Annotated in this window: 49 protein-coding genes, 11 tRNA genes, 6 rRNA genes, 1 pseudogene and 2 other annotated features (2 of these 69 running past the window's edge); all 67 genes and pseudogenes read left to right on the top strand. The window is 44.5% G+C overall.

What is annotated here, in order from left to right:
* Positions 1-1,148, top strand: the 3' portion of a protein-coding gene (gene mazG / locus AAHT65_RS06815) for a nucleoside triphosphate pyrophosphohydrolase (protein ID WP_343311203.1). Its footprint begins 340 nt before the window's first position; the window shows 1,148 of its 1,488 coding nt (coding positions 341-1,488); the start codon falls outside the window, past its left edge; it ends in the stop codon at positions 1,146-1,148.
* On the top strand, positions 1,135-1,395 hold the full coding sequence (locus AAHT65_RS06820) for an RNA-binding S4 domain-containing protein (RefSeq protein ID WP_343311204.1): 261 nt from the start codon (positions 1,135-1,137) through the stop codon (positions 1,393-1,395). Before mazG ends, AAHT65_RS06820 begins: the two co-directional genes overlap by 14 nt.
* Before the next feature lie 78 nt (positions 1,396-1,473).
* On the top strand, positions 1,474-1,776 hold the full coding sequence (yabP, locus tag AAHT65_RS06825; protein WP_003328571.1) for a sporulation protein YabP: 303 nt from the start codon (positions 1,474-1,476) through the stop codon (positions 1,774-1,776).
* Positions 1,773-2,408, top strand: coding sequence for a spore cortex biosynthesis protein YabQ (gene yabQ, locus AAHT65_RS06830; protein ID WP_013390721.1), 636 nt, complete (start codon positions 1,773-1,775; stop codon positions 2,406-2,408). The genes yabP and yabQ overlap by 4 nt, the downstream gene beginning before the upstream one ends.
* Before the next feature lie 17 nt (positions 2,409-2,425).
* Positions 2,426-2,803 (top strand): cell division protein DivIC, encoded by a 378-nt coding sequence (gene divIC / locus AAHT65_RS06835; RefSeq protein WP_003328566.1) that lies wholly within the window; start codon positions 2,426-2,428, stop codon positions 2,801-2,803.
* 80 nt (positions 2,804-2,883) lie between these two features.
* Positions 2,884-3,270, top strand: a complete 387-nt coding sequence (locus AAHT65_RS06840; protein WP_004264630.1) for a S1 domain-containing RNA-binding protein — start codon at positions 2,884-2,886, stop codon at positions 3,268-3,270.
* Positions 3,271-3,437: 167 nt separating this feature from the next.
* A tRNA-Met gene (locus tag AAHT65_RS06845) sits at positions 3,438-3,514 on the top strand.
* 10 nt (positions 3,515-3,524) lie between these two features.
* Positions 3,525-3,596, top strand: a tRNA-Glu gene (locus AAHT65_RS06850).
* 225 nt (positions 3,597-3,821) lie between these two features.
* A complete protein-coding gene (gene spoIIE / locus AAHT65_RS06855) occupies positions 3,822-6,311 on the top strand; it encodes a stage II sporulation protein E (protein ID WP_088116352.1) in 2,490 nt (829 codons plus the stop codon).
* Between the two features lie 85 nt (positions 6,312-6,396).
* Entirely contained in the window at positions 6,397-7,134 is a 738-nt protein-coding gene (locus AAHT65_RS06860) for a VWA domain-containing protein (RefSeq protein WP_003328561.1), read from the top strand.
* Complete coding sequence (locus tag AAHT65_RS06865; protein ID WP_061670925.1) at positions 7,100-8,116, top strand: serine/threonine protein kinase; 1,017 nt, start codon at positions 7,100-7,102, stop codon at positions 8,114-8,116. Before AAHT65_RS06860 ends, AAHT65_RS06865 begins: the two co-directional genes overlap by 35 nt.
* 105 nt (positions 8,117-8,221) lie before the next feature.
* On the top strand, positions 8,222-9,640 hold the full coding sequence (gene tilS / locus AAHT65_RS06870) for a tRNA lysidine(34) synthetase TilS (protein ID WP_219946950.1): 1,419 nt from the start codon (positions 8,222-8,224) through the stop codon (positions 9,638-9,640).
* The gene (gene hpt, locus AAHT65_RS06875) at positions 9,634-10,176 is read left to right on the top strand and encodes a hypoxanthine phosphoribosyltransferase (RefSeq protein WP_087941800.1); all 543 of its coding nucleotides are present in this window, start codon (positions 9,634-9,636) and stop codon (positions 10,174-10,176) included. Before tilS ends, hpt begins: the two co-directional genes overlap by 7 nt.
* 97 nt (positions 10,177-10,273) lie before the next feature.
* Entirely contained in the window at positions 10,274-12,193 is a 1,920-nt protein-coding gene (gene ftsH / locus AAHT65_RS06880) for an ATP-dependent zinc metalloprotease FtsH (protein ID WP_003328556.1), read from the top strand.
* Between the two features lie 196 nt (positions 12,194-12,389).
* Positions 12,390-13,166 carry a type III pantothenate kinase gene (locus AAHT65_RS06885; RefSeq protein ID WP_003328555.1) on the top strand — a complete coding sequence of 259 codons (777 nt, stop codon included), beginning with the start codon at positions 12,390-12,392 and terminating at the stop codon, positions 13,164-13,166.
* 9 nt (positions 13,167-13,175) lie between these two features.
* Positions 13,176-14,051 carry an Hsp33 family molecular chaperone HslO gene (gene hslO / locus AAHT65_RS06890; RefSeq protein WP_088116354.1) on the top strand — a complete coding sequence of 292 codons (876 nt, stop codon included), beginning with the start codon at positions 13,176-13,178 and terminating at the stop codon, positions 14,049-14,051.
* 50 nt (positions 14,052-14,101) lie between these two features.
* Positions 14,102-14,992, top strand: coding sequence for a peptidyl-prolyl cis-trans isomerase (locus AAHT65_RS06895; protein WP_088118425.1), 891 nt, complete (start codon positions 14,102-14,104; stop codon positions 14,990-14,992).
* Positions 14,993-15,071: 79 nt separating this feature from the next.
* A complete protein-coding gene (cysK, locus tag AAHT65_RS06900; protein WP_003328552.1) occupies positions 15,072-15,998 on the top strand; it encodes a cysteine synthase A in 927 nt (308 codons plus the stop codon).
* Positions 15,999-16,168: 170 nt separating this feature from the next.
* On the top strand, positions 16,169-17,584 hold the full coding sequence (gene pabB / locus AAHT65_RS06905; RefSeq protein ID WP_343311209.1) for an aminodeoxychorismate synthase, component I: 1,416 nt from the start codon (positions 16,169-16,171) through the stop codon (positions 17,582-17,584).
* Positions 17,585-17,597: 13 nt separating this feature from the next.
* Positions 17,598-18,182: an aminodeoxychorismate/anthranilate synthase component II gene (gene pabA / locus AAHT65_RS06910; RefSeq protein ID WP_343311211.1), complete on the top strand. Its 585-nt coding sequence runs from the start codon at positions 17,598-17,600 to the stop codon at positions 18,180-18,182.
* Positions 18,182-19,055 (top strand): annotated as a pseudogene (gene pabC, locus AAHT65_RS06915) (aminodeoxychorismate lyase); the annotation flags it as partial. The gene pabA and the pseudogene pabC, both read left to right, overlap by 1 nt.
* Positions 19,040-19,897, top strand: coding sequence for a dihydropteroate synthase (gene folP / locus AAHT65_RS06920; protein ID WP_343311213.1), 858 nt, complete (start codon positions 19,040-19,042; stop codon positions 19,895-19,897). The pseudogene pabC and the gene folP, both read left to right, overlap by 16 nt.
* Positions 19,890-20,252, top strand: a complete 363-nt coding sequence (folB, locus tag AAHT65_RS06925) for a dihydroneopterin aldolase (RefSeq protein ID WP_003328545.1) — start codon at positions 19,890-19,892, stop codon at positions 20,250-20,252. Before folP ends, folB begins: the two co-directional genes overlap by 8 nt.
* Positions 20,249-20,752: a 2-amino-4-hydroxy-6-hydroxymethyldihydropteridine diphosphokinase gene (folK, locus tag AAHT65_RS06930; protein ID WP_063639002.1), complete on the top strand. Its 504-nt coding sequence runs from the start codon at positions 20,249-20,251 to the stop codon at positions 20,750-20,752. The genes folB and folK overlap by 4 nt, the downstream gene beginning before the upstream one ends.
* Positions 20,704-20,922, top strand: a complete 219-nt coding sequence (locus AAHT65_RS06935) for a helix-turn-helix domain-containing protein (RefSeq protein ID WP_003328543.1) — start codon at positions 20,704-20,706, stop codon at positions 20,920-20,922. Before folK ends, AAHT65_RS06935 begins: the two co-directional genes overlap by 49 nt.
* Positions 20,923-20,935: 13 nt before the next feature.
* A complete protein-coding gene (gene dusB, locus AAHT65_RS06940) occupies positions 20,936-21,937 on the top strand; it encodes a tRNA dihydrouridine synthase DusB (RefSeq protein ID WP_106273507.1) in 1,002 nt (333 codons plus the stop codon).
* Positions 21,938-22,028: 91 nt separating this feature from the next.
* Entirely contained in the window at positions 22,029-23,528 is a 1,500-nt protein-coding gene (gene lysS, locus AAHT65_RS06945; protein ID WP_003328541.1) for a lysine--tRNA ligase, read from the top strand.
* A 337-nt stretch (positions 23,529-23,865) separates the two neighbouring features.
* A 16S ribosomal RNA gene (locus tag AAHT65_RS06950) occupies positions 23,866-25,415 on the top strand.
* A gap of 181 nt (positions 25,416-25,596) precedes the next feature.
* Positions 25,597-28,524, top strand: a 23S ribosomal RNA gene (locus tag AAHT65_RS06955).
* 55 nt (positions 28,525-28,579) lie between these two features.
* Positions 28,580-28,695 (top strand): 5S ribosomal RNA (rrf, locus tag AAHT65_RS06960).
* Positions 28,696-28,717: 22 nt separating this feature from the next.
* A tRNA-Val gene (locus AAHT65_RS06965) sits at positions 28,718-28,793 on the top strand.
* Between the two features lie 30 nt (positions 28,794-28,823).
* Positions 28,824-28,899 (top strand) — tRNA-Thr (locus AAHT65_RS06970).
* A gap of 37 nt (positions 28,900-28,936) precedes the next feature.
* A tRNA-Lys gene (locus AAHT65_RS06975) sits at positions 28,937-29,012 on the top strand.
* 8 nt (positions 29,013-29,020) lie between these two features.
* Positions 29,021-29,102, top strand: a tRNA-Leu gene (locus tag AAHT65_RS06980).
* 42 nt (positions 29,103-29,144) lie between these two features.
* Positions 29,145-29,219, top strand: a tRNA-Gly gene (locus AAHT65_RS06985).
* A gap of 14 nt (positions 29,220-29,233) precedes the next feature.
* Positions 29,234-29,319, top strand: a tRNA-Leu gene (locus AAHT65_RS06990).
* A 9-nt stretch (positions 29,320-29,328) separates the two neighbouring features.
* Positions 29,329-29,405: transfer RNA gene (locus AAHT65_RS06995), tRNA-Arg, on the top strand.
* A gap of 14 nt (positions 29,406-29,419) precedes the next feature.
* Positions 29,420-29,496 (top strand) — tRNA-Pro (locus AAHT65_RS07000).
* 6 nt (positions 29,497-29,502) lie between these two features.
* Positions 29,503-29,578, top strand: a tRNA-Ala gene (locus AAHT65_RS07005).
* Positions 29,579-29,754: 176 nt separating this feature from the next.
* Positions 29,755-31,304, top strand: a 16S ribosomal RNA gene (locus AAHT65_RS07010).
* A gap of 181 nt (positions 31,305-31,485) precedes the next feature.
* A 23S ribosomal RNA gene (locus AAHT65_RS07015) occupies positions 31,486-34,413 on the top strand.
* 55 nt (positions 34,414-34,468) lie between these two features.
* Positions 34,469-34,584, top strand: a 5S ribosomal RNA gene (rrf, locus tag AAHT65_RS07020).
* The 16S, 23S and 5S rRNA genes sit together here with 9 tRNA genes alongside, the layout of an rRNA operon.
* Positions 34,585-34,837: 253 nt before the next feature.
* Positions 34,838-35,302 (top strand): transcriptional regulator CtsR, encoded by a 465-nt coding sequence (gene ctsR / locus AAHT65_RS07025; RefSeq protein WP_003328320.1) that lies wholly within the window; start codon positions 34,838-34,840, stop codon positions 35,300-35,302.
* Between the two features lie 13 nt (positions 35,303-35,315).
* The gene (locus tag AAHT65_RS07030) at positions 35,316-35,873 is read left to right on the top strand and encodes a UvrB/UvrC motif-containing protein (protein ID WP_003328319.1); all 558 of its coding nucleotides are present in this window, start codon (positions 35,316-35,318) and stop codon (positions 35,871-35,873) included.
* Complete coding sequence (locus AAHT65_RS07035) at positions 35,873-36,964, top strand: protein arginine kinase (protein WP_010787416.1); 1,092 nt, start codon at positions 35,873-35,875, stop codon at positions 36,962-36,964. The genes AAHT65_RS07030 and AAHT65_RS07035 overlap by 1 nt, the downstream gene beginning before the upstream one ends.
* Entirely contained in the window at positions 36,961-39,399 is a 2,439-nt protein-coding gene (clpC, locus tag AAHT65_RS07040; RefSeq protein ID WP_003328317.1) for an ATP-dependent protease ATP-binding subunit ClpC, read from the top strand. Before AAHT65_RS07035 ends, clpC begins: the two co-directional genes overlap by 4 nt.
* A gap of 84 nt (positions 39,400-39,483) precedes the next feature.
* Complete coding sequence (gene radA, locus AAHT65_RS07045; protein ID WP_106048265.1) at positions 39,484-40,863, top strand: DNA repair protein RadA; 1,380 nt, start codon at positions 39,484-39,486, stop codon at positions 40,861-40,863.
* A gap of 3 nt (positions 40,864-40,866) precedes the next feature.
* On the top strand, positions 40,867-41,949 hold the full coding sequence (gene disA, locus AAHT65_RS07050) for a DNA integrity scanning diadenylate cyclase DisA (RefSeq protein ID WP_010787418.1): 1,083 nt from the start codon (positions 40,867-40,869) through the stop codon (positions 41,947-41,949).
* Positions 41,950-42,069: 120 nt separating this feature from the next.
* Positions 42,070-43,170, top strand: coding sequence for a PIN/TRAM domain-containing protein (locus AAHT65_RS07055; RefSeq protein WP_003328314.1), 1,101 nt, complete (start codon positions 42,070-42,072; stop codon positions 43,168-43,170).
* Between the two features lie 13 nt (positions 43,171-43,183).
* Entirely contained in the window at positions 43,184-43,882 is a 699-nt protein-coding gene (gene ispD / locus AAHT65_RS07060; RefSeq protein ID WP_343311216.1) for a 2-C-methyl-D-erythritol 4-phosphate cytidylyltransferase, read from the top strand.
* Positions 43,875-44,351 (top strand): 2-C-methyl-D-erythritol 2,4-cyclodiphosphate synthase, encoded by a 477-nt coding sequence (ispF, locus tag AAHT65_RS07065; protein ID WP_003328312.1) that lies wholly within the window; start codon positions 43,875-43,877, stop codon positions 44,349-44,351. The genes ispD and ispF overlap by 8 nt, the downstream gene beginning before the upstream one ends.
* 90 nt (positions 44,352-44,441) lie before the next feature.
* Positions 44,442-45,893, top strand: coding sequence for a glutamate--tRNA ligase (gltX, locus tag AAHT65_RS07070; RefSeq protein ID WP_106048267.1), 1,452 nt, complete (start codon positions 44,442-44,444; stop codon positions 45,891-45,893).
* Between the two features lie 3 nt (positions 45,894-45,896).
* Positions 45,897-46,127, top strand: a binding site (T-box leader).
* A gap of 80 nt (positions 46,128-46,207) precedes the next feature.
* Positions 46,208-46,861, top strand: a complete 654-nt coding sequence (cysE, locus tag AAHT65_RS07075) for a serine O-acetyltransferase (RefSeq protein WP_010787422.1) — start codon at positions 46,208-46,210, stop codon at positions 46,859-46,861.
* Positions 46,858-48,258: a cysteine--tRNA ligase gene (gene cysS, locus AAHT65_RS07080; protein WP_343311217.1), complete on the top strand. Its 1,401-nt coding sequence runs from the start codon at positions 46,858-46,860 to the stop codon at positions 48,256-48,258. Before cysE ends, cysS begins: the two co-directional genes overlap by 4 nt.
* Positions 48,259-48,261: 3 nt before the next feature.
* Positions 48,262-48,693: a Mini-ribonuclease 3 gene (locus AAHT65_RS07085; protein ID WP_010787424.1), complete on the top strand. Its 432-nt coding sequence runs from the start codon at positions 48,262-48,264 to the stop codon at positions 48,691-48,693.
* Positions 48,677-49,426, top strand: a complete 750-nt coding sequence (gene rlmB / locus AAHT65_RS07090) for a 23S rRNA (guanosine(2251)-2'-O)-methyltransferase RlmB (RefSeq protein ID WP_003328306.1) — start codon at positions 48,677-48,679, stop codon at positions 49,424-49,426. Before AAHT65_RS07085 ends, rlmB begins: the two co-directional genes overlap by 17 nt.
* A gap of 6 nt (positions 49,427-49,432) precedes the next feature.
* Positions 49,433-49,945: a ribosome-dependent mRNA decay endonuclease Rae1/YacP gene (gene rae1, locus AAHT65_RS07095; protein WP_343311218.1), complete on the top strand. Its 513-nt coding sequence runs from the start codon at positions 49,433-49,435 to the stop codon at positions 49,943-49,945.
* 62 nt (positions 49,946-50,007) lie between these two features.
* Positions 50,008-50,664: an RNA polymerase sporulation sigma factor SigH gene (gene sigH / locus AAHT65_RS07100; RefSeq protein WP_003328304.1), complete on the top strand. Its 657-nt coding sequence runs from the start codon at positions 50,008-50,010 to the stop codon at positions 50,662-50,664.
* A 92-nt stretch (positions 50,665-50,756) separates the two neighbouring features.
* Positions 50,757-50,906, top strand: a complete 150-nt coding sequence (rpmG, locus tag AAHT65_RS07105; RefSeq protein ID WP_003328303.1) for a 50S ribosomal protein L33 — start codon at positions 50,757-50,759, stop codon at positions 50,904-50,906.
* A 35-nt stretch (positions 50,907-50,941) separates the two neighbouring features.
* Positions 50,942-51,121, top strand: coding sequence for a preprotein translocase subunit SecE (gene secE, locus AAHT65_RS07110; RefSeq protein WP_003156422.1), 180 nt, complete (start codon positions 50,942-50,944; stop codon positions 51,119-51,121).
* 186 nt (positions 51,122-51,307) lie between these two features.
* On the top strand, positions 51,308-51,841 hold the full coding sequence (gene nusG / locus AAHT65_RS07115; RefSeq protein WP_003328302.1) for a transcription termination/antitermination protein NusG: 534 nt from the start codon (positions 51,308-51,310) through the stop codon (positions 51,839-51,841).
* A 165-nt stretch (positions 51,842-52,006) separates the two neighbouring features.
* Positions 52,007-52,432 (top strand): 50S ribosomal protein L11, encoded by a 426-nt coding sequence (gene rplK / locus AAHT65_RS07120; RefSeq protein ID WP_003156430.1) that lies wholly within the window; start codon positions 52,007-52,009, stop codon positions 52,430-52,432.
* A gap of 94 nt (positions 52,433-52,526) precedes the next feature.
* The gene (gene rplA, locus AAHT65_RS07125) at positions 52,527-53,225 is read left to right on the top strand and encodes a 50S ribosomal protein L1 (RefSeq protein WP_003328300.1); all 699 of its coding nucleotides are present in this window, start codon (positions 52,527-52,529) and stop codon (positions 53,223-53,225) included.
* A 48-nt stretch (positions 53,226-53,273) separates the two neighbouring features.
* Positions 53,274-53,414 (top strand) — a sequence feature (ribosomal protein L10 leader region).
* A 67-nt stretch (positions 53,415-53,481) separates the two neighbouring features.
* Positions 53,482-53,982, top strand: a complete 501-nt coding sequence (gene rplJ, locus AAHT65_RS07130; RefSeq protein ID WP_003328299.1) for a 50S ribosomal protein L10 — start codon at positions 53,482-53,484, stop codon at positions 53,980-53,982.
* A 40-nt stretch (positions 53,983-54,022) separates the two neighbouring features.
* A complete protein-coding gene (gene rplL, locus AAHT65_RS07135; RefSeq protein WP_003328298.1) occupies positions 54,023-54,394 on the top strand; it encodes a 50S ribosomal protein L7/L12 in 372 nt (123 codons plus the stop codon).
* Between the two features lie 90 nt (positions 54,395-54,484).
* A complete protein-coding gene (locus AAHT65_RS07140) occupies positions 54,485-55,090 on the top strand; it encodes a class I SAM-dependent methyltransferase (protein ID WP_003328297.1) in 606 nt (201 codons plus the stop codon).
* A gap of 253 nt (positions 55,091-55,343) precedes the next feature.
* Positions 55,344-57,671, top strand: the 5' portion of a protein-coding gene (gene rpoB, locus AAHT65_RS07145; protein ID WP_003328296.1) for a DNA-directed RNA polymerase subunit beta. Its footprint extends 1,257 nt past the window's final position; 2,328 of the gene's 3,585 nt are visible here — the first part of the coding sequence; the start codon lies at positions 55,344-55,346; its stop codon lies beyond the right edge, outside the window.

Consider the following 57,671-nt stretch of genomic DNA (forward strand, 5'->3'; position numbering starts at 1 on the left):
TAACCGTCGCCGGAGGCCAAAGCTTTCTTGACGCTACGTTTAACGCGCTGAAGATAGACCCGATTGAAGGGCTTCAATTCGTTGATGCGGGAACCCTGACGCCTGATGAGCTGGAGCTGCGCCATCACTTAATTATCTGTCAGGTATACGATCAGATGACAGCCTCAGAAGTGAAATTAACATTGATGGAAAAGCTTCCGGACGATTATGAGGTTGTGATTGTCACTGCGGCGGGAAGCCGCGAGGAAATAATACAAACCGTCCCTCTGTACGAGCTTGACCGCAGCGTCGAAATTAATAATTTAACAAGTGTGTATGTTCCGCCGATTAAAGAAGAGAAGCTCCTTTACCAAGAGTTCTCCGCGTTCCGCAGGATCATTCGGGAGCTGCGCGGACCGGACGGCTGTCCATGGGATAAAAAACAGACTCACCAAACGTTAAAACAATACATGATCGAAGAATGCTACGAGCTTCTTGAAGCGATTGATGAAGAAGACACTGACCATATGATTGAAGAGCTTGGCGATGTTTTGCTTCAAGTGCTTCTCCACGCACAAATTGGTGAAGATGAGGGATACTTTACAATAGATGATGTCATAAGAGAGATCAGCGAAAAAATGATCAGAAGACATCCGCATGTGTTTAAGGATGTTAAGGTTCAGGACGAGACTGACGTCTTAGCCAACTGGGAAGAGATAAAAAAAGCTGAAAAACCAATGTCAGAAGCATCGTTATTAGATACCGTGCCGAAAACACTCCCATCCCTTTCTAAAGCGGCAAAGCTTCAGAAAAAAGCTGCGAAAGTCGGATTTGATTGGGACGACGTCGGCGACATCTGGAAAAAAGTCAATGAAGAAATGAAGGAGTTCTCCTCCGAGGTTTCCGAGAACGTTCCTGATGAGCATAGCTTAAAGGCCGAATTTGGAGATGTTTTGTTCGCACTGGTCAATGTAGCGCGCTACTATAAAATAGAACCGGAAGAAGCGCTTGCAATGACGAATGACAAGTTTCGCCGGCGGTTCTCGTATATTGAGCAAACAGCAAAATCAAAAGGAATAGAGCTGTCGGACATGTCGCTTGAAGACATGGACAAATTGTGGAATGAAGTAAAAGAAACTGAGAGGAGATCAGAACATGAGACTCGATAAATTTTTAAAAGTATCCCGGCTGATCAAACGCCGTACCTTGGCAAAGGAAGTTGCCGATCAAGGAAGAATTTCCATTAACGGAAACCAGGCAAAAGCAAGTTCTGATGTCAAAGCGGGAGATCAATTAGAAGTTCGCTTCGGCCAAAAACTCGTTACCGTTCAAGTCAATGAATTGAAAGACACGACTAAAAAAGAAGAGGCCGTCAATATGTACACGATTCTGAAGGAAGAAAAACTCGGCGAATAGGCTTGTTCTAAACAATTCCCCCGCCTCATACAATGCAGTAATAATGCTAAAAGTATCGAGGATATGGGGGCTGGATAGATGAATTCATATTATGAACAAAAAGGATCTTCTTCTGTTCCGGAACAGCATGATATCACAATGAAAGGCCGGAAGCATTTAGATATTTCAGGCGTCAAGCATGTTGAAAGCTTTGACAATGAAGAATTCCTGCTGGAAACCGTTATGGGTATGCTTTCTGTCAGAGGAGAAAATCTTCAAATGAAAAACCTTGATGTTGAAAAAGGAATTGTATCTATCAAAGGCAGGGTATTCGACCTTGTTTATTTAGACGAGCAACAAGGGGATAAAGCTAAAGGATTTTTTAGCAAGTTGTTTAAATGACGCTCACGACTCAATTCTATACGATGCTGGCAATGGCCGGCATGGGCGCCTGGCTTGGGGCGTCATTAGACACGTACAGGCTGTTTGTCGTTCGGGCGAGAACAGCCAGATGGCTTTTATTTATCCATGATATCCTTTTTTGGGCCGTACAAGGGCTGCTCTTCTTTTATGTCTTACTCAATGTGAACGAGGGTGAACTCAGGATATACATTTTCTTGGCAGTTTTATTAGGCGTTGCGACGTATCAAAGCCTTTGCAAACGAATGTATATAAAAATACTGAAATTCACCATCTATCTCGCGGTTTCTGTATACCAATCCATAAAAAGGCTCGTTCAGCACGTGTTATTCCGTCCAGTTGTCTGGGTATGTACACTGATTATCGGGCTCGTCATGTTTTTGATACAGAAAGTATACCGCTTGATTACTTTTCTTTTGTTGTGTCTGTATAAAATCGTAAAGGTATTATGTTTTCCCATATATTTTCTTTTGAAACAATGTCTGAAACTTCTTCCCGAAACATTGCGTCTAAGGATCAAACGCTATTTTCAAAAAGGTGCAGGATTTTTAGAAAAGAAGAAGAAACTATTCATAACAATCAAAACGACCATCACACGTTACCTGAAAAGGTGAAAGGAGGACCGTCTGGTTTGAATTTATCCAGGGAACGAACGATAACTGAAATACAAAACGACTATAAAGAACAAGTAGAGCGTCAATCACAGCAGAAAAAAAGAAGACGAAAAGGGCTATTCAGGCGGTTAGCCGTATTTGGCGCCCTTGTATTATTAACGGCAATTGTCTTAGCAAGTTCTGTTTGGACGCAAACCGCTTCCCTTAGCGCCAAAGAAGAAAAGAAAGCGCAGCTGCAAAAAGAACTGAAAAGCATGAAGGCAAAACAATCAGATTTAGAAGAAGAAATTAACAAATTAAAAGATGAAGAATACGTCACAGAGCTTGCCAGAAGGGACTATTTCTTGTCTGGCGACGGTGAAATTCTCTTCAACGTAGAGAAGAAGAATAAGTAGCCTTGTTGACACTTAAATTTTTATTTAGGTATAATTAAGCAAACGATCTTTTTATAAGCCTAAGGAGGAGCACTTTTTTTATGTCGATAGAAGTTGGCAGCAAGTTGCAAGGGAAAATAACAGGTATTACAAATTTCGGAGCGTTTGTTGAATTGCCTGGAGGCTCAACCGGTCTCGTTCATATCAGTGAAGTAGCCGATAATTATGTAAAAGACATTAACGAACACCTAAAAGTCGGCGACCAAGTTGAAGTGAAAGTCATCAACGTTGAAAAAGACGGGAAAATTGGTTTATCTATAAAAAAAGCTAAAGACCGTCCGCAAGCCAGACCTAGAAATGATTTCCGTCCAAAAGAATCTTTTGAGCAGAAAATGAATAAGTTTTTAAAAGATAGCGAAGACCGCTTATCATCTTTAAAACGCAACACGGAATCAAAACGTGGAGGGCGCGGAGCAAGAAGAGGTTAACCTTGCTGCTTTCTATAAATAAAATGGAGCATCCGTTTATCCCAGCGGGTGCTTTTTTTATTTTAATGCCTCCTTTATAGTCAGAAAATAATAACATTTAAGTTTCTGTTGACGGATAAGATAAACCTTTGTATTATATAACTTGTGCTTGTAAGCACAAATGACATGGCGGTGTAGCTCAGCTGGCTAGAGCGTACGGTTCATACCCGTGAGGTCGGGGGTTCGATCCCCTCCGCCGCTACCATATTATTTACGGCCCGTTGGTCAAGCGGTTAAGACACCGCCCTTTCACGGCGGTAACACGGGTTCGAATCCCGTACGGGTCATCAAGCGAAAAATCGGCTTCTATAGAGGAGCCGATTTTTTTATTTCAATCATCACGGTTATTTGACACATTTCTGAGAAATCCTCGGAAAAATAAGAGAGTAATGAGGATCAGGGCAGAAACCGTCGAAGACTTCTTTGAATTCGTTACCTTCTTTTGACAAAATCCTATCTGTGCTTTCGCTATAATGACAAGCAACGAATAGAACAGGTGGGAGATGAGTGAAATGGAAAAAGCAGAAAGAAGAGTGAACGGGCCGATGGCGGGACAAGCTTTAGAAAAACTTCAATCCTTTTTTGAAAAAGGTACGAAGATGGTGGTCCATCATCTGCATTCACTATTTTTCTATAAGGGTTTCATTTATGTAATAATCGGTTTTTTACTCGGACGAGCTTTTATTCTATCTGAGGTCCTTCCTTTCGCGCTTCCTTTTTTCGGTGCCATGCTGCTTATCAGAAGAGACAAAGCATTTTATGCATGTTTGGCATTGCTGGCGGGCGCGCTGACCATATCTCCAAAACATTCTCTGCTTATTTTATCGGCATTGCTTGTGTTCTCCATCTTTTCAAAGATTGCTGCCTTTATGATAGAGGACCGGGTCAAAATGCTGCCGATCGTGGTGTTCTTGTCCATGGCCGTTGCAAGGGCAGGGTTTATCTACGCGCAAAATGGCGCATTTACAACCTATGATTATGTAATGGCTATCGTAGAAGCCGGGCTTTCCTTTATATTAACGCTGATCTTTCTCCAAAGTCTTCCGATTTTCACCGTGAAAAAAGTGAAGCAATCATTAAAAATAGAAGAAATTATTTGTTTTATGATTTTAATTGCCTCTGTCCTTACCGGGCTGGCAGGTGTATCTTTCCAAGGGATGCAGGCGGAGCATGTTTTGGCCCGTTATGTTGTGCTGAGTTTTTCTTTTATCGGCGGGGCCAGCATCGGCTGTACTGTAGGCGTAGTGACGGGATTGATTCTCGGCCTTGCTAATATCGGAAACCTGTACCAAATGAGTTTACTCGCGTTTTCCGGTCTGCTGGGCGGTCTGTTGAAAGAAGGAAAGAAAGCAGGTGCGGCAATCGGCCTGATCATAGGATCTCTCCTTATATCACTATATGGTGAAGGCTCAGCAGGGCTGATGACGACGTTATATGAATCGTTAATCGCCGTTGTGCTGTTTTTGCTGACCCCCCAATCGATTACTAAAAAAGTGGCGAAATACATTCCGGGCACTGCCGAACATATTCAGGAGCAGCAGCAATATGCGAGGAAGATCAGAGATGTAACCGCTCAAAAGGTTGACCAGTTCTCCAATGTCTTTCACGCTTTATCAGAAAGCTTTGCCACCTTCTATCAAACAGTGCCGGAAGATCAGAATGAAGACAGCGAAGTTGATCTTTTCCTAAGTAAGATCACGGAGCATTCTTGCCAAACCTGCTATAAGAAAAATAAATGCTGGGTTCAGAACTTTGATAAAACATATGATGTAATGAAACAAGTTATGCTTGAAACCGAACAAAATCAATACACAACAAACCGCCGTCTGAAAAAAGAGTTCGAACAGCACTGTTCAAAATCCCGTCAAGTGGAAGAACTGATTGAAGACGAGCTTGCTCACCATCAGGCCCATTTGACACTAAAGAAAAAGGTCCAAGACAGCAGGCGGCTGGTTGCTGAACAGCTTTTGGGCGTTTCCGAAGTTATGTCAGACTTTTCTCGGGAAATAAAAAGGGAAAGAGAGCAGCACTTTATCCAAGAGGAGCAAATTATAGAGGCTTTGCAACACTTCGGAATAGAAATACAGCAGGTAGAAATCTACAGCCTAGAACAAGGCAATATTGACATTGAAATGACAATCCCTTTTAGCGGAGGGCATGGAGAAAGTGAAAAAATCATTGCACCTATGCTTTCAGATATACTTGAGGAGCAGATTTTGGTAAAAGCCGAACAGCATTCAGACCATCCAAATGGATATAGTCATGTGGCTTTCGGTTCAACTAAATCATACAGGGTGTCTACGGGCGCGGCTCATGCGGCGAAGGGAGGCGGCCTTGTCTCCGGCGACAGCTACAGCATGATGGAGCTGGGCGCGCGAAAATATGCAGCGGCAATCAGCGACGGGATGGGAAATGGCGCAAGAGCGCACTTTGAAAGCAACGAGACAATAAAGCTGCTAGAAAAAATTCTCGAATCGGGAATTGATGAAAAAATAGCAATCAAAACAATTAATAGTATCTTGTCGTTACGGACAACTGATGAAATCTATTCCACACTGGACCTGTCCATTATTGATCTTCAGGACGCGAGCTGTAAATTCTTGAAGGTCGGATCGACACCAAGCTTTATTAAACGCGGGGAGCAAGTCATAAAAGTACAGGCAAGCAACCTGCCAATCGGCATTATTAACGAATTTGATGTAGAAGTTGTAAGCGAACAGCTGAAGGCCGGTGATCTCCTGATTATGATGAGTGACGGTATTTTTGAAGGTCCTAAGCACGTGGAGAATTATGACTTATGGATGAAACGCAAAATGAAAGGGCTAAAAACCGAAGACCCGCAAGAAATCGCGGATGTAATGATGGAGGAGGTCATCCGTACGCGATCAGGTCAAATCGAAGATGATATGACTGTCGTTGTTGTCCGAATTGACCACAACACTCCAAAATGGGCGTCAATTCCTGTTCCGGCTCTCTTTCAAAATAAACAAGAAATTTCATAACCGTTCCGTATAAATCAAATTTCTTCTGGCGAAGATGGAAATAAATCAGACTGAGAATGATCGTATTCTCCAGGAGGAATGGAATGTGAAAAGTGGACATTTAAATCAGATTCTGCTGATAACGGACGGCTGCTCTAACCATGGAGAAGACCCGCTGGCAATGGCGGCTTTTGCTAAGGAGCAGGGAATTACGGTGAATGTCATCGGTATTATGGAGGAAAACACAGTCGATCATGAAGCAATGAAAGAAGTCGAAGGCATAGCCCTTGCCGGCGGAGGTGTGCACCAGGTGGTGTACGCATCACAGCTCTCTCAGACCGTACAGATGGTGACGAAAAAGGCAATGACTCAAACTCTGCAAGGCGTTGTCAATCAAGAGCTTAAGCAAATCTTGGGAAAGAATGTGGAAATGGAGGAACTCTCTCCGGAAAAACGCGGCGAAGTGATGGAAGTGGTTGATGAACTGGGAGAAACGGTGCATCTTCAGGTGCTAGTGCTTGTTGATACAAGCGCCAGTATGGCTCCGAAGCTCCCCACAGTGAAAGAGGCGCTGATTGATCTCTCTATCAGTCTCAACTCAAGAATCGGGAATAATGAATTTGCTATGTTTATATTTCCCGGGAAAAAACAAGAGGTCGAGCTTGTGCTGAATTGGACGCCAAAGCTGCAATCTCTTTCCACACTCTTTGCGAAGCTTTCAACAGGCGGCATTACACCTACCGGCCCGGCGCTACGTGAAGCGACACAGCATTTTGAGAAAATACGCTCAAGAAGGGGCATGTTGGAAGATGATGAACGACGCTTTGACGAGTTTGGCATGTAGTCTGTCGACGGGCACTATAATCCAAGGGAAATGGAATGGTAAACCTTACAGATTGCTTAAACAGCTTGGAAAAGGGGCTAACGGAATCGTTTATTTGGCAGAAGCATCAGATGGACTTGTTGCCTTGAAAGTTAGTGATGACAGCATGTCTATTACTTCTGAAGTGAATGTCTTAAAATCTTTTTCAAAGGCCCAATCGAGAACTATGGGGCCTTCTTTTTTTGATGTCGATGATGCCTTCGTTCCAAGTGCGAAAATCAATATTTCCTTTTATGTGATGGAATATATAGAAGGTCCGCTGCTTTTGCAATATGTCAGCCAAAGGGGCTTGGAATGGGTGCCTGTGCTAATGGTTCAACTTTTGTCGAGTCTCTCCGTTCTTCATCAGCAAGGTTGGATTTTCGGTGATCTGAAGCCGGATAACCTGATTGTAAACGGTCCGCCTGCGAGAATACGCTGTATAGATGTCGGAGGTACAACAAAGGAAGGCCGAGCCGTAAAAGAATATACAGAGTTTTTCGATAGGGGCTATTGGGGATATGGCACAAGAAAAGCAGAGCCCTCATATGACCTCTTTGCTGTTGCGATGATTATGATCAATTGTGTACATAAAAAGGAATTCAAAAAGTCGCATCAGCCGAAGGAACAGCTTCGCTCCATCATTGAGGGCAACCCATTTTTAAAAAAGTATAAAAAAGTGCTGGTGTCCGCTTTGAACGGAGATTATCAATCAGCCGATGCGATGAAAAATGACTTGTTGGCAGCAGGCCGTCAGAATGAAAGAAGAAAAGCGCCTGCTCCGACATCGTCTCAAGCGTCATCAGGGACACAGCAGCCAAAGCCTCGGCAAGGCAAAGTGACACAAACGAGGTATAAAGCCAAAAAGAAAGCAGTCAAGTCGAGCGGATTGTTTGAAACAACCCTTATCGTTATTAGCGTCCTTGCGCTCTATTTTGCATACATTGTCCTTTTTTTGATTTGATTGTTTTCAGATATGCAAAACCCGTGCTTCTTCTTTGCTTGGAAGGTTTGAAAGTGATAGGATATGTATATCTTTAAAATACCTGCTCATCGTGAGGAGGACGTTGTGAACAGTGTGAAAGACTTTTTCGAAAAATACAATCTTCATTTAGAAGGGGCAACAATCATTGTAGGCGTTTCCGGAGGCCCTGATTCAATGGCTCTTCTCAACTTCCTGCACACACGATTTGGCCGTACTTCGGTTATTATCGCCGCGCATGTTGACCACAGTTTCAGAGGAGCAGCATCTGAAGAAGATATGCGATTTGTACAAGCATATTGCAAGACTGAACGGATCACCTGTGAAACAGTGAAAATTGACGTTTCTGCTTATGCTGAAATGAACAGACTCAATAAGCAGGCCGCAGCGCGTGAGTGCAGATACCGATTCTTTAAGGACCTTATGGTCAAGCACCAGGCTGATTATTTAGCGCTTGCCCACCATGGTGATGATCAGGTTGAAACCATGCTCATGAGGCTGGCGAAAGGCACCCTCGGAGCGGGACTGGCCGGAATGCAGCCGGTACGGAAGTTTGAGACCGGATGGCTCATCAGACCATTCCTTTCAATTACAAAGGAAGATGTGCTTACATATTGTCTCGAACATGATGTAAGGTACAGGACAGACGAGAGCAATGCCAAAGATGATTACACCAGAAACCGGTTCAGAAAAGCCGTGCTTCCCTTTTTAAAACAAGAATCACACGATGTGCACAGAAAGTTTCAAAAGGTAAGCGAATCCCTGACTGAAGATGAACAATACTTGCAGTCATTAACGAAAGATGAAATGAATAAAGTAATCACAAGCCAGTCTGAAACATCAGTTGAATTGAATTCCGCCGCATTGCTTGCCCTCCCAATGCCTTTACAAAGAAGAGGAGTTCAACTAATATTAAACTATCTTTATGAAAACGTTCCATCGTCTTTTTCCGCCCGGCACATTCAGCAATTTTTAGAATGGGCGAAAAACGGCAGTCCTTCGGGAGTGCTTGACTTTCCAAACGGACTGAAGGTGGTCAAATCATATCAGACATGTTTGTTTACATTTGAACAATTGCAATGTAAAGAAGTTCCCTTTGAATATCAAATAAGCGGAACTGCCGGTGAAACGGTGATTCTCCCTGGCGGTTCTCAGATAACGGTTGAGCGCGATGCTGAATCTCTTGATGGAATTGGGAATGCTGTTTTTATTACAAGTCAAGACAAGGTGAGATTTCCTTTAACAGTCCGCACGAGAAGAATAGGTGACCGGATGAAACTTAAAGGGATGAATGGCTCAAAAAAGGTAAAGGATATATTTATTGATAAAAAATTGCCTCTGCAAATGAGAGACAGCTGGCCGATTGTGACTGATGCAACCGGTGAAATTATCTGGATACCCGGCTTGAAAAAATCCATTTTTGAAGATCTTGTGATTCCAAACGGCGACCGCATTGTATTACAATATAGACAGCATGAAATGTGTAGGGGGCAAGCAAAATCATGAAACAAGATATTGAATCAGTTTTGATCTCTGAAGAAGAGATTCAAAAGAAAGTAAAAGAGCTTGGAGCTGATTTAACAAGCGAGTACAAAGATAAATTTCCGCTGGCGATCGGTGTATTAAAGGGAGCTCTTCCTTTTATGGCAGACCTCTTGAAACATATTGATACATATTTGGAAATGGACTTCATGGATGTATCAAGCTACGGAAATTCAACCGTTTCTTCTGGAGAAGTAAAAATCATAAAAGATTTGGATACATCTGTAGAAGGCCGGGACATCTTAATTATTGAAGATATTATCGACAGTGGGTTAACGTTAAGTTATCTTGTAGAGCTCTTCCGATACCGTAAAGCAAAATCAATTAAGATTGTTACCCTTTTGGATAAACCAAGCGGAAGAAAAGCGGATATTAAAGCAGACTACGTAGGCTTTAAAGTTCCTGACGCATTTGTTGTGGGTTACGGACTTGATTACGCTGAGCGATATCGCAATCTGCCTTATATCGGAGTGTTAAAACCGGCAGTTTATGAAAGCTGATAAGCGGCCTGCTTCCGAGATGGTTATTGGTTGTATTGGAATGATTTTCTATGATACTATTGAACATAGTTGTGCTTACTGTGGGAGGAGGTAAGGAATGAATCGGGTCTTCCGTAATACCATTTTTTATTTACTTATTTTATTAGTAGTAATCGGGGTTGTGAGTTATTTCCAAACCTCAAATCCGAAAACAGAAAATATGTCGTACAGTACGTTTATCACAAACCTGGATAACGGGAAGGTAGATAGCGTTTCGGTTCAGCCTGTCAGGGGTGTTTATGAGGTAAAAGGACAGCTGAAAAACTACGACAAGGATCAATACTTTTTGACTCATGTTCCTGAAGGAAAGGGAGCAGACCAGATATTTAGTGCGTTGAAAAAGACGGATGTGAAAGTTGAGCCCGCTCAAGAAACGAGCGGATGGGTGACGTTCTTAACGACCATCATCCCGTTTGTCATTATCTTCATTCTGTTTTTCTTCCTGCTTAACCAGGCTCAAGGCGGCGGAAGCCGTGTTATGAACTTCGGTAAGAGTAAAGCGAAGCTCTATACAGAGGAAAAGAAACGTGTCAAATTTAAAGATGTAGCTGGCGCTGATGAAGAAAAGCAAGAGCTTGTCGAGGTTGTTGAGTTTCTTAAAGATCCTCGCAAGTTCGCCGAACTAGGCGCAAGAATACCTAAAGGCGTACTGTTAGTAGGACCTCCTGGTACTGGTAAAACATTACTTGCCAGAGCTTCTGCGGGCGAAGCCGGTGTACCTTTCTTCAGCATCAGCGGATCTGATTTCGTTGAAATGTTTGTCGGTGTCGGTGCTTCCCGTGTGCGTGATTTGTTCGAAAATGCTAAGAAGAACGCGCCTTGTTTGATCTTTATTGATGAGATCGACGCAGTAGGGCGTCAGCGTGGAGCAGGTCTTGGCGGCGGGCACGATGAACGTGAACAGACGCTTAACCAGCTGCTTGTTGAAATGGACGGCTTTAGCTCAAACGAAGGAATCATCATTATTGCGGCTACAAACCGCGCGGATATCTTGGACCCTGCCTTGCTTCGTCCGGGACGTTTTGACCGTCAGATCACTGTCGACCGACCTGATGTCATCGGCCGTGAAGCGGTATTGCAAGTCCATGCGAGAAACAAACCGCTTGATGAAACAGTTAATCTCAAAGCGATCGCTACGAGAACACCTGGATTCTCCGGCGCTGATTTAGAAAACCTATTGAATGAAGCAGCTCTTGTAGCCGCTCGTCAAAATAAGAAAAAAATTGATATGCGCGACATTGATGAAGCAACGGATCGAGTCATTGCCGGTCCGGCTAAGAAAAGCCGTGTCATATCGAAGAAAGAACGCAATATCGTAGCTTATCACGAAGCCGGTCATACCGTTATCGGACTTGTTTTGGATGAAGCGGATATGGTTCATAAAGTAACAATTGTACCTCGCGGGCAGGCTGGCGGTTATGCGGTTATGCTTCCTAGAGAAGACCGTTACTTCCAGACGAAACCTGAACTGCTTGATAAGATTGTCGGTCTCTTGGGCGGACGTGTTGCTGAAGAAATCATCTTTGGCGAAGTCAGCACAGGAGCGCACAATGACTTCCAGCGTGCGACAAATATAGCAAGAAGAATGGTTACAGAGTTCGGTATGTCCGACAAACTGGGTCCGCTGCAATTTGGCCAATCCCAGGGCGGTCAAGTATTCCTAGGCCGTGATTTTAACAACGAGCAAAACTACAGTGAACAAATCGCTTATCAAATCGATCAGGAAATTCAGCGTTTCATTAAAGAAAGCTATGAACGTGCGAAGACTATTCTGACAGAAAATCGCGATAAGCTTGAATTGATCGCTCAAACATTGCTTGAAGTTGAAACATTGGATGCTGAACAAATCAAGCATCTTACAGATCATGGTACATTGCCGGAGCGCAAGTTCTCAGATGATCATGAGAAGAGCGATGATGTAAAAGTAAACATTCTGTCAAAAACAGAAGAAGAAAAGAAAGACAATCCTAAAGAATAAATTCACTTTCTTACTCTGAAAAAACTGCCATCTTGTCTTGGCAGTTTTTTTGTTGTGAAAAAGGATAAAAGACAGTTATTTCTGAACACCCGGATATGGTATCGTTTTATTTACAAATCAGTTACTGATCGTGTATGGTATTGTAGAATGTTGTAAAACTAATGATAGAGAAACTATTCAAAAGTGGTGATAGAGGTTGTTACTGGTTATTGATGTGGGGAACACCAACACCGTGATTGGTGTATATCATGATGGGGAATTAGAATATCACTGGCGTATTGAGACCAGCAGGCATAAAACAGAAGATGAGTTCGGGATGCTTCTGCACTCTTTATTTGAATATGTCGGTCTTATGTTTGAGCAAATTGAAGGAATTATTATTTCATCAGTTGTGCCGCCGATTATGTTTGCATTAGAAAGAATGTGCAAAAAATACTTTCATATCGACCCGCAAATTGTCGGTCCCGGTATGAAAACAGGTTTAAATATAAAATATGATAATCCAAAAGAGGTCGGGGCAGACAGGATCGTCAACGCCGTTGCGGCCATTCAGTTATACGGCAGCCCTCTCATTGTTGTCGATTTTGGAACGGCGACGACGTATTGTTATATTGATGAAAACAAACAATACATGGGCGGAGCGATAGCACCGGGTATTACAATTTCTACAGAGGCGCTGTACTCCCGTGCCGCGAAATTGCCTCGAATAGAAATTGCCCGTCCTGATCAAATCATCGGCAAAAACACAGTTACTGCGATGCAATCGGGAATTTTATTTGGCTATGTCGGCCAAGTGGAAGGAATCGTTAAAAGAATGAAATGGCAGTCGAGCCAAGAGCCTAAAGTCATTGCGACCGGGGGCCTTGCGCCATTGATTGCGAATGAATCAGATTGTATAGATATCGTCGACCCGTTCTTAACCCTGAAAGGGCTTGAAATTATTTATGAACGGAATCGCGTAGGAAGTGTATAGGAGGTTACAATGGATTATTTAGTTAAAGCTCTTGCGTATAACGGAAAGGTTCGGGCATATGCGGCGGACACTACTGATATGGTTAATGAGGCTCAAAGGCGCCATGATACATGGCCGACAGCTTCAGCGGCGATAGGCCGTACAATGACAGCAACACTAATGCTCGGAGCTATGCTGAAAGGCGACAATAAGCTTACGGTTAAAGTGGAGGGCGGCGGCCCAATCGGTGCAATTGTTGCCGATGCCAATGCAAAAGGAGAAGTGCGGGCATATGTTTCAAATCCGCACGTTCATTTTGACCTGAATGAACATGGCAAGCTTGATGTGAGACGAGCCGTAGGTACGGACGGAACATTAAGTGTCGTAAAAGATGTGGGAATGCGTGATTATTTCACAGGCCAAGTAGAAATAGTCTCCGGAGAGTTGGGAGATGATTTCACGTATTACCTCGTTTCGTCTGAGCAGGTTCCTTCTTCAGTCGGTGTGGGTGTGCTTGTCAATCCTGATAACACCATTTTAGCATCCGGAGGATTTATCCTGCAGCTCCTGCCGGGAACCGATGAGGAAACCATCACAAAAATTGAACAGCGCCTCTCTCAAGTAGAGCCTATTTCTAAGCTGATCCAAAAAGGTCTGACGCCAGAAGAGATTCTGGAAGAAGTATTAGGGGAGAAACCTGATATTTTGGAAACAATGCCGGTCAAATTTCACTGTCCTTGTTCAAAAGAACGATTCACAACAGCCATTTTGGGACTAGGCAAAAAAGAAATTCAAGATATGATAGAAGAAGACGGACAAGCCGAAGCAGAATGCCATTTTTGTAATGAAAAATATTTATTTACAAAAGAAGAGCTGGAAGAGCTTCGAGACGAAACAACCCGCTAAGCTCTTTAGCGGGTTGTTTTATGATTGAAAAGAAGGGGCTGAAGTTGAATTTGAAATCAAGAACAATTTGGACAATCATTGTGGGTGTGCTTTTGGTCAGTTGTATCGTTGTTGCGTATAAGTTAACGAAATCACAGGCGGCAGCAACCCAGTCTCAAGAATCCATCGCTACCATTGGAGATAAAAGTGTAACAAGAGAAGATTGGCTGAAGAAAATGGAGGATGAATACGGAAAGTCGACACTTGAAGACATGATTAACGTCCGCGTGGTGGAACAGCTCGCCAAAAAGAACAAACTCAAGGTATCAGATAGTGATATCGAGCGTGAATTTCTCTTGATCAAAGCAGTGAATAATTCTTTTTATGAGGACGAGCATACAACTGAAAAAGAGTGGAAGGACCAAATCCGTTACAATATTCTGCTGGAAGAACTGCTCACAAAAGACATTGATATTTCCGATAAAGAAATGAAATCATTTTACACTAAAAATAAAGAGCTGTATCAATTTGATGATTCATACCGAATTCGTCATATCGTGGTAAAGGATCAAGAAGAAGCAAACCGGGTCTTAAAGGACCTAAAGGGCGGGTCAAGTTTTGAAGCAGTGGCGGCAGAACGTTCAACCGACAGATATACTTCACCATACGGCGGGGATCTTGGTTTCGTCACAGAAGCACAGGACAGCATTCCGGCCGCATATATAACGGAGGCCAGAACGCTTAAAGAAAACGAATGGTCGACTGAACCGATTAAAGTCAGTAAAGGGTATGCGATTATTCAGCTGAAGGAAAAACTGAATGCCAGAACATTTACATACGACGAAGTGAAGGACCAGATTAAACGGCAGATTGCCATGGATCAATTAGGCGATAAAGCCACTGTCAAAACCCTTTGGAAAGAAGCTGACGTGTCTTGGTTTTACGATGATGAAGAAAACTAAAAGATTGACAAAAAATTTTGAAATTGATAGATTGTATACATAATACCAATAAAAATAGTCGGAAATTGAGGTGTCGAGGATGGTACGTGTAGCAAACTCCATTACTGAATTGATTGGAAATACTCCAATAGTCAAACTAAATCGTCTGGTTGAAGAAAACAGCGCGGATGTTTATCTGAAACTCGAATATATGAATCCGGGAAGCAGCGTAAAGGATCGTATCGGATTTGCGATGATTGAAGCTGCTGAAAAAGAAGGCAAACTGAAAGCCGGAGATACAATCATCGAGCCTACAAGCGGAAACACGGGAATCGGGCTTGCGATGGTAGCTGCTGCTAAAGGTTTAAAAGCCATTTTAGTCATGCCTGACACAATGAGTATGGAACGCCGCAACCTTCTTCGCGCTTACGGTGCTGAATTAGTGCTTACACCAGGTGCTGAGGGAATGAAAGGCGCGATCAAAAAAGCAGAAGAACTAGCTGAAGAGCACGGTTACTTTGTGCCTCAGCAATTTAATAACCCGGCAAACGCTGAAATTCATCGCCAAACAACCGGTAAAGAAATCGTTGAGCAGTTCGGTGAAGACCAGCTTGATGCGTTCGTAGCGGGTATCGGAACAGGCGGAACCATTACAGGAGCAGGTGAAGTACTGAAGGAAGCCTATCCTTCTATAAGAATCTATGCGGTTGAGCCGTCTGATTCTCCAGTGCTTTCAGGAGGAAAACCAGGTCCTCATAAAATTCAGGGAATTGGGGCAGGATTTGTGCCTGAAATCTTAAATACTGAAGTTTATGATGAAATTTTCCCTGTGAAGAATGAAGAAGCCTTTGAATATGCGCGTAAAGCTGCACGTGAAGAAGGAATTCTAGGCGGAATTTCATCCGGCGCCGCAATCTATGCAGCGCTTCAAGTAGCGAAAAAACTAGGAAAAGGCAAAAAAGTCTTGGCTGTTATTCCAAGTAACGGAGAACGCTACTTAAGTACACCGCTTTACCAATTTGAATAGAAAATGTGTGAAAACTCCCGGATCTGCGCCGGGAGTTTTTTTATGTGAATGTCTCGAAAACGCCAAGTATGCTGCGAATCTTATTTTTGGAAGCGAAATTCACCTTTTTTCACTAACAAGATTGCTTTAAAATAAAGATAAGCAGAAAACGAAGGCAGAGGATTGATACAATGGCACAACGAAGACCGGCAGGCAGAAAAATACCTTTTGACCAAGAAACTTTTTTACAACAATATGAGAATCTTGCGCAGTCCAGAAAACAGCATGTTCTTTTGGATAGCGCCAGAGGCGGGAGATACAGTATTGCCGGTCTTGATCCGATTGCGACAGCAAAGGGAAAAGACGGTATCACCACTATAAAATATAATGGAGAAACAACATTTAAAGAAGGTGACCCATTCCGGGCGTTTTACAGCTGGTTTGAAACTCTTCAAACTGAAACGAATGAAGAATTTCCCGACTTTCAAGGCGGAGCAATCGGCTTTCTCAGTTATGATTACGCACGCTACATTGAAAACTTTAAGATGCTTTCATTAGACGATTTGGAAACACCGGATCTGTATTTTCTCGTATTCGATGATATAGCTGTCTATGACCATGAAGAAGAAGCGCTCTGGCTGATTACCCATACAGAGAAAGATGACCAAGCGTTAACGGAGATGAAGCTTTCCGCTCTGGAACAAATGTGGTTAGCGGAAAACAGCGCATCACCGCTTCCGCAAGAACCAAAACCAAGCGCTGACAAATCATTTGCAGTTCCGTTTACTGAAGAGAGTTTTTCTCAGGCTGTTGAGAAAATTAAGCAATACATTGCAAGCGGAGATGTATTTCAAGTCAATCTTTCCGTCAGGCAGTCCACAACTCTCTCTGCTCATCCGTACAAGATCTATAAAACACTGAGAGAGATAAATCCATCTCCGTATATGTCGTATCTTGAAACCCCGGAATTTCAAATTATATGCGGTTCTCCGGAGCTTCTTGTCAGCAAAAAAGGCAAAATGCTTGAGACTAGACCGATCGCGGGAACGCGCTCTAGAGGAAAAGACGACGCAGAGGATGAAGCGCTGGCAAACGAATTAATTCAAAACGAGAAGGAACGGGCAGAGCATGTCATGCTGGTCGATCTTGAACGGAATGATCTAGGCAGAGTATCCAGTTATGGATCTGTACGGGTCAATGAATTTATGGCTATAGAAAAATACTCCCATGTCATGCACATTGTTTCCAATGTACAAGGCGAATTGCGTGAAGGAAATGACGCTGTAGACATTATCCATGCAGTATTTCCGGGAGGCACCATTACGGGCGCGCCGAAAGTAAGAACGATGGAAATTATAGAAGAACTTGAGCCGACAAGGCGCGGGCTTTATACTGGATCTATAGGATGGCTGGGATATAATCAGGATATGCAATTTAATATCGTGATCCGGACAATCTATGCAGCCGGGGGGCAAGCCTTCATGCAATCCGGCGCAGGAGTTGTCATTGATTCGGTTCCTAAGCACGAGTACAGGGAATCTTTCAAAAAAGCTTTTGCGATGAAGAAGGCGTTAGAGCAGAGCCAAGAAGAGAAAAAAATCAGATGAGGTGAGCTGAGAAATGATTTTAATGATTGATAATTACGATTCATTTACGTACAACCTAGTGCAATATTTAGGCGAGCTTGGTGAGGAACTTATCGTCAAACGAAACGATGAAATCACAATCGAGCAAATTGAGGAGCTGTCGCCGGACTTTTTAATGATTTCTCCTGGACCGTGCAGTCCTGATGAGGCTGGGATCAGCTTGGAAGCAATCAAACATTTTGCTGGTAAGGTACCCATTTTTGGGGTATGTCTCGGACATCAATCAATCGCACAGGTTTTCGGCGGAGACGTTGTAAGGGCGGAGCGCCTCATGCACGGGAAGACATCTGAAATAGAACACGACGGTTTAACTGTATTTGAAGGTTTGCAAAACCCGCTTGTCGCCACCCGGTACCATTCGCTCATTGTAAAAGCAGAGACACTTCCGGACTGTTTCACGGTGTCGGCCCGGACAAAAGAAGGAGAAATCATGGCTATTCGGCATAATGCCCTTCCGATTGAGGGGGTTCAATTCCATCCCGAATCGATTATGACCTCTTTTGGCAAAGACATGCTTAGAAATTTCATAGAGACGCACCGCAAGGAAGTACAGGCGTGATCATATATTTGAACGGTCAATTTATAGAGGAGAAAGAAGCTTCTCTTTCTCCTTTTGACCATGGTTTCTTATACGGTATCGGTGTGTTTGAAACCTTCAGGCTGTATGAAGGCCGGCCTTTTCTGATCGAGTGGCATTTAGAAAGGCTGGAGCGGGCGACAAAGGATCTGCAGATCAAGCACAGAATAACAAAAGATGAACTTACGGATATGCTGGACAACCTGCTCCGGCTGAATCATATAGAAGACGGAAACGCCCGTGTCAGGCTGAATATCTCTGCGGGCGTCAGCACGAAGGGCTTTACCGCTCAAACCTATGAAAACCCCACAGTACTCTGTTTTGTAAATCCTTTGAATCCGGAAAACCTGCCCGTTGAAAAAGAGGGGAAGGTTCTGACTATCCGGAGAAATACGCCGGAAGGACAGTTCCGGTTAAAATCACATCATTATTTAAATAATATGTATGCAAAACAAGAGCTTGGCAACGATCCTCGGTATGAAGGGATTTTCTTAACCGAGGACTGTGCTGTAGCAGAGGGCATCATTTCTAATATTTTTTGGTCTAAAGGTAAATGCATTTATACACCGTCGCTTGATACCGGAATACTTGACGGAGTGACAAGGCGTTTTGTGATTGAAAAAATGGAGAAGCTTGGAGCGGAAGTAAAGACTGGCCGTTTTCGGCTGGAGTCCCTCTTAACGGCTGACGAAGCATGGATGACAAACTCTGTTCTGGAGATTGTTCCATTTTCTAAGATTGAAGAGACAGCTTTTCCCGGTGTAAGCGGGGAAATGACAGGCTTTCTTCAAGAACTATATACGAATGACAGGCTAGGATAGAAATGAGGGGGGAAGAGAATGGCGCAGCAAACGATTGAACAAACCAAACTGCTTCACGCCAAGCATCACAAGTTATCATGGAAAGAAAAGACGCTGGTGATGGGGATTTTAAATGTAACGCCGGACTCTTTCTCGGACGGCGGGAAATACGAAAATACAGATATGGCGCTCCGGCATGCCATACAGATGATTGAAGACGGCGCCCATATTATTGATATAGGCGGAGAATCAACCAGGCCCGGTGCTGAGTATGTATCAGAAGACGAAGAGCTGTCACGAGTCATTCCGGCTATTGAGCGGATAACGAGTGAACTGGATGTCCCAATCTCTATAGATACGTATAAAGCAACTGTTGCCGATGAAGCAGTTAAAGCGGGAGCTTCCATCATTAACGATATTTGGGGAGCGAAAGCAGAGCCGGAAATGGCAGCTGTGGCAGCCGCTCATAAAGTGCCCATTGTGCTGATGCATAACCGCTCGGAGCGGAATTACGATGACTTAATTCCTGATATGCTTGCTGATTTAATGGAAAGTGTAAAAATTGCAAAAGAGGCCGGAGTGGAGGACAAGCATATTATCCTTGATCCGGGTATCGGATTTGCGAAAACATATCATGATAACCTTGCTGTAATGAACAAGCTTGAGATATTCAGCGGACTCGGCTATCCGGTGCTTCTCGGAACTTCGAGGAAAAAATTCATCGGCCGTGTATTGGATCTTCCGCCTGAAGAGCGGGCGGAAGGCACGGGTGCAACGGTGTGCCTCGGCATTCAAAAGGGCTGTGATATAGTCAGAGTGCATGATGTTAAACAAATCGCAAGAATGGCTAAAATGATGGATGCCATGCTGAATAAAGGAGGGGCGCATCATGGATAAAGTCTATGTGGAAGGCATGGAGTTTTACGGATATCATGGTGTTTTTGAAGAAGAAAACAAACTCGGACAGCGCTTCAAAGTCGACTTGACAGCGGAGCTTGATTTGAGCAAAGCCGGTCAGACGGATGACTTGGAACAAACGATTAACTATGCTGAGCTTTACCATGTGTGTCAGGATATCGTAGAAGGCGAACCGGTAAATCTTGTAGAAACGTTGGCGGAACGCATTGCCGATACCGTACTGAAAAAATTTCAGCCGGTACAGCAATGCACGGTAAAAGTCATTAAGCCGGACCCACCTATTCGCGGGCACTATAAATCAGTTGCCATCGAAATGACGAGAACTAAATCATGAACAATACAGCCTATATTGCACTCGGCTCAAATATCGGAGATCGGGAAAGCTATTTGAGACAAGCCGTTGTGCTGCTCCAACAGCATGAAGCCGTAACAGTAACAAAAGTGTCTTCCATCTATGAAACCGATCCGGTCGGTTATGAAGCGCAGGATGAGTTTTTGAATATGGCGGCAGAAATTAAAACCTCTTTGACTCCATTCGAGCTGCTTGATCTTACGCAGAGTATTGAATCAGAATTGGGAAGAAAGAGAGACATCAGATGGGGACCGCGAACGGCAGACCTTGACATTTTGCTTTATAATCGTGAAAATATTGAAACAGAGCAATTAATTGTTCCGCATCCGAGAATGTATGAGCGTTTATTTGTCCTTGCGCCGTTAAAAGAGATTTGCCCGCAAGTGGAAAATAATAAAATAAGCGCTGAAACAAACCAAGAAGGTGTAAGAGTATGGAAGCAGAAATCTGGGGTAGACGAATTCGTGCATTCAGAAAGCTGAAAGGGTATACTCAAGAAGGATTTGCAAAGGCTTTAGGCATATCAGTTTCCATTCTCGGCGAAATTGAACGAGGGAACCGTTTGCCGTCACCTGCTATTATTAAAGATGTGGCCGATGCTTTAAATATAAGTGCGGAGGAATTAGCCCCGCCAGAAAATAATAATAAATGAAAGGAGGGAAAAAATGTTTAAAATCGGTGATATTCAATTGAAAAACCGGGTTGTGCTGGCCCCTATGGCTGGTGTCTGCAACTCAGCATTCAGATTGACTGTAAAGGAATTCGGAGCCGGATTGGTATGCGCTGAAATGGTCAGCGACAAAGCGATCCTTTACAACAATGCCAAAACAATGGGTATGCTTTACATTGATGAACGTGAAAAACCGCTCAGCCTTCAAATCTTCGGAGGAAAAAAGGAAACCCTTGTGGAAGCGGCGAAGTTTGTAGACCAGAACACAACTGCTGATATCATTGATATTAACATGGGATGCCCAGTACCAAAGATTACAAAATGTGATGCGGGAGCAAAATGGCTTCTCGATCCTGATAAGATTTATGAAATGGTTTCTGCAGTAGTGGATGCCGTCGATAAACCAGTCACTGTAAAAATGAGAATGGGCTGGGATGAAGACCACATTTTCGCGGTGAAAAACGCACAGGCTGTTGAGCGTGCGGGCGGAAAAGCAGTTGCGCTTCACGGCCGTACAAGAGTGCAGATGTACGAAGGAACCGCAAATTGGGATATCATCAAAGAGGTTAAGCAATCAGTATCCATACCGGTAATCGGAAACGGCGATGTCAAAACGCCGCAGGACGCTAAGCGGATGCTTGATGAAACCGGAGTCGACGGTGTTATGATCGGGCGTGCAGCGCTGGGGAATCCATGGATGATTTACCGTACGGTTCAATACCTTGAAACAGGTGAATTAAAAGACGAACCGCAAGTGCGTGAAAAAATGGCGGTATGTAAGCTTCATCTGGACCGCTTAATTGATTTAAAAGGTGAAAATGTAGCAGTCAGAGAGATGAGAAAACACGCTGCTTGGTACTTGAAAGGCGTAAGAGCCAATGCGAAAGTTCGTAACGAAATTAACCATTGCGAAACGCGGGAAGAACTTGTGCAGCTATTGGATGCATTTACGGTTGAAGTTGAGGCAAAAGAGCTTCAAGACGCAAAGGTAGGATAACGATCACCTCTATTTGCTGCTCACTGCCAGTTTTTTTGCTGGCAGTTTTTCTGCTTTTTTCATGAAAAATAAACGTAACGGAGTGATACCAATGAGTCAAGAAGAGCAAAATCATGAGGAATTGAACGACCAGCTGCAAGTCAGACGAGATAAAATGAACCAATTAAGAGATAACGGCATAGATCCTTTCGGAAAACGCTATGACCGCTCCCATCAATCTGAACAAATCATCGCAGCGTACCAAGAACTATCTAAAGAAGAATTAGAAGAAAAAGCGATCGAAGTTACAATTGCAGGCCGTATGATGACAAAACGCGGCAAAGGAAAAGCAGGCTTTGCCCATCTCCAGGACTTAGAAGGCCAAATCCAAATTTACGTAAGAAAAGACAGTGTCGGCGACGAGCAATATGAGATTTTCAAAACGTCCGACCTCGGTGATTTAATCGGTGTTACAGGGAAAGTGTTCAAAACAAATGTTGGGGAACTATCTGTTAAAGCAACGTCATTTGAATTGCTGACAAAAGCTTTACGTCCGCTGCCGGATAAATATCACGGCCTGAAAGATGTGGAACAGCGCTACCGCCAACGCTATCTTGACCTCATTGTGAACCCTGATAGTAAAAACACATTCATTGCACGAAGCAAAATCATTCAAGCAATGAGAAGATACTTAGATGATCACGGATACTTAGAAGTTGAAACACCAACAATGCACAGCATTCCGGGAGGAGCATCCGCACGCCCGTTTATCACTCACCACAATGCATTAGACATGCCGCTTTACATGCGTATAGCAATCGAACTGCACTTAAAACGTTTGATTGTCGGCGGTTTAGAGAAAGTATATGAAATCGGCCGTGTTTTCCGCAATGAAGGCGTATCTACACGCCATAACCCTGAATTCACTATGATTGAATTATATGAGGCGTATGCTGATTATCAAGACATCATGAGTTTAACGGAAAATCTTATCGCTCATATCGCTCAAGAAGTGCTCGGCTCTACAACTATCCAATACGGTGAAGAACAAATTGATCTTAAACCTGAGTGGAAAAGACTTCATATGGTAGACGCAGTTAAAGAAGCAACAGGCGTTGATTTCTGGAATGAAGTGACTGTTGAGCAAGCGCGTGACTATGCAAAAGAACATGGCGTGGAAATCACGAAATCTATGACAGTAGGCCATATCATTAATGAGTTCTTTGAACAAAAAATCGAAGAAACATTGATTCAGCCAACATTTATTTACGGTCACCCTGTAGAGATTTCTCCTCTTGCTAAGAAAAACCCTGAGGACCCTCGCTTTACAGATCGTTTTGAGCTGTTTATCGTCGGCCGTGAGCATGCGAATGCATTTACCGAACTAAATGACCCTATCGACCAAAGAGAACGATTTGAGGCGCAATTAAAAGAAAGAGAAGAAGGGAACGACGAAGCGCATATGATGGACGAAGACTTTGTCGAGGCTCTTGAATACGGAATGCCGCCAACAGGCGGACTTGGCATCGGTATTGACCGTCTTGTCATGCTTTTAACAAATGCTCCTTCTATTAGAGATGTATTATTATTCCCTCAAATGAGACAGCGTTAATTTCAAAGAGTGCCAGCCTTATCATGAATAGGGAAGGCACTCTTTTTTTGAAACAAAATCACTATTAAAGTTTTTTTGTTTTTTCTTCAAAAAAACTATTGCACTATTATTTATAGGATGGTATATTATTATTCGTTGCCGCTAAACAAGGCGATGACGAAAAAAAGAATTTGAAAAAAGTTGTTGACTTTGAAAGAGCGAATTGATATAATAATAAAGTCGCTCAAACGAAGCGGACAAGATGATCTTTGAAAACTAAACAAGACAAAACGTACCTGTTAATTCAAAGTTTTAACATAAAAATCGCACAGCGATGTGCGTAGTCAGTCAAACTACTTTATCGGAGAGTTTGATCCTGGCTCAGGACGAACGCTGGCGGCGTGCCTAATACATGCAAGTCGAGCGGACAGATGGGAGCTTGCTCCCTGATGTTAGCGGCGGACGGGTGAGTAACACGTGGGTAACCTGCCTGTAAGACTGGGATAACTCCGGGAAACCGGGGCTAATACCGGATGCTTGTTTGAACCGCATGGTTCAAACATAAAAGGTGGCTTCGGCTACCACTTACAGATGGACCCGCGGCGCATTAGCTAGTTGGTGAGGTAATGGCTCACCAAGGCAACGATGCGTAGCCGACCTGAGAGGGTGATCGGCCACACTGGGACTGAGACACGGCCCAGACTCCTACGGGAGGCAGCAGTAGGGAATCTTCCGCAATGGACGAAAGTCTGACGGAGCAACGCCGCGTGAGTGATGAAGGTTTTCGGATCGTAAAGCTCTGTTGTTAGGGAAGAACAAGTGCTGTTCAAATAGGGCGGCACCTTGACGGTACCTAACCAGAAAGCCACGGCTAACTACGTGCCAGCAGCCGCGGTAATACGTAGGTGGCAAGCGTTGTCCGGAATTATTGGGCGTAAAGGGCTCGCAGGCGGTTTCTTAAGTCTGATGTGAAAGCCCCCGGCTCAACCGGGGAGGGTCATTGGAAACTGGGGAACTTGAGTGCAGAAGAGGAGAGTGGAATTCCACGTGTAGCGGTGAAATGCGTAGAGATGTGGAGGAACACCAGTGGCGAAGGCGACTCTCTGGTCTGTAACTGACGCTGAGGAGCGAAAGCGTGGGGAGCGAACAGGATTAGATACCCTGGTAGTCCACGCCGTAAACGATGAGTGCTAAGTGTTAGGGGGTTTCCGCCCCTTAGTGCTGCAGCTAACGCATTAAGCACTCCGCCTGGGGAGTACGGTCGCAAGACTGAAACTCAAAGGAATTGACGGGGGCCCGCACAAGCGGTGGAGCATGTGGTTTAATTCGAAGCAACGCGAAGAACCTTACCAGGTCTTGACATCCTCTGACACCCCTAGAGATAGGGCTTCCCCTTCGGGGGCAGAGTGACAGGTGGTGCATGGTTGTCGTCAGCTCGTGTCGTGAGATGTTGGGTTAAGTCCCGCAACGAGCGCAACCCTTGATCTTAGTTGCCAGCATTCAGTTGGGCACTCTAAGGTGACTGCCGGTGACAAACCGGAGGAAGGTGGGGATGACGTCAAATCATCATGCCCCTTATGACCTGGGCTACACACGTGCTACAATGGACAGAACAAAGGGCAGCGAGACCGCGAGGTTAAGCCAATCCCACAAATCTGTTCTCAGTTCGGATCGCAGTCTGCAACTCGACTGCGTGAAGCTGGAATCGCTAGTAATCGCGGATCAGCATGCCGCGGTGAATACGTTCCCGGGCCTTGTACACACCGCCCGTCACACCACGAGAGTTTGTAACACCCGAAGTCGGTGAGGTAACCTTTATGGAGCCAGCCGCCGAAGGTGGGACAGATGATTGGGGTGAAGTCGTAACAAGGTAGCCGTATCGGAAGGTGCGGCTGGATCACCTCCTTTCTAAGGATATTTAACGGAATATAAGACCTTGGGTCTTATAAACAGTACGTTCCCTGTCTTGTTTAGTTTTGAAGGATCATTCGATTCTTCGAGATGTTGTTCTTTGAAAACTAGATAACGATAAGTAAGACATCACATTCAAAAGTAAGACCAAGAATAACTGTAGTGATTCTTTTTTAACGGTTAAGTTAGAAAGGGCGCACGGTGGATGCCTTGGCACTAGGAGCCGATGAAGGACGGGACGAACACCGATATGCTTCGGGGAGCTGTAAGCAAGCTTTGATCCGGAGATTTCCGAATGGGGAAACCCACCACTCGTAATGGAGTGGTATCCATATCTGAATACATAGGATATGAGAAGGCAGACCCGGGGAACTGAAACATCTAAGTACCCGGAGGAAGAGAAAGCAAATGCGATTCCCTGAGTAGCGGCGAGCGAAACGGGATCAGCCCAAACCAAGAGGCTTGCCTCTTGGGGTTGTAGGACACTCTATACGGAGTTACAAAGGAACGAGGTAGATGAAGAGGTCTGGAAAGGCCCGCCATAGCAGGTAACAGCCCTGTAGTCAAAACTTCGTTCTCTCCAGAGTGGATCCTGAGTACGGCGGAACACGTGAAATTCCGTCGGAATCCGGGAGGACCATCTCCCAAGGCTAAATACTCCCTAGTGACCGATAGTGAACCAGTACCGTGAGGGAAAGGTGAAAAGCACCCCGGAAGGGGAGTGAAACAGATCCTGAAACCGTGTGCCTACAAGTAGTCAGAGCCCGTTAACGGGTGATGGCGTGCCTTTTGTAGAATGAACCGGCGAGTTACGATCCCGTGCAAGGTTAAGCAGAAGATGCGGAGCCGCAGCGAAAGCGAGTCTGAATAGGGCGCATGAGTACGTGGTCGTAGACCCGAAACCAGGTGATCTACCCATGTCCAGGGTGAAGTTCAGGTAACACTGAATGGAGGCCCGAACCCACGCACGTTGAAAAGTGCGGGGATGAGGTGTGGGTAGGGGTGAAATGCCAATCGAACCTGGAGATAGCTGGTTCTCTCCGAAATAGCTTTAGGGCTAGCCTTAAGGTAAGAGTCTTGGAGGTAGAGCACTGATTGGACTAGGGGCCCCTACCGGGTTACCGAATTCAGTCAAACTCCGAATGCCAATGACTTATCCTTAGGAGTCAGACTGCGAGTGATAAGATCCGTAGTCGAAAGGGAAACAGCCCAGACCGCCAGCTAAGGTCCCAAAGTATACGTTAAGTGGAAAAGGATGTGGAGTTGCTTAGACAACCAGGATGTTGGCTTAGAAGCAGCCACCATTTAAAGAGTGCGTAATAGCTCACTGGTCGAGTGACTCTGCGCCGAAAATGTACCGGGGCTAAACGTATCACCGAAGCTGCGGACTGTTCTTCGAACAGTGGTAGGAGAGCGTTCTAAGGGCTGTGAAGCCAGACCGGAAGGACTGGTGGAGCGCTTAGAAGTGAGAATGCCGGTATGAGTAGCGAAAGAGGGGTGAGAATCCCCTCCACCGAATGCCTAAGGTTTCCTGAGGAAGGCTCGTCCGCTCAGGGTAAGTCGGGACCTAAGCCGAGGCCGAAAGGCGTAGGCGATGGACAACAGGTTGATATTCCTGTACCACCTCCTCACCATTTGAGCAATGGGGGGACGCAGGAGGATAGGGTAAGCGCGGTATTGGATATCCGCGTCCAAGCAGTTAGGCTGGGAAATAGGCAAATCCGTTTCCCATAAGGCTGAGCTGTGATGGCGAGCGAATTATAGTAGCGAAGTTCCTGATTCCACACTGCCAAGAAAAGCCTCTAGCGAGGTGAGAGGTGCCCGTACCGCAAACCGACACAGGTAGGCGAGGAGAGAATCCTAAGGTGATCGAGAGAACTCTCGTTAAGGAACTCGGCAAAATGACCCCGTAACTTCGGGAGAAGGGGTGCTCTGTTAGGGTGCAAGCCCGAGAGAGCCGCAGTGAATAGGCCCAGGCGACTGTTTAGCAAAAACACAGGTCTCTGCGAAGCCGTAAGGCGAAGTATAGGGGCTGACGCCTGCCCGGTGCTGGAAGGTTAAGAGGAGCGCTTAGCGTAAGCGAAGGTGCGAATTGAAGCCCCAGTAAACGGCGGCCGTAACTATAACGGTCCTAAGGTAGCGAAATTCCTTGTCGGGTAAGTTCCGACCCGCACGAAAGGCGCAACGATCTGGGCACTGTCTCAACGAGAGACTCGGTGAAATTATAGTACCTGTGAAGATGCAGGTTACCCGCGACAGGACGGAAAGACCCCGTGGAGCTTTACTGCAGCCTGATATTGAATGTTGGTACAGCTTGTACAGGATAGGTAGGAGCCTTGGAAACCGGAGCGCCAGCTTCGGTGGAGGCATCGGTGGGATACTACCCTGGCTGTATTGACCTTCTAACCCGCCGCCCTTATCGGGCGGGGAGACAGTGTCAGGTGGGCAGTTTGACTGGGGCGGTCGCCTCCTAAAGAGTAACGGAGGCGCCCAAAGGTTCCCTCAGAATGGTTGGAAATCATTCGCAGAGTGTAAAGGCACAAGGGAGCTTGACTGCGAGACCTACAAGTCGAGCAGGGACGAAAGTCGGGCTTAGTGATCCGGTGGTTCCGCATGGAAGGGCCATCGCTCAACGGATAAAAGCTACCCCGGGGATAACAGGCTTATCTCCCCCAAGAGTCCACATCGACGGGGAGGTTTGGCACCTCGATGTCGGCTCATCGCATCCTGGGGCTGTAGTCGGTCCCAAGGGTTGGGCTGTTCGCCCATTAAAGCGGTACGCGAGCTGGGTTCAGAACGTCGTGAGACAGTTCGGTCCCTATCCGTCGCGGGCGCAGGAAATTTGAGAGGAGCTGTCCTTAGTACGAGAGGACCGGGATGGACGCACCGCTGGTGTACCAGTTGTTCTGCCAAGGGCATCGCTGGGTAGCTATGTGCGGACGGGATAAGTGCTGAAAGCATCTAAGCATGAAGCCCCCCTCAAGATGAGATTTCCCATTCCGCAAGGAAGTAAGATCCCTGAAAGATGATCAGGTTGATAGGTCTGAGGTGGAAGTGTGGCGACACATGGAGCTGACAGATACTAATCGATCGAGGACTTAACCACACTTTTGAATTAGTGCTTACGCGTTATCTAGTTTTGAGAGAACACTCTCAAATTGTTTGGTGGCGATAGCGAAGAGGTCACACCCGTTCCCATACCGAACACGGTAGTTAAGCTCTTCAGCGCCGATGGTAGTCGGGGGCTTCCCCCTGTGAGAGTAGGACGCCGCCAAGCAATTGCACGTCAGTGCAAATATGGAGGATTAGCTCAGCTGGGAGAGCATCTGCCTTACAAGCAGAGGGTCGGCGGTTCGAGCCCGTCATCCTCCACCATTTTTGCTTGTTTTTTCTTTGACATATCGAGCCGGTGTAGCTCAATTGGTAGAGCAACTGACTTGTAATCAGTAGGTTGGGGGTTCAAGTCCTCTTGCCGGCACCACTTTTATATGGTATAATACTCAAGTCTCTTTTAAAAAGAGCCATTAGCTCAGTTGGTAGAGCATCTGACTTTTAATCAGAGGGTCGAAGGTTCGAGTCCTTCATGGCTCACCATTTTTCATGCGGGTGTGGCGGAATTGGCAGACGCGCTAGACTTAGGATCTAGTGTCTTATGACGTGGGGGTTCAAGTCCCTTCACCCGCATTATATAGGATGACAGTTGTTAATCAATTGGACATCCTGTCTGCGGAAGTAGTTCAGTGGTAGAACATCACCTTGCCAAGGTGGGGGTCGCGGGTTCGAATCCCGTCTTCCGCTCCAACTATACCATCCACGCCGGGGTGGTGGAATTGGCAGACACACAGGACTTAAAATCCTGCGGTAGGTGACTACCGTGCCGGTTCAAGTCCGGCCCTCGGCATTAAATATTGCGCCCGTAGCTCAATTGGATAGAGCGTTTGACTACGGATCAAAAGGTTAGGGGTTCGACTCCTCTCGGGCGCGCCATTATATATTGAAATCGGGAAGTAGCTCAGCTTGGTAGAGCACTTGGTTTGGGACCAAGGGGTCGCAGGTTCGAATCCTGTCTTCCCGACCATTTCTCGGGGCCTTAGCTCAGCTGGGAGAGCGCCTGCCTTGCACGCAGGAGGTCAGCGGTTCGATCCCGCTAGGCTCCACCAAAAAAGAATTTGAAAAAAGTTGTTGACTTTGAAAGAGTGAATTGATATAATAATAAAGTCGCTCAAACGAAGTGGACAAGATGATCTTTGAAAACTAAACAAGACAAAACGTACCTGTTAATTCAAAGTTTTAACATAAAAATCGCACAGCGATGTGCGTAGTCAGCCAAACTACTTTATCGGAGAGTTTGATCCTGGCTCAGGACGAACGCTGGCGGCGTGCCTAATACATGCAAGTCGAGCGGACAGATGGGAGCTTGCTCCCTGATGTTAGCGGCGGACGGGTGAGTAACACGTGGGTAACCTGCCTGTAAGACTGGGATAACTCCGGGAAACCGGGGCTAATACCGGATGCTTGTTTGAACCGCATGGTTCAAACATAAAAGGTGGCTTCGGCTACCACTTACAGATGGACCCGCGGCGCATTAGCTAGTTGGTGAGGTAATGGCTCACCAAGGCAACGATGCGTAGCCGACCTGAGAGGGTGATCGGCCACACTGGGACTGAGACACGGCCCAGACTCCTACGGGAGGCAGCAGTAGGGAATCTTCCGCAATGGACGAAAGTCTGACGGAGCAACGCCGCGTGAGTGATGAAGGTTTTCGGATCGTAAAGCTCTGTTGTTAGGGAAGAACAAGTGCCGTTCAAATAGGGCGGCACCTTGACGGTACCTAACCAGAAAGCCACGGCTAACTACGTGCCAGCAGCCGCGGTAATACGTAGGTGGCAAGCGTTGTCCGGAATTATTGGGCGTAAAGGGCTCGCAGGCGGTTTCTTAAGTCTGATGTGAAAGCCCCCGGCTCAACCGGGGAGGGTCATTGGAAACTGGGGAACTTGAGTGCAGAAGAGGAGAGTGGAATTCCACGTGTAGCGGTGAAATGCGTAGAGATGTGGAGGAACACCAGTGGCGAAGGCGACTCTCTGGTCTGTAACTGACGCTGAGGAGCGAAAGCGTGGGGAGCGAACAGGATTAGATACCCTGGTAGTCCACGCCGTAAACGATGAGTGCTAAGTGTTAGGGGGTTTCCGCCCCTTAGTGCTGCAGCTAACGCATTAAGCACTCCGCCTGGGGAGTACGGTCGCAAGACTGAAACTCAAAGGAATTGACGGGGGCCCGCACAAGCGGTGGAGCATGTGGTTTAATTCGAAGCAACGCGAAGAACCTTACCAGGTCTTGACATCCTCTGACACCCCTAGAGATAGGGCTTCCCCTTCGGGGGCAGAGTGACAGGTGGTGCATGGTTGTCGTCAGCTCGTGTCGTGAGATGTTGGGTTAAGTCCCGCAACGAGCGCAACCCTTGATCTTAGTTGCCAGCATTCAGTTGGGCACTCTAAGGTGACTGCCGGTGACAAACCGGAGGAAGGTGGGGATGACGTCAAATCATCATGCCCCTTATGACCTGGGCTACACACGTGCTACAATGGACAGAACAAAGGGCAGCGAGACCGCGAGGTTAAGCCAATCCCACAAATCTGTTCTCAGTTCGGATCGCAGTCTGCAACTCGACTGCGTGAAGCTGGAATCGCTAGTAATCGCGGATCAGCATGCCGCGGTGAATACGTTCCCGGGCCTTGTACACACCGCCCGTCACACCACGAGAGTTTGTAACACCCGAAGTCGGTGAGGTAACCTTTATGGAGCCAGCCGCCGAAGGTGGGACAGATGATTGGGGTGAAGTCGTAACAAGGTAGCCGTATCGGAAGGTGCGGCTGGATCACCTCCTTTCTAAGGATATTTAACGGAATATAAGACCTTGGGTCTTATAAACAGTACGTTCCCTGTCTTGTTTAGTTTTGAAGGATCATTCGATTCTTCGAGATGTTGTTCTTTGAAAACTAGATAACGATAAGTAAGACATCACATTCAAAAGTAAGACCAAGAATAACTGTAGTGATTCTTTTTTAACGGTTAAGTTAGAAAGGGCGCACGGTGGATGCCTTGGCACTAGGAGCCGATGAAGGACGGGACGAACACCGATATGCTTCGGGGAGCTGTAAGCAAGCTTTGATCCGGAGATTTCCGAATGGGGAAACCCACCACTCGTAATGGAGTGGTATCCATATCTGAATACATAGGATATGAGAAGGCAGACCCGGGGAACTGAAACATCTAAGTACCCGGAGGAAGAGAAAGCAAATGCGATTCCCTGAGTAGCGGCGAGCGAAACGGGATCAGCCCAAACCAAGAGGCTTGCCTCTTGGGGTTGTAGGACACTCTATACGGAGTTACAAAGGAACGAGGTAGATGAAGAGGTCTGGAAAGGCCCGCCATAGCAGGTAACAGCCCTGTAGTCAAAACTTCGTTCTCTCCAGAGTGGATCCTGAGTACGGCGGAACACGTGAAATTCCGTCGGAATCCGGGAGGACCATCTCCCAAGGCTAAATACTCCCTAGTGACCGATAGTGAACCAGTACCGTGAGGGAAAGGTGAAAAGCACCCCGGAAGGGGAGTGAAACAGATCCTGAAACCGTGTGCCTACAAGTAGTCAGAGCCCGTTAACGGGTGATGGCGTGCCTTTTGTAGAATGAACCGGCGAGTTACGATCCCGTGCAAGGTTAAGCAGAAGATGCGGAGCCGCAGCGAAAGCGAGTCTGAATAGGGCGCATGAGTACGTGGTCGTAGACCCGAAACCAGGTGATCTACCCATGTCCAGGGTGAAGTTCAGGTAACACTGAATGGAGGCCCGAACCCACGCACGTTGAAAAGTGCGGGGATGAGGTGTGGGTAGGGGTGAAATGCCAATCGAACCTGGAGATAGCTGGTTCTCTCCGAAATAGCTTTAGGGCTAGCCTTAAGGTAAGAGTCTTGGAGGTAGAGCACTGATTGGACTAGGGGCCCCTACCGGGTTACCGAATTCAGTCAAACTCCGAATGCCAATGACTTATCCTTAGGAGTCAGACTGCGAGTGATAAGATCCGTAGTCGAAAGGGAAACAGCCCAGACCGCCAGCTAAGGTCCCAAAGTATACGTTAAGTGGAAAAGGATGTGGAGTTGCTTAGACAACCAGGATGTTGGCTTAGAAGCAGCCACCATTTAAAGAGTGCGTAATAGCTCACTGGTCGAGTGACTCTGCGCCGAAAATGTACCGGGGCTAAACGTATCACCGAAGCTGCGGACTGTTCTTCGAACAGTGGTAGGAGAGCGTTCTAAGGGCTGTGAAGCCAGACCGGAAGGACTGGTGGAGCGCTTAGAAGTGAGAATGCCGGTATGAGTAGCGAAAGAGGGGTGAGAATCCCCTCCACCGAATGCCTAAGGTTTCCTGAGGAAGGCTCGTCCGCTCAGGGTAAGTCGGGACCTAAGCCGAGGCCGAAAGGCGTAGGCGATGGACAACAGGTTGATATTCCTGTACCACCTCCTCACCATTTGAGCAATGGGGGGACGCAGGAGGATAGGGTAAGCGCGGTATTGGATATCCGCGTCCAAGCAGTTAGGCTGGGAAATAGGCAAATCCGTTTCCCATAAGGCTGAGCTGTGATGGCGAGCGAATTATAGTAGCGAAGTTCCTGATTCCACACTGCCAAGAAAAGCCTCTAGCGAGGTGAGAGGTGCCCGTACCGCAAACCGACACAGGTAGGCGAGGAGAGAATCCTAAGGTGATCGAGAGAACTCTCGTTAAGGAACTCGGCAAAATGACCCCGTAACTTCGGGAGAAGGGGTGCTCTGTTAGGGTGCAAGCCCGAGAGAGCCGCAGTGAATAGGCCCAGGCGACTGTTTAGCAAAAACACAGGTCTCTGCGAAGCCGTAAGGCGAAGTATAGGGGCTGACGCCTGCCCGGTGCTGGAAGGTTAAGAGGAGCGCTTAGCGTAAGCGAAGGTGCGAATTGAAGCCCCAGTAAACGGCGGCCGTAACTATAACGGTCCTAAGGTAGCGAAATTCCTTGTCGGGTAAGTTCCGACCCGCACGAAAGGCGCAACGATCTGGGCACTGTCTCAACGAGAGACTCGGTGAAATTATAGTACCTGTGAAGATGCAGGTTACCCGCGACAGGACGGAAAGACCCCGTGGAGCTTTACTGCAGCCTGATATTGAATGTTGGTACAGCTTGTACAGGATAGGTAGGAGCCTTGGAAACCGGAGCGCCAGCTTCGGTGGAGGCATCGGTGGGATACTACCCTGGCTGTATTGACCTTCTAACCCGCCGCCCTTATCGGGCGGGGAGACAGTGTCAGGTGGGCAGTTTGACTGGGGCGGTCGCCTCCTAAAGAGTAACGGAGGCGCCCAAAGGTTCCCTCAGAATGGTTGGAAATCATTCGCAGAGTGTAAAGGCACAAGGGAGCTTGACTGCGAGACCTACAAGTCGAGCAGGGACGAAAGTCGGGCTTAGTGATCCGGTGGTTCCGCATGGAAGGGCCATCGCTCAACGGATAAAAGCTACCCCGGGGATAACAGGCTTATCTCCCCCAAGAGTCCACATCGACGGGGAGGTTTGGCACCTCGATGTCGGCTCATCGCATCCTGGGGCTGTAGTCGGTCCCAAGGGTTGGGCTGTTCGCCCATTAAAGCGGTACGCGAGCTGGGTTCAGAACGTCGTGAGACAGTTCGGTCCCTATCCGTCGCGGGCGCAGGAAATTTGAGAGGAGCTGTCCTTAGTACGAGAGGACCGGGATGGACGCACCGCTGGTGTACCAGTTGTTCTGCCAAGGGCATCGCTGGGTAGCTATGTGCGGACGGGATAAGTGCTGAAAGCATCTAAGCATGAAGCCCCCCTCAAGATGAGATTTCCCATTCCGCAAGGAAGTAAGATCCCTGAAAGATGATCAGGTTGATAGGTCTGAGGTGGAAGTGTGGCGACACATGGAGCTGACAGATACTAATCGATCGAGGACTTAACCACACTTTTGAATTAGTGCTTACGCGTTATCTAGTTTTGAGAGAACACTCTCAAATTGTTTGGTGGCGATAGCGAAGAGGTCACACCCGTTCCCATACCGAACACGGTAGTTAAGCTCTTCAGCGCCGATGGTAGTCGGGGGCTTCCCCCTGTGAGAGTAGGACGCCGCCAAGCAAGTTGAAAAAAGGACAGCTCATATGAGCTGTCCTTTTTTGTGTTTTCAGGTTATCGGTTTCATTACATATTGTTTAGTTATATAATAAAATAACTTTAAAAAGATAAAGTCACTTTATATGAGAAGTCAGGTTTTACGTTTTGTTAAAGTGGAAATAATAGAGATAGAGCGAGAAAGTTGAAAAATCTTATGAAACACCTTATAGTAAGATTAAAGTCAAATATAGTCAAAGTCAATAAAGGAGGGGGTTGAGTGGGACATAATATTTCTGACATCATTGAGCAGTATTTAAAACAAGTGTTAGATCAAAATGGCAAGGAAATTTTAGAGATAAAGCGCAGTGAGATTGCTGATAAGTTTCAATGTGTTCCTTCCCAAATTAATTATGTCATCAACACCAGGTTTACAAGCGAAAGAGGATATATTGTTGAAAGCAAACGCGGGGGCGGCGGATATATCAGAATCATTAAAATTAAAATGAATAATGAAGTTGTCCTTATTAATAATATTATTTCGCATATTCATACCCATCTGTCTCAAGCAGCCTCTGATGATATTATTCTCAGGCTATTAGAAGATGGGGTTATTTCAGAAAGAGAAGCAAAAATGATGGTCAGTGTCATGGACCGCTCAGTCCTATACATTGATTTGCCTGAGCGTGATGAATTAAGAGCCAGGATGATGAAAGCCATGCTGACATCTTTAAAATTAAAATAAGCGGGTGAAAAGATTGATTTGTCAAGAGTGCAATGAGAGACCAGCCACTTTTCACTTTACAAAGGTTGTTAATGGAGAGAAAAAAGAAGTGCACATCTGTGAACAATGTGCAAAAGAAAATAGTGATTCATATGGTATAAGTGGGAATCATGGTTTCTCTATTCATAATTTATTATCAGGTTTGCTGAACATGGATTCTTCGTTTCAAAGTGCCGGCACTCAAATGTTTAATCATTCAGAGCCAGGATCAGCCTGCAAGAAGTGCGGAATGACATTTCAGCAATTTAGAAAAACAGGCCGTTTTGGCTGTGCGGAATGTTACAAAACGTTCCATAGTAATATCACTCCTATATTGCGTAAGGTACACAGCGGAAATACTGTTCATGCCGGGAAAATTCCAAAACGCATAGGCGGAAATATACACGTCAGACGACAAATTGATGTATTGAAAAAAGAATTAGAAACACTGATACACCAAGAAGAATTTGAAAAAGCTGCACAGGTCAGAGATCAAATTCGATCATTAGAGCATGCATTAAAAAGTACAGATAGCGAGGGGGAACAAGGGTAATGTCGCTAAAGCATTTTATTCAGGACGCATTAAGCAGTTGGATGAAGCAGAAAGGACCTGAAAGTGACATTGTACTCAGCAGCCGTATCCGTTTGGCCCGAAATTTTGATAATATTCGGTTTCCTACACGGTATTCAAATGAAGAAGCATCATCCATTATTCAGCAATTTGAAGACCAGTTTGCTGAGCATGAGGTTCCCGGTATTGGCAAGTTTGTTTTAATAAGAATGAACGATGCTCAGCCTTTAGAAAAGAGAGTGCTTGTTGAAAAGCATTTAATCAGTCCGAATTTAACGGAGTCACCATTCGGCGGCTGCCTGCTTTCTGAAAATGAAGAAGTCAGCATAATGTTAAATGAGGAGGATCACATCAGGATCCAATGCCTTTTCCCCGGGTTTCAGCTATTCAAAGCAATGGAAGCCGCGAATCAGGTCGATGACTGGATTGAGGAGAAAGTTGATTATGCATTTGGAGAACAAAGAGGTTATTTAACAAGCTGTCCTACAAACGTAGGTACAGGATTAAGGGCTTCAGTCATGATGCATTTGCCGGCTCTTGTTCTAACTAGGCAAATCAATCGAATTATTCCGGCAATTAACCAATTAGGTTTAGTTGTTAGAGGAATTTATGGTGAAGGCAGCGAAGCATTAGGAAATATCTTTCAAATTTCGAATCAAATCACACTCGGAAAATCAGAGCAGGATATCGTTGAAGACCTGAACAGCGTGGCAGCCCAGCTGATTGAACAGGAACGATCTGCACGAGAAGCCCTTTACCAAACATCTAAGATTGAGTTGGAGGATCGGGTGTATAGATCCTATGGCGTCTTATCCAACTGTCGAATGATAGAATCGAAAGAGACTGCAAAGTGTCTTTCAGATGTTCGGCTAGGTATAGATTTAGGCATCATTAAGGGCCTTTCAAGCAATATACTTAATGAATTAATGATTTTGACACAACCTGGGTTTTTACAGCAATATTCAGGCAGTGCATTGCGGCCGAACGAAAGAGATATTAGAAGGGCAGCTCTTATCAGGGAACGATTACATTTAGAAATGAATGCGAATAGACAGGAGGATGAATCGATATGATGTTTGGAAGATTTACAGAGCGCGCGCAAAAGGTATTGGCACTTGCACAGGAGGAAGCACTTCGTTTAGGGCATAACAATATTGGCACAGAGCATATTTTATTAGGACTGGTACGCGAAGGAGAAGGTATTGCAGCTAAAGCGCTTCAAGCACTTGGCCTCGGTTCTGATAAAATCCAAAAAGAAGTGGAGAGCTTAATTGGACGCGGACAAGAAATGTCCCAAACCATTCATTATACTCCGAGAGCTAAAAAAGTGATTGAGCTTTCAATGGATGAGGCAAGAAAACTTGGCCATTCTTACGTAGGGACAGAACATATCCTTCTCGGACTCATACGCGAAGGAGAAGGTGTGGCAGCGAGAGTGCTGAATAACCTTGGCGTAAGTTTAAATAAAGCGAGACAGCAGGTTCTCCAGCTTCTTGGAAGCAATGAAACAGGATCTTCTGCCTCAGGAACAAACAGCAATGCAAATACTCCGACGCTTGACAGCTTGGCGAGAGATTTAACGGCGATAGCGAAGGAAGACAGCCTTGATCCGGTTATCGGCAGAAGCAAGGAAATTCAGCGGGTAATTGAAGTGCTGAGCCGCAGAACGAAAAACAATCCTGTGCTTATCGGGGAACCGGGTGTAGGGAAAACGGCTATTGCTGAAGGGCTTGCACAGCAAATCATCAACAATGAAGTTCCTGAAATCTTGCGCGATAAACGTGTTATGACATTAGACATGGGAACGGTCGTTGCCGGCACAAAGTACCGTGGTGAATTTGAAGACCGTTTGAAAAAGGTAATGGATGAAATTCGTCAAGCAGGCAATATTATTCTCTTTATTGATGAGCTTCATACACTGATAGGGGCAGGCGGAGCAGAAGGTGCAATTGATGCATCAAATATTTTAAAGCCGTCACTTGCCCGCGGAGAGCTGCAATGCATCGGGGCGACCACTCTTGATGAGTACCGCAAATATATTGAAAAAGATGCAGCGCTTGAGCGCCGATTCCAACCAATCCAGGTTGATCAGCCTTCTGTAGACGAAAGCGTTCAAATATTAAGAGGGTTACGTGACCGGTATGAAGCGCATCACCGGGTTTCAATTACTGATGAAGCCATTGAAGCTGCGGTTAAGCTTTCTGACCGATATATTTCTGATCGGTTCCTTCCGGATAAAGCAATTGATTTGATTGATGAAGCAGGTTCTAAAGTAAGATTGCGTTCATTTACAACTCCACCAAATTTGAAGGAGCTTGAACAAAAACTTGATGAAGTCCGTAAAGAAAAAGATGCAGCGGTGCAAAGCCAAGAGTTTGAAAAAGCCGCCTCATTACGCGATACAGAACAGCGTTTAAGAGAACAAGTGGAAGATACGAAGAAAACGTGGAAAGAGAAACAAGGCCAGGAAAATTCAGAAGTATCGGTTGAAGATATCGCAATGGTTGTTTCAAGTTGGACCGGGGTTCCTGTTTCCAAAATTGCGCAAACTGAAACGGATAAGCTGCTGAATATGGAAAATCTCCTTCATTCCCGTGTTATCGGGCAGGATGAAGCCGTTGTAGCTGTTGCTAAGGCTGTCAGACGCGCGAGAGCAGGGTTGAAAGACCCGAAACGGCCGATTGGTTCATTCGTATTCTTAGGCCCTACAGGTGTAGGGAAAACCGAGCTTGCAAGAGCACTTGCTGAATCCATTTTCGGTGATGAAGAAGCGATGATCAGAATCGATATGTCAGAATACATGGAGAAACACTCGACATCAAGACTTGTCGGTTCACCTCCTGGATATGTCGGTTATGATGAAGGCGGTCAGTTAACAGAAAAAGTTAGAAGAAAACCATACTCTGTTGTGCTGCTTGATGAAATTGAAAAAGCGCATCCGGATGTATTCAATATTCTTTTACAAGTGCTTGAAGATGGCCGTCTGACTGATTCGAAGGGACGCACAGTTGATTTCCGCAATACAATTCTTATCATGACGTCGAACGTCGGAGCCAGCGAGCTGAAACGCAATAAGTACGTTGGTTTTAATGTTCAGGATGAGACTCAAAATCACAAAGACATGAAAGATAAAGTAATGGGTGAGCTGAAACGGGCATTCAGACCGGAGTTTATCAACCGTATTGATGAAATCATTGTATTCCACTCACTCGAGAAGAAACATCTGAATGAAATTGTGACACTTATGTCGGATCAATTAACAAAACGCCTAAAAGAACAAGACCTATCAATTGAGCTGACAGAAGCTGCAAAAGCGAAAGTAGCTGATGAAGGGGTAGATCTGGAGTACGGCGCCCGTCCGTTAAGAAGAGCAATTCAAAAGCATGTAGAAGACCGTTTATCAGAGGAACTGCTTAGAGGAAATATTGATAAAGGTCAGCATATTGTGCTTGATGTTGAAGATGGGGAGTTTGTCGTAAAAACGACAGCTAAAACGAATAATTTATAAGATGAAAAAGAGGCATACAGCAAGTAAGTGTATGCCTCAATTTCTTATCAAGGAAACTGACAAGGGAGAGGTCTTACATCATCTATGGCTAAATCAAAAACGAAATTTATCTGCCAATCCTGCGGCTATGAATCCGCAAAGTGGATGGGGAAATGTCCAGGCTGCGGAGCTTGGAACACAATGACAGAAGAAACAGTAAAAAAAACACCGGCTAATCGCAGAGCAGCTTTTGCACACTCTACCCAAACCGTAAAGAAACCTTCACCTATCACATCAATAGAAACATCTGAAGAACCCCGAATTAAAACACAGCTTGGAGAATTTAACAGAGTGCTGGGCGGCGGTGTTGTGAAGGGCTCACTTGTCTTAATTGGAGGAGATCCCGGTATTGGTAAGTCAACCTTGCTGCTTCAGGTATCCGCTCAGTTATCAGACTCCACGCATAGTGTGCTCTACATTTCAGGCGAGGAATCTGTGAAACAAACGAAACTCAGAGCAGATCGGCTCGGTATTAATAACCAAACGTTACATGTTTTATCTGAAACCGACATGGAGTATATTTCGTCTGCTATACAAGAGATGAATCCAGCATTTGTGGTTGTTGACTCCATTCAGACGGTCTATCAAAGCGATATTACATCAGCTCCGGGCAGTGTGTCGCAAGTCAGGGAGTGTACGGCAGAGCTGATGAGAATTGCCAAGACAAAGGGTATACCGATTTTTATCGTAGGACATGTAACAAAAGAAGGTTCAATTGCTGGCCCGAGACTGTTGGAACACATGGTTGATACTGTTCTTTACTTTGAAGGAGAGAGGCATCATACGTTCCGCATCCTGCGGGCAGTAAAAAACCGTTTCGGCTCTACAAATGAAATGGGCATTTTCGAAATGCGGGAAGAGGGTCTGACAGAGGTGCTGAATCCTTCTGAAATCTTTCTTGAGGAACGATCAGCCGGAGCGGCAGGTTCCAGCATAGTAGCATCTATGGAAGGCACCAGACCGATTCTCGTGGAAATACAGGCCCTTATCTCACCGACCAGCTTTGGGAATCCCCGGCGTATGGCCACGGGAATTGACCATAACAGAGTGTCACTGCTGATGGCTGTGTTAGAAAAAAGAGTCGGGCTGCTGCTTCAAAATCAAGATGCGTATTTAAAGGTAGCAGGCGGCGTTAAGCTCGATGAACCGGCAATCGATCTCGCTGTATCTGTCAGTATTGCATCAAGCTTTAGAGATACACCGCCAAATCCTGCCGACTGCATTATAGGAGAAGTCGGTTTAACAGGTGAGGTCCGCAGGGTATCCAGAATTGAACAGCGTGTGAAAGAAGCTGCTAAACTTGGATTTAAGCGTATGATCATACCTGCGGCGAATTTAGATGGATGGACAAAACCAAAAGGGATTGAGGTTGTCGGAGTAGCAAATGTTGCAGAAGCGCTTCGTACTTCATTAGGAGGATCTTAATAGATGGAAAAAGAGAAAAAAGGGGCGAAACAAGAGTTGGATCTCTCGGCTATATTACAATTTGTGGCGCCGGGAACGCCGCTCAGAGCTGGAATAGAGAATGTTTTAAGAGCCAATACAGGCGGTTTAATTGTTGTAGGCTACAACGATAAAGTGAAAGAGGTAGTGGATGGCGGCTTTCATATTAATACGTCCTTTGCGCCGGCGCATTTGTATGAGCTGGCTAAGATGGACGGGGCTATCATTTTAAGTGATTCCGGGCAAAAAATACTTTATGCCAATACTCAGCTGATGCCTGAGGCGACAATATCTTCTTCTGAAACCGGAATGCGTCACCGCACGGCGGAAAGGGTAGCGAAACAAACGGGCTGTTTGGTTATCGCCATCTCAGAGCGGAGAAATGTCATTACGTTATATCAGGAAAACATGAGGTATACGTTAAAAGACATCGGCTTTATCTTAACAAAAGCAAATCAAGCCATTCAAACGCTTGAAAAGTATAAGACCATTCTTGATAAAACGATAACGGCGCTGAATGCCTTGGAATTTGAAGAGCTGGTCACATTCAGTGATGTGCTCTCCGTTATGCACAGATATGAAATGGTGCTGAGAATTAAAAATGAAATTAATATGTATATCAAAGAATTAGGTACCGAAGGACATTTAATCAGGTTGCAGGTCATTGAGCTAATTACAGACATGGAAGAAGAGGCTGCCTTATTTATTAAGGACTATGTGAAGGAAAAAATCAAAGACCCATTTGTGCTTTTGAAGGAGCTTCAGGATATGTCCAGTTATGATTTGCTGGATGACTCTATTGTATATAAGCTGCTTGGTTATTCAGCCTCTACAAATCTTGAAGATTATGTTTTACCTAGAGGTTACAGACTTCTTCATAAAATCCCGCGGCTGCCGATGCCGATTGTTGAGAATGTAGTGGAAGCTTTTGGCGTTCTGCCAAGGATTATTGAAGCAAGTGCAGAAGAATTAGATGACGTTGAGGGCATAGGTGAGGTACGAGCCCAAAAAATTAAAAAAGGCTTAAAACGTCTTCAAGAAAAGCATTATATTGACAGACAGCTGTAAATGTCGATTAAAACGATTTCATTTCGGGTATATTATTGCTGGTTTTTGTTTATTCTGATATTCGTAGGTTTTTACAAATTTTGATTCAAAAAATATTTATCTTAAAAAGGAGGTGGGGGTATGTTAAAACGAATAGTTCAGGCGTTCTTCATTATTTTTGGCGGCGTTGTCGGTATATTTTTAATACCTGAATTGTTTGTGCTGTTAAATATACAGGACATACCTTTAGTAACAAACGCGTATACGTCTGCGGCAATTGGTGCCATTATCTTTTTTCTCATTAGTATATGGGGAACAGAATATGTTGTAAATTGGGTGAAGTGGATAGAGGATTCTTTGTTGAAAGCTCCGGTTCCAGATTTGTTATTTGGGAGTCTCGGCTTAGTATTTGGACTTATAATCGCTTATCTTATCGTAAATGTGATTCCTTTAGACAATATACCATACCGTATTCTCAGCACGATTATTCCTGTCTTTTTAGCTTTCTTTCTGGGCTATCTCGGCTTTCAGGTCGGCTTTAAGAAAAAGGATGAGCTAATCAGCCTGTTCTCGATTTCTTCAAGAATGCAAAAGAAAAAAGGTACGGCTGAGGAAGAGCATGAAGAGCAGGATAAAAAGCTGAAAATTTTAGACACAAGTGTTATTATTGATGGGAGAATTGCAGATATTTGCCAAACTGGTTTTTTAGAAGGGATCATCGTTATTCCGCAGTTTGTCCTTGGAGAATTGCAGCATATTGCCGATTCTTCTGACGTATTAAAGCGAAACAGAGGACGCCGCGGCCTTGATATTTTAAATCGCATCCAAAAAGAATTGGATATTAAAGTGGAAATATATGAAGGCGACTTTGAAGATATACAGGAGGTTGACAGCAAGCTTGTCAAATTGGCCAAACTGACTTCCGGAGTCGTAGTGACAAATGATTTTAATTTAAATAAAGTATGTGAGCTTCAAAAAGTAGCGGTGCTGAACATTAATGATCTGGCCAATGCTGTGAAGCCTGTAGTGCTTCCGGGTGAAGAAATGAATGTGCAGGTCATCAAAGACGGGAAAGAGCATAACCAAGGTGTTGCCTACTTGGATGACGGTACTATGATTGTCGTGGAAGAAGGGCGGAACTATATTGGCAAGCATATTGATGTGCTCGTAACAAGTGTGCTGCAAACAGCGGCTGGAAGAATGATTTTTGCAAAGCCGAAGCTGTTGGAGAAGGCTCTTTAGAGGGAGAAAGAATATGAACTATGATGTAGTGATTCTTGCCGCCGGACAGGGGAAACGAATGAAGGCGGGAAGGAATAAGCTGTTTATTGAGCTGAAAGATGCTCCGGTTATCATTCACACTTTAAGAGTGTTTGACAGCCATAGACCGTGCCGAAAGATCATCTTAGTCATAAATGAACATGACCATGAAGATTTTCAAGGACTGCTGAAACAGTATTCGTTTGATACAGCGATCGAGGTTGTGAAGGGCGGAAATGAACGGCAGCATAGTGTGTATGAGGGCCTCAAAACAATAAGGCAAGAAAATATTGTGCTTGTTCACGACGGCGCGCGTCCTTTTGTGAAGCATAAACAAATTGATAAGCTGATCGAAACAGCAGAGCAGACAGGAGCGGCAATCCTTGCTGTTCCTGTGAAAGACACCATTAAACGCGTTCAAGGCTCTGAAGTCACTGAGACTATTGAACGTTCAAGCTTGTGGGCCGTTCAAACGCCACAAGCTTTTCGTCTTTCCTTATTGATGGAGGCTCATAGGGAAGCTGAAAGAAAAGGTTTTTTAGGAACGGATGACGCCAGTCTCGTTGAGGAGCTGGAGGGTGCTGATGTAAGTGTAGTCGAAGGTGATTACACGAATATTAAACTGACGACACCGGATGATTTAATAGCGGCAGAAGCAATCATGAGAGCGGAAAGTGGGAATGAATATGTTTAGAATCGGACAAGGTTTTGATGTGCATCAGCTGGCGGAAGGCCGGCCTCTTATTATCGGAGGAATTGAAATCCCTTATGAAAAGGGTCTGCTCGGACATTCTGATGCTGATGTTTTACTTCATACAATTGCTGACGCCTGCCTCGGAGCAGTTGGAGAGGGAGACATCGGCAAGCATTTTCCAGATACGGATCCGGAATTTAAGGACGCGGATTCCTTCAAATTGCTGCAGCATGTTTGGGATATTGTGAAACAAAAAGGTTATGTTCTTGGGAATCTGGATTGTACCATTATCGCCCAAAAGCCGAAGATGGCGCCATACATAGAAGACATGAGAAAAAGAATTGCTGAAGGCCTTGAAGCCGATACCTCTCAGATTAATGTAAAGGCTACGACAACTGAGAAACTTGGGTTTACGGGCAGAGCCGAAGGAATAGCGGCGCAGGCGACAGTGCTGATACAAAAAGGCTAATCTTATTTTGATGCGCGATCTATTTGGTGGTAGAATAGATGCATATATTTTACTTGAGGCCAGACCTGAGATGAAAGGAAGTATTAGAAAATGGGAAATGAAGTACGCGTTCGCTATGCACCGAGTCCAACGGGACATTTGCATATAGGAAATGCCAGAACGGCTCTTTTTAATTATTTATTTGCCCGCAATCAAGGCGGAAAGTTTATTATTCGAGTAGAGGATACGGACCAAAAACGCAATATTGAGGGCGGAGAACAAAGCCAGCTGAATTATTTGAAGTGGCTTGGCATTGATTGGGACGAAAGTGTAGATATCGGCGGAGAATACGGCCCGTACCGTCAGTCTGAGCGTAACGATATCTACCGAGTCTATTATGAAGAGCTTCTTGAAAAAGGGCTTGCTTATAAATGTTTCTGTACGGAAGAAGAGCTTGAAAAAGAACGCGAAGAACAGATTGCCCGCGGCGAGATGCCCCGTTATTCAGGCAAGCACAGAAATCTGACTCAGGAAGAGCAGGATCAATTCCTTGCTGAAGGCAGAAAGCCGAGTATTCGGTTCCGTGTGCCGGAAGGAAAAATCATTGCCTTTAACGATATCGTAAAAGGAGAGATTTCTTTCGAATCAGACGGCATTGGTGATTTTGTCATTGTGAAAAAAGACGGAACACCGACGTATAACTTTGCTGTAGCGGTTGATGATTATTTGATGAAAATGACGCATGTGCTGCGCGGTGAAGACCATATTTCTAACACGCCGAAACAAATCATGATTTATCAAGCATTCGGATGGGATATTCCTGTGTTTGGCCACATGACGTTAATCGTGAATGAAAGCCGCAAAAAGCTCAGTAAACGCGATGAGTCCATCATTCAATTCATCGAGCAATATAAAGATTTAGGATACTTGCCAGAAGCGCTGTTTAACTTTATCGGCCTATTAGGCTGGTCTCCAGTAGGAGAAGAAGAGCTTTTTACAAAGGAACAGTTTATTGAAATTTTTGATGTGAATCGTTTATCAAAATCACCAGCATTGTTTGATATGCATAAACTAAAATGGGTCAACAACCAATATGTGAAAGAGCTGGATCTTGAGCAGGTCGTTGAACTGACGCTTCCGCATTTACAGAAGGCCGGTAAAGTCGGAACTGAACTTTCTCCGGAACAGCAGGAATGGATTCGCAAGCTGATTTCTTTATATCATGAGCAATTAAGCTTCGGCGCAGAAATTGTTGAGCTTACTGATTTGTTCTTTAAGGAAGATATCGAGTATAATCAAGAGGCGAAGACTGTTTTAGATGAAGAGCAGGTGCCGGAAGTGCTTAGTGTGTTCGCTGCGAAGCTGGAAGAGCTCGAGGAGTTTACACCGGATCATATTAAAGCCTCCATCAAAGCAGTGCAAAAAGAAACAGGACATAAAGGGAAAAAGTTATTTATGCCGATTCGTGTAGCGGTAACTGGCCAGACTCACGGCCCTGAGCTTCCGCAATCGATTGAGCTGATTGGAAGAGAAACCGTTATTAAACGTTTGAAAAATGCTTAATATATGAAATTGTTGACAGGGAAGAGTATAAAACGTTAGACCATCACAGAAAGGATCTTCATGGCTGAGAGAGATCCATGGTCGGGTTTTAGAAGTGCGCCCTTAAGACCTTTGAAGAACATTTTGCGAAAAATAAGTATTCAAAGGCGGATGCCGCCGTTATCGGTTAAAGTTGGGAGAACAGCGATCTGTTTTTCAAACAGAGTGGAACCGCGCGGTAAAAGCGTCTCTGTCATGTTGCATGCAGAGACGCTTTTTTTATTGCCTGAAAACAAAAAAAGACAGAAGGAAGCGGGTAGAACGGGGGGAAGCATGTGTTTTTTAAAATGCTTAAAGAAGACATTGATACAGTGTTTGACCAAGATCCGGCAGCAAGAAGCTATTTTGAAGTGATTTTAACTTATTCTGGTTTACATGCTATATGGGCGCATCGGATTGCACATGCTTTATATAAACGGAAATTTTATTTCCTTGCACGCCTTATTTCTCAGATCAGCAGATTTTTTACCGGCATTGAAATCCACCCCGGCGCGACGATAGGGAGAAGGTTCTTTATTGATCATGGTATGGGAGTTGTCATAGGCGAGACGTGCGAAATCGGCAACAATGTGACTGTCTTTCAAGGCGTCACTCTTGGGGGAACGGGGAAAGAAAAAGGGAAGAGGCATCCGACGATCAAGGATGATGCTTTAATAGCGACTGGAGCTAAGGTGCTCGGCTCGATTACAGTCGGAGAAGGTTCGAAAATAGGGGCTGGCTCCGTGGTGCTTCACAATGTTCCTGATTTTTCTACCGTTGTGGGGATACCTGGAAGAGTAGTTGTCCAAAATGGCCAAAAAATTAAACGTGACTTAAATCATCAGGATTTACCTGATCCGGTTTCTGACCGATTTAAGTCTTTAGAAAAGGAAATCTTACAGCTGAAAAGTGAACTTGAAGAAAGAAAAGAAAGGATAAACCAAAAATGACAATCACTCTTTATAATACGTTGACAAGACAAAAAGAAACGTTTGTTCCTCTCGAGGAGGGAAAGGTGAAAATGTATGTGTGCGGCCCGACCGTATACAACTATATTCACATCGGAAATGCCCGTCCCGCTATCGTGTATGATACGGTTCGCAACTATTTGGAATACAGAGGTTACGATGTGCAGTATGTCTCTAACTTCACGGATGTGGATGATAAATTAATCAGAGCGGCTGACGAACTCGGCGAGGATGTTCCGACTATTTCTGAACGTTTTATCAAGGCGTATTTTGGAGATGTCGGCGCCTTAGGCTGCAAGAAGGCCGATCTGCATCCGCGTGTAACAGAAAATATGGATGCCATTATTGATTTTGTTCAAGAACTGATAAAAAAAGGCTATGCTTATGAGTCCGATGGAGATGTTTATTTTAAAACGAGAGCATTTGAAGGATACGGAAAGCTTTCTCAGCAATCAATCGATGAACTGAGATCAGGTGCCCGCATCCGAGTAGGCGAGAAAAAAGAAGATGCCCTTGACTTTGCTCTATGGAAAGCGGCAAAAGACGGTGAAATTTCCTGGGATGCCCCGTGGGGAAAAGGCCGTCCGGGCTGGCACATCGAATGCTCCGCGATGGTAAAGAAATATCTTGGGGAGCAGATTGATATCCATGCGGGCGGACAGGATTTAACGTTCCCTCACCATGAAAATGAAATTGCACAATCTGAAGCTTTAACAGGCAAGACATTTGCAAAGTATTGGCTTCATAATGGCTATATTAATATTGACAATGAAAAAATGTCTAAGTCACTGGGGAACTTTGTTCTGGTGCATGACATTATTAAAAAACATGACCCGCAGCTGTTGAGATTCTTTATGCTTTCTGTGCATTACCGTCATCCGATTAACTACTCAGAAGAGCTTTTGGAAAATACAAAGAATGCCTTTAATCGTTTAAAAACGGCCTACAGCAACCTGCTTCATCGCTTGAACAGCAGCACGAACTTAACCGCTGATGATGACGAGTGGCTGAAAAAAATCGAAGAACACAGAACCGCTTTTGAAGAAGCGATGGATGATGACTTTAATACCGCAAACGCCATTTCAATTTTGTTTGAGTTAGCGAAGCATGCCAATTACTATTTGCAGGAAGATAATACTGCAGATAAAGTGATTAACGCCTTTATTGAGATGTTTGACAGAATCGCTTCTGTGCTGGGTCTTACAATGGGTGAGCAAGAACTTCTTGATCAAGATGTTGAGGAATTGATTGAGAAAAGAAATGAAGCGCGACGCAACCGTGATTTTGCTTTATCAGACCAAATCCGCGATCAGCTGAAAAGCATGAATATCATTCTTGAGGATACGGCTCAGGGAACTCGCTGGAAGCGGGGAGAGTAACGAATGCTTCAATTTGATCCAATAAAAGATTCAAAGCAGTTAAATGGGCTTGCACTTGCTTATATAGGTGATGCTATTTTTGAGGTTTACGTCAGGCATCACCTGCTTAAGCAGGGGTTTACAAAGCCTAATGATCTTCACAAAAAATCAAGCCGTATTGTATCTGCGAAATCTCAGGCCAATATCCTTTTCCATCTTCAAAATGAAACATTTTTTACGGAGGAAGAGGAGGCTGTGCTGAGAAGAGGCAGAAATGCTAAGTCGGGCACCACGCCTAAAAACACAGATGTTCAGACGTACCGTTATAGTACAGCATTTGAAGCCTTGATCGGACACCTTTTTCTTGAGAAAAAAGAAGAAAGACTGAATCAGCTGGTTGCTGAAGCTATACAATTCGGGACGTCAGGGAGGAAAACTAATGAGTCAGCAACATGATTACGTCATAGGAAAAAATGCAGTCATCGAGACGTTAAAATCAGATCGGGAACTGTACAAGCTATGGATGGCGGAAAACACCGTAAAGGGACAAGCACAGCAGGTGATTGAGCTTGCAAAAAAACAAGGCATCACGATTCAATATGTTCCGAGAAAAAAACTGGATCAAATGGTTTCCGGGCAGCACCAAGGAATTGTGGCACAAGTAGCCGCGTATGAGTATGCAGAATTAGACGATTTATATAAAAGAGCGGAAGAGAAAAACGAACAGCCTTTCTTTCTCGTGTTAGACGAGCTGGAGGACCCGCATAATCTCGGCTCCATCATGAGAACGGCTGATGCGGTAGGCGCTCATGGCATCGTCATCCCGAAACGCAGAGCCGTGGGACTGACAACGACGGTGGCGAAAGCTTCTACAGGAGCCATTGAGCATATTCCGGTTGTAAAAGTCACCAACCTGGCACGCACTTTGGAGGAAATGAAAGAGCGGGGAATCTGGGTTGTCGGAACGGATGCTTCTGCCCGTGAGGATTATCGCACAATGGACGGCACCATGCCTTTAGCCTTGGTCATCGGCAGTGAAGGAAAGGGAATGGGCCGGCTTGTCAAAGAAAAATGCGATTTTCTAATCAAACTCCCGATGGCGGGGAAAGTTACTTCTCTCAACGCCTCTGTAGCGGCCGGTCTTTTGATGTATGAGATCTATAGGAAACGAAGCCCGCTGGGAGAATAATGAAAAATGGATATCCTGTTAGTAGACGGATACAACATGATTGGAGCTTGGCCGCAGCTAAAGGATTTAAAAGCGAACAGTTTTGAAGAAGCAAGGGACGTATTGATTCAAAAGATGGCGGAATACCAATCATATACTGGGAATAGGGTGATTGTTGTTTTTGACGCCCATCTCGTAAAAGGTATTGAGAAGAAACGGACCAATCACAGAGTTGAAGTCATTTTCACAAAAGAAAATGAGACAGCTGATGAGCGGATTGAGAAGCTTGCCCAAGCGTTGAATAATATCGCGACTCAGATTCATGTTGCGACGTCTGATTATACCGAACAATGGGCGATTTTCGGACAAGGAGCGCTGCGAAAGTCCGCTCGGGAGCTGTTAAGAGAAGTCGAAACCATTGAAAGGCGAATTCAAAGGCGGGTCAGAAAGATTACTTCCGAAAAGCCGGTAGGTAAAATCGCCCTCTCAGAAGAAGTATTGAAAACGTTTGAAAAATGGCGGCGGGGCGACTTGGATTAGGTTGACGCTTTTTTGTCCAGTAATGTATAATATTTCTATCTACGTGCGCCGGGGGGATCGGAGTGAATCTACAGAACAACAAGGGGAAATTCAACAAAGAGCAGTTTTGCCAGTTGGAGGACGAGCAGGTCATTGAAAAGGTTCATGTTGGGGACAGTGATGCGTTAGATTACTTGATTACGAAATACCGTAATTTTGTTAGGGCAAAGGCCAGATCCTATTTTTTAATAGGCGCTGACAGAGAAGATATCGTGCAGGAAGGAATGATTGGCCTCTATAAGTCTATTCGTGACTTTAGAGAGGACAAGCTTACCTCTTTCAAAGCTTTTGCAGAATTATGTATTACCCGCCAAATTATTACCGCAATAAAGACAGCTACTCGCCAGAAACACATTCCTTTGAATTCCTATGTCTCTTTGGATAAACCGATTTTTGATGAAGAATCAGACCGGACACTGCTTGATGTGATTTCGGGAGCAAAAACACTGAACCCTGAGGAAATGATCATCAATCAAGAAGAATTTGATGATATTGAGATGAAAATGGGAGAATTGTTAAGTGATTTAGAGAGAAAAGTGCTTGTCCTTTATCTTGACGGAAGAAGTTACCAAGAGATCTCGGATGACTTAAACCGGCACGTAAAATCCATCGACAATGCTCTTCAGCGTGTGAAACGAAAGCTGGAGAAGTACTTGGAAATCCGTGAAATCAGTTTATGATAGGTATTTATGGTATATTGACAGTATTTTTCTGACTGTGATATGTTACTAAAATAAAGATCTAACGTCTATTTAGAAAAAGGTGTAATGACATGAGAAAAAAAATTACGTTGGCATGTAAGGCATGCGGAAACCGTAATTATACAACAATGAAAAGCTCTGCATCAGCAGCTGAGCGTTTAGAAGTTAAGAAATACTGCAGTTCTTGCAATTCACATACAGCTCATTTAGAAACAAAATAGTTTTTTTCGCTTTTTAAATTGTGGAGGTCTTTTACATGCGTATGATGAGTTTCTTTAAAGATGTAGGGAAAGAAATGAAAAAGGTAAGCTGGCCTAAAGGGAAAGAGTTAACGCGCTATACCATTACGGTTATATCAACAGTAATCTTTTTTGTTATCTTTTTTGCCCTCCTTGATACAGGAATTTCTCAATTAATTCGTTTAATAGTTGAATAATGGTCAGCAATACGTGCTATAATAGATCATAATATCACTTACCAAAAACCCGTTCAGCGGGTTTTTTCATTGTGTTGAAATTGAAAGTTGTCATAGGCTCGCAGCCTATTTTTTGCTTTAAGGCGTTACGTTTTATATTAAATATTTTTTGCGGGGAGGGAAGGACTGCACAAGTCCTGAATGAGAATGGAAAAGAATTGGTATGTTGTTCACACGTACTCTGGTTATGAGAACAAAGTAAAAGCCAACTTGGAAAAACGTGTTGAATCAATGGGGATGCAGGATAAAATTTTCCGTGTAGTCGTGCCTGAAGAAGAAGAGACCGATATCAAAAACGGTAAGAAAAAAGTTGTGAAAAAGAAAGTGTTCCCTGGTTACGTGCTTGTTGAAATCGTCATGACAGATGATTCTTGGTATGTCGTCCGGAATACGCCGGGAGTTACAGGCTTTGTCGGATCAGCGGGTTCAGGTTCAAAACCGACTGCGCTTCTGCCGGGTGAAGCTGAAACCATTCTGAAGAGAATGGGAATGGACGAGCGTAAAACGGAAATTGATTTTGAATTAAAAGAGACAGTGAAAGTCATAGACGGACCATTTGCCAACTTTACAGGATCAATTGAAGAAATTGATTATGATAAAAGCAAAGTTAAGGTGTTCGTTAATATGTTCGGCCGTGAAACGCCGGTTGAGCTGGAATTTACCCAGATCGACAAATTGTAATGTGAAAAAACTTGAAATTGCTATATAGAAATGATAATATAGCAAAGGTACGTCTTGGGTTTCCAAGGCAGCTAGCTTGATATTTCGTCATTCATATAAAGAATGAAACCTTGAGTGGGAGGGTTTACCCTATTACCACATCACGGACTTAAGGAGGTGTGTCTCGTGGCTAAAAAAGTAGTAAAAGTTGTAAAATTGCAAATTCCTGCTGGAAAAGCTAACCCAGCTCCGCCAGTTGGACCTGCACTAGGTCAAGCCGGTGTAAACATCATGGGATTCTGTAAGGAGTTTAACGCTCGTACAGCTGACCAAGCTGGTCTAATCATTCCTGTTGAAATTTCGGTTTACGAAGACCGTTCATTTACATTTATTACAAAAACTCCACCTGCTGCAGTATTGCTTAAAAAAGCGGCTGGAATTGAGTCTGGTTCTGGTGAACCAAACCGTAATAAAGTTGCAACCGTTAAGCGCGATAAAGTACGCGAAATCGCTGAAACGAAAATGCCTGACTTAAACGCAGCAGACGTTGAAGCGGCAATGCGCATGGTTGAAGGTACTGCCCGCAGTATGGGTATTGTAATCGAGGATTAATTTGTTTCTTGTTGGGTTGCGAGTTTTAACAAGTTCGCAACCCTTATTCGTGGGAGGTCATTCCGCTATAACCACATAAGGAGGAAATTTTAAAATGGCTAAAAAAGGTAAAAAGTACGTTGAAGCTGCTAAGCTTGTAGACCGTGCGAAAGCATACGGTGTAGCTGAAGCGGTGGAACTTACAAAAAAAACGAACACAGCTAAGTTTGACGCTACAGTTGAAGTAGCATTCCGTTTAGGGGTTGACCCTCGTAAAAACGACCAGCAAATCCGCGGTGCAGTAGTACTTCCAAATGGTACTGGTAAAACTCAACGCGTTCTTGTTTTCGCAAAAGGCGAAAAAGCAAAAGAAGCTGAAGCTGCTGGTGCAGATTACGTTGGCGATTCAGATTATATCACTAAAATTCAGCAAGGCTGGTTTGATTTTGATGTAATCGTGGCAACTCCTGATATGATGGGTGAAGTCGGTAAAATCGGACGTGTGCTTGGACCAAAAGGTCTTATGCCAAACCCTAAAACTGGAACTGTTACATTCGAAGTTGAAAAAGCGATCAATGAAATCAAAGCTGGTAAAGTTGAATACCGCGTTGATAAAGCTGGTAACATCCATGTTCCAATCGGTAAAGTTTCTTTTGAGGATGAAAAACTTGTTGAGAACTTCACAACAATGTATGACACTATCCTAAAAGCAAAACCTGCTGCGGCTAAAGGTGTTTACGTGAAAAACGTTGCTGTAACATCTACTATGGGCCCTGGAATCAAAGTGGACGCTTCTACTTTCAGCGTAAAATAAGTATTGACTTTAAAACAGCATTCTGATATTATTCAAAATGTTGTAAAATAAAATATGTCATTTATACCGCAGACAGTAGGGGCTTTACGGCTTAATATCCTACCGAGGTGTATATATATCACAGCTATTACGTTACGTACGCTTGTATATACAGCCTCCATGTCGAATGGAGGCTTTTTATATGTCATTCGTCGTTCAGAGTCGTGATCACCTAACGGTATAAGTGTTACACAACGAATCTACAGGAGGTGTAACCATGAGCAGCGCAATTGAAACAAAAAAAGTTGTTGTTGAAGAGATTGCTTCTAAACTTAAAGAAAGCAAATCAACGATCATCGTTGATTACCGCGGACTTAGCGTGGCTGAAGTAACTGAACTTCGTAAACAACTTCGTGAAGCTAACGTTGAGTTCAAAGTTTACAAAAACTCTATGACTCGCCGTGCGGTTGAACAAGTTGAACTTACTGGTTTGAATGATGTCTTAACTGGACCGAACGCTATTGCATTCAGTACAGAAGATGTTATCGCTCCGGCAAAAGTTATTAACGAATTTGCTAAAACCCACGAAGCTCTAGAAATCAAAGCTGGCGTAATCGAAGGAAACGTCTCTACGGTTGAAGAAGTGAAAGCTCTTGCTGAACTTCCATCACGCGACGGATTACTTTCTATGTTGCTTAGCGTTCTTCAAGCTCCAGTTCGTAACCTTGCACTTGCTACTAAAGCAGTGGCAGAACAAAAGGAAGAACAAGGCGCTTAATTTTATCTGTATCTAAATAAAACAAATGGAGGAATTACAAATGGCTTTAAATATCGAAGAAATCATTGCTTCCGTTAAAGAAGCAACTGTACTTGAATTGAACGACCTAGTAAAAGCAATCGAAGAAGAATTTGGCGTAACTGCTGCTGCTCCTGTAGCTGTAGCTGGCGGAGCTGCTGCTGGCGGAGCTGCTGAAGAGCAAAGCGAATTCGACCTTATCCTTTCTGGTGCAGGCGGACAAAAAATCAAAGTTATCAAAGTTGTACGTGAAATCACTGGTCTTGGCTTGAAAGAAGCTAAAGAACTTGTTGACAACACTCCAAAACCACTTAAAGAAGGTATTGCTAAAGAAGAAGCTGAAGAGCTTAAAGCTAAACTTGAAGAAGTTGGCGCTTCTGTAGAAGTTAAGTAATCTTCACTTGCCTGAAGGGGAAGCTCGCTTTTATAAGGCGGGCTTTTTCTTTGCTTTTCTTTAAGCAATTAAAATGAGGAGGTTCTAATGATGAGTGAACACTATTATTCAGAAAAACCTTCAGTTAAAAGCAACAAACAATCATGGTCTTTTAATTTGCGCAATAAAGACTTTACATTTACAAGCGACAGCGGAGTCTTTTCAAAAAAGGAAGTTGATTTTGGATCTCGTCTGCTGATTGAATCCTTTGAAGAACCGGAAGCCGAAGGTGATTTTTTAGATGTAGGTTGCGGTTATGGTCCAATCGGGCTTTCGCTTGCAAGTGATTTTAAAGACCGGACCATCCACATGATCGACGTTAACGAAAGAGCCGTAGAGCTATCAAATGAAAATGCAGAACACAACGGAATTGAGAATGTCCGTATTTATCAGAGTGATTTATTTTCAAATGTTGATTCTGCTCAAACATTTGCCTCTATTATAACTAATCCCCCAATCCGCGCCGGAAAAAAAGTTGTCCATGCCATCTTTGAAAAAAGCGCTGAACACCTAAGGCCTTCAGGTGATTTGTGGATCGTCATACAGAAAAAACAAGGCGGGCCTTCTGCCATTGATAAACTTAAGGAGCTTTTTGATGAAGTTTCCGTTGTTCAAAAAAAGAAAGGCTATTATATCATAAAAGCAAAAAAAGTTTGACTCGGTATTTTAGCTATGTTAATATTATAAAATGCCAATGTATATATTTTACTTGATATGATAAAATGTCATTCGCTATGTATAATTTATACAAGTATGGAAATGCTAATAAAATCGGTATTTGTTTTTGGATGTGGTTTTCTTAATTAGAAACCCTTTTTTCTTTTGTCTTGTAAAAGTATTCTCTTTTACTTGTATTTAAAAAGAAATACTTATTACACATATAATACGCATGATTTGAGGGGTGAATCAGTTGACAGGTCAACTAGTTCAGTATGGACGACACCGCCAGCGCAGAAGCTATGCTCGCATTAGCGAAGTGTTAGAATTACCAAATCTCATTGAAATTCAAACCTCTTCTTATCAGTGGTTTCTTGATGAGGGTCTTAGAGAGATGTTTCAAGACATATCGCCAATTGAGGATTTCACTGGTAACCTCTCTCTTGAGTTCATTGACTACAGTTTAGGAGATCCTAAGTATCCTGTAGAAGAATCAAAAGAACGTGATGTGACTTATTCAGCTCCGCTAAGAGTGAAGGTTCGTTTAATTAACAAAGAAACTGGAGAGGTAAAAGACCAAGATGTCTTCATGGGAGATTTCCCTATTATGACAGATACAGGTACTTTTATCATCAATGGTGCGGAACGTGTTATCGTATCTCAGCTTGTTCGGTCTCCAAGTGTATATTTCAGTGGTAAAGTAGACAAAAACGGTAAAAAAGGTTTTACCGCGACTGTCATTCCAAACCGTGGCGCATGGTTAGAATACGAAACTGATGCGAAAGATGTTGTTTATGTCCGCATTGATCGCACACGTAAGTTGCCGGTTACGGTTCTTTTGCGTGCTCTCGGCTTCGGCTCCGATCAAGAGATTACTGATCTTATTGGAGAAAACGAGTATTTGCGCAATACGCTTGATAAAGATAACACTGAAAACAGTGATAAAGCGCTTCTTGAAATCTACGAGCGCCTCCGTCCTGGAGAACCGCCTACAGTAGAAAACGCAAAAAGCTTGCTTGATTCCCGTTTCTTCGATCCGAAACGGTACGATCTTGCGAATGTAGGACGCTATAAAATTAATAAAAAACTTCATATCAAGAATCGCCTGTTTAACCAAAGACTTGCAGAAACACTTGTTGATCCTGAAACTGGTGAAATTCTTGCAGAAAAAGGACAGATTCTTGACAGAAGAACACTTGATAAAGTACTGCCATACTTAGAAAACGGAATCGGTTTTAGAAAACTGTATCCTAATGGCGGCGTTGTCGAAGATGAAGTGACGCTTCAGTCCATTAAAATCTTTGCTCCTACGGATGCCGAAGGAGAACAGACGATTAATGTGATCGGCAATGCGTACATTGAAGAGGCGATTAAAAACATTACGCCTGCTGATATTATTTCTTCTATCAGCTACTTCTTCAACTTGCTTCACGGAGTAGGCGACACAGATGATATCGACCATCTTGGGAACCGCCGTTTACGTTCTGTCGGTGAGCTTTTGCAAAACCAATTCCGTATCGGTCTAAGCAGAATGGAACGTGTCGTTCGTGAAAGAATGTCAATCCAGGATACGAATACTATCACTCCGCAGCAGCTTATCAATATTCGTCCTGTTATCGCGTCTATTAAAGAGTTCTTTGGAAGCTCTCAGCTTTCTCAGTTCATGGATCAGACGAACCCGCTTGCTGAATTAACGCACAAGCGCCGTCTGTCAGCTCTTGGACCTGGCGGATTGACACGTGAGCGTGCCGGAATGGAAGTACGTGACGTTCACTACTCCCACTATGGCCGTATGTGTCCGATTGAAACGCCTGAGGGCCCGAACATCGGTTTGATCAACTCATTATCATCATATGCGAAAGTGAATCGCTTTGGTTTTATTGAAACGCCATACCGCCGTGTCGACCCTGAAACAGGAAAAGTAACACCTAGAATTGACTACTTAACTGCTGATGAAGAAGATAACTATGTTGTCGCTCAAGCAAACGCGCGACTTGATGACGAGGGTTCTTTCGTAGATGACAGCATTGTAGCCCGTTTCAGAGGGGAGAACACCGTTGTTCCTAGAAACCGTGTGGATTACATGGATGTATCGCCTAAGCAGGTTGTATCTGCTGCGACTGCGTGTATCCCGTTCTTGGAAAACGATGACTCCAACCGTGCATTAATGGGAGCGAACATGCAACGTCAGGCTGTACCTCTTATGCAGCCGGAAGCGCCATTCGTCGGTACAGGGATGGAATATGTATCCGGGAAAGACTCCGGTGCTGCCGTCATCTGTAAACACCCTGGAATCGTTGAGCGCGTTGAAGCGAAAAACGTTTGGGTGCGCCGTTATGAAGATGTAGACGGTCAAAAAGTAAAAGGAAACCTGGATAAATACAGCTTGCTGAAATTTGTCCGCTCTAACCAAGGTACTTGCTATAACCAGCGTCCGATCGTAAGTGTCGGCGATGAAGTAGTAAAAGGAGAAATCCTTGCTGACGGTCCTTCTATGGAGTTAGGTGAACTTGCACTTGGCCGCAACGTCATGGTCGGCTTCATGACATGGGATGGCTATAACTATGAGGATGCCATCATT

Source organism: Bacillus atrophaeus (assembly GCF_039519175.1).
Taxonomy (GTDB): Bacteria; Bacillota; Bacilli; order Bacillales; family Bacillaceae; genus Bacillus; species Bacillus atrophaeus.

Excerpts from the sequence above, each read along its gene's own strand:
- AAHT65_RS06820 (WP_343311204.1), top strand. The coding sequence starts at position 1,135 with ATGAGACTCGATAAATTTTTAAAAGTATCCCGGCTGATCAAACGCCGT.
- yabP (WP_003328571.1), top strand. The coding sequence starts at position 1,474 with ATGAATTCATATTATGAACAAAAAGGATCTTCTTCTGTTCCGGAACAG.
- yabQ (WP_013390721.1), top strand. The coding sequence starts at position 1,773 with ATGACGCTCACGACTCAATTCTATACGATGCTGGCAATGGCCGGCATG.
- AAHT65_RS06840 (WP_004264630.1), top strand. The coding sequence starts at position 2,884 with ATGTCGATAGAAGTTGGCAGCAAGTTGCAAGGGAAAATAACAGGTATT.
- spoIIE (WP_088116352.1), top strand. The coding sequence starts at position 3,822 with ATGGAAAAAGCAGAAAGAAGAGTGAACGGGCCGATGGCGGGACAAGCT.
- AAHT65_RS06865 (WP_061670925.1), top strand. The coding sequence starts at position 7,100 with ATGATGAACGACGCTTTGACGAGTTTGGCATGTAGTCTGTCGACGGGC.
- ftsH (WP_003328556.1), top strand. The coding sequence starts at position 10,274 with ATGAATCGGGTCTTCCGTAATACCATTTTTTATTTACTTATTTTATTA.
- hslO (WP_088116354.1), top strand. The coding sequence starts at position 13,176 with ATGGATTATTTAGTTAAAGCTCTTGCGTATAACGGAAAGGTTCGGGCA.
- cysK (WP_003328552.1), top strand. The coding sequence starts at position 15,072 with ATGGTACGTGTAGCAAACTCCATTACTGAATTGATTGGAAATACTCCA.
- pabB (WP_343311209.1), top strand. The coding sequence starts at position 16,169 with ATGGCACAACGAAGACCGGCAGGCAGAAAAATACCTTTTGACCAAGAA.
- pabA (WP_343311211.1), top strand. The coding sequence starts at position 17,598 with ATGATTTTAATGATTGATAATTACGATTCATTTACGTACAACCTAGTG.
- folP (WP_343311213.1), top strand. The coding sequence starts at position 19,040 with ATGGCGCAGCAAACGATTGAACAAACCAAACTGCTTCACGCCAAGCAT.
- folB (WP_003328545.1), top strand. The coding sequence starts at position 19,890 with ATGGATAAAGTCTATGTGGAAGGCATGGAGTTTTACGGATATCATGGT.
- folK (WP_063639002.1), top strand. The coding sequence starts at position 20,249 with ATGAACAATACAGCCTATATTGCACTCGGCTCAAATATCGGAGATCGG.
- AAHT65_RS06935 (WP_003328543.1), top strand. The coding sequence starts at position 20,704 with ATGGAAGCAGAAATCTGGGGTAGACGAATTCGTGCATTCAGAAAGCTG.
- dusB (WP_106273507.1), top strand. The coding sequence starts at position 20,936 with ATGTTTAAAATCGGTGATATTCAATTGAAAAACCGGGTTGTGCTGGCC.
- lysS (WP_003328541.1), top strand. The coding sequence starts at position 22,029 with ATGAGTCAAGAAGAGCAAAATCATGAGGAATTGAACGACCAGCTGCAA.
- AAHT65_RS07035 (WP_010787416.1), top strand. The coding sequence starts at position 35,873 with ATGTCGCTAAAGCATTTTATTCAGGACGCATTAAGCAGTTGGATGAAG.
- clpC (WP_003328317.1), top strand. The coding sequence starts at position 36,961 with ATGATGTTTGGAAGATTTACAGAGCGCGCGCAAAAGGTATTGGCACTT.
- radA (WP_106048265.1), top strand. The coding sequence starts at position 39,484 with ATGGCTAAATCAAAAACGAAATTTATCTGCCAATCCTGCGGCTATGAA.
- disA (WP_010787418.1), top strand. The coding sequence starts at position 40,867 with ATGGAAAAAGAGAAAAAAGGGGCGAAACAAGAGTTGGATCTCTCGGCT.
- AAHT65_RS07055 (WP_003328314.1), top strand. The coding sequence starts at position 42,070 with ATGTTAAAACGAATAGTTCAGGCGTTCTTCATTATTTTTGGCGGCGTT.
- ispD (WP_343311216.1), top strand. The coding sequence starts at position 43,184 with ATGAACTATGATGTAGTGATTCTTGCCGCCGGACAGGGGAAACGAATG.
- ispF (WP_003328312.1), top strand. The coding sequence starts at position 43,875 with ATGTTTAGAATCGGACAAGGTTTTGATGTGCATCAGCTGGCGGAAGGC.
- gltX (WP_106048267.1), top strand. The coding sequence starts at position 44,442 with ATGGGAAATGAAGTACGCGTTCGCTATGCACCGAGTCCAACGGGACAT.
- cysS (WP_343311217.1), top strand. The coding sequence starts at position 46,858 with ATGACAATCACTCTTTATAATACGTTGACAAGACAAAAAGAAACGTTT.
- AAHT65_RS07085 (WP_010787424.1), top strand. The coding sequence starts at position 48,262 with ATGCTTCAATTTGATCCAATAAAAGATTCAAAGCAGTTAAATGGGCTT.
- rlmB (WP_003328306.1), top strand. The coding sequence starts at position 48,677 with ATGAGTCAGCAACATGATTACGTCATAGGAAAAAATGCAGTCATCGAG.
- rae1 (WP_343311218.1), top strand. The coding sequence starts at position 49,433 with ATGGATATCCTGTTAGTAGACGGATACAACATGATTGGAGCTTGGCCG.
- rpmG (WP_003328303.1), top strand. The coding sequence starts at position 50,757 with ATGAGAAAAAAAATTACGTTGGCATGTAAGGCATGCGGAAACCGTAAT.
- secE (WP_003156422.1), top strand. The coding sequence starts at position 50,942 with ATGCGTATGATGAGTTTCTTTAAAGATGTAGGGAAAGAAATGAAAAAG.
- nusG (WP_003328302.1), top strand. The coding sequence starts at position 51,308 with ATGGAAAAGAATTGGTATGTTGTTCACACGTACTCTGGTTATGAGAAC.
- rplA (WP_003328300.1), top strand. The coding sequence starts at position 52,527 with ATGGCTAAAAAAGGTAAAAAGTACGTTGAAGCTGCTAAGCTTGTAGAC.
- rplJ (WP_003328299.1), top strand. The coding sequence starts at position 53,482 with ATGAGCAGCGCAATTGAAACAAAAAAAGTTGTTGTTGAAGAGATTGCT.
- rplL (WP_003328298.1), top strand. The coding sequence starts at position 54,023 with ATGGCTTTAAATATCGAAGAAATCATTGCTTCCGTTAAAGAAGCAACT.
- AAHT65_RS07140 (WP_003328297.1), top strand. The coding sequence starts at position 54,485 with ATGAGTGAACACTATTATTCAGAAAAACCTTCAGTTAAAAGCAACAAA.